Here is a 55295-nt window from a genome sequence, read left to right as displayed (position 1 = left end):
ACGCGCACGGCCTCCTCGGTCAGCGCCGGGTCGAACGCGGGCCAGGGCGCCTGGGCGACCATATCCTCGCCGCCGACCCGCGCCCAGCATTCCTCGGCCAGGTGTGGCGTAAAGGGCGCGATCAGCCGGGCGAAGGCGCTGAGCGCTTCCTGCCGCGCCTGGGCCACGGCGAGCGAGGCCGTGGCGGCCGGATGGGCCTTCAACAGGTTCAGGAACTCATAGAGCCGCGCGATGCCGGAGTTGAAGCGGAAGGTGTCGATCGCCTCGGTGACCTGCTTGACCAGCTTGTGGGTGGCGCGGCGCAGGGCCGTGGCCGCCTCGTCCGTCTCGCCCGAGGGGGCGAGCCCGCCCGCCGGCTGGCTGTCGAACTCGTCCCAGACGCGGTTGACGAAGCGCCAGGCGCCCTGGACGCCGGCGTTGGACCACTGGGCGTCGCGCTCCGGCGGGCTGTCGCTCAGCACGAACAGGCGCGCGGCGTCGACGCCGTAGACGTCGAAGATCTCCTCCGGGGCGACCGTGTTCTTCTTGGACTTCGACATCTTCTCGACGTCGCCGATGGTCACCGGCTCGCCGGTCTCCAGCAGCCGGGCGCGCCGCGTCTTGCCCTCGGCGGTGACCTCCACGTCCTTGGGCTCCAGCCACTCGCCGCTTTGCCGCCGATAGGTCTCGTGGGTGACCATGCCCTGGGTGAACAGGCCGGCGAACGGCTCGCGCACCTTCAGCTGGCCGTCGTCGGCCAGGGCCTTGGTGACGAAGCGGGCGTAGAGCAGGTGCAGCACGGCATGCTCGATGCCGCCGATGTACTGGTCGACCGGCAGCCAGTAGTCGGCCGCCTGCTTGTCGATCGGCGTGGCGAAGTCGGGATTGGCGAAGCGGGCGAAGTACCAGGACGAATCCACGAAGGTGTCCAGGGTGTCGACCTCGCGGGTCGCCGGCCCGCCGCACTTCGGGCAGGTGGTGTGCTTCCAGGTCGGGTGGCGCGCCAGGGCGTTGCCGGGCTTGCCGAACTCCAGGTCGTCGGGGAGCGCGACCGGCAGCGCCGTCTTGGGCAGGGGCACGACCCCGTCCTTGTCGCAGTGGACCACCGGGATCGGGCAGCCCCAGGCGCGCTGGCGCGCCACGCCCCAGTCGCGCAGGCGGAAGACGGTGTCGCCGTGACCCTCGCCCTGGACCTCGATCCTGGCGATGGCGGCGGCCTTGGCGGCCTCGATGTCCAGGCCGTCCAGGAAGCGTGAGTTGTAGATCGTCCCCGGGCCCGTATAGGCTTCCTCGCCCACCGCGAAGGTCGCCGGATCCTCGCCCGGCGGCAGCACCACCGGGATCACCGGCAGGCGGTACTTGCGGGCGAAGTCGATGTCGCGCTGGTCGTGCGCCGGGCAGCCGAACAGGGCGCCCGCGCCATAGTCCATCAGCACGAAGTTGGCGATCCAGACCGGCAGCTCCCAGCTCTCGTCGAACGGGTGGCGCACGCGCACCCCGGTGTCGAAGCCCAGCTTCTCGGCGGTGTCGATCTCGGCCTGGGAGGCGCCGCCCTTCTTGCATTCCGCGATGAAGGCCGCGGCCCTGGGATCGGCCGCCGCCGCCTTCTGCGCCAGCGGATGGTCGGCGGCGATGGCCACGAAGCTGGCGCCGAACAGGGTGTCGGGCCGGGTGGTGTAGACCTCCAGCCCGTCCTCAAAGCCGGCCGGCGCCGCGCCGGCGAACTTGAAGGAAAAGGTCAGGCCCTTGGAGCGGCCGATCCAGTTCTCCTGCATCACCCGGACCTTCTCCGGCCAGCGGTCCAGGGTCGCCAGGTCGTCGGTGAGCTGGTCGGCGTAGTCGGTGATGCGGAAGAACCACTGGTTCAGCTTGCGCTTCTCGACCACCGCGCCGCTTCGCCAGCCGCGGCCGTCGACCACCTGCTCATTGGCCAGCACGGTCATGTCGACCGGGTCCCAGTTCACCAGGCCCTCGCGGCGATAGACCAGGCCGCGGGCATAGAGGTCCAGGAACAGCGCCTGCTGCTGGCCGTAGTAGGCCACATCGCAGGTGGCGAACTCGCGGGACCAGTCGATGCTGAGGCCCAGTTCCTTCAGCTCGCTGCGCATGCGCGCGATGTTGTCGTAGGTCCAGCCCTTGGGATCGACGCCGCGCTCCATGGCGGCGTTCTCGGCGGGCAGGCCGAAGGCGTCCCAGCCCATGGGGTGCAGGACCGAGAAGCCGCGGGCGCGCTTGAAGCGGGCGATCACGTCGCCCAGGGCGTAGTTGCGCACATGGCCCATGTGCAGGCGCCCCGACGGGTACGGGAACATCTCCAGGACGTAGTACTTGGGCTTGGCGGGGTCGATCACCGCGCGGAAGGCGTCGGCGTCCGCCCAGGCCTTGCGCCACCTCGGCTCGGTTTCCTTGGGATTGTAGCGGGCCATCTTGGGCAGGCCTTTGGACTGGAGTGGGAGTCCGGTCAACGGCCTAGCGGGCGCGCCGACAAGCGAACGAGCTGAGCGTGGCTCAGCCCTTGATGTTCGAAAGTCGAAGCTGGCGCGCCTTGGTCAGGATGGCGTTCTCGATCTGCGTCTCGGTTTCGCCGGCCGAGGGGGCGTCGATCCACTGGCCGGAGGCGTCGCGGTTCTGCTTGAAGACGGCGACGTTCAGCCCGTCGGCCCGCAGGCGCGCGTCCAGGATGTACACCGTGCACTTGAAGCGCTCGTTCGGCTTTTCCGGGTTCGCATACCAGTCGGTGATGATCACCCCGCCGTAGGGGTCAGCCGAGGCGAGCGGCATGAAGGACAGGGTCGCCAGGGTGGCTTCCCACAGATAGCTGTTCACCCCGATCTGGGCGGCCGAATTCGGATTGGCCATCTCCTTGGGGCCGCCCTTACGGGCCAGGGGATTGGGGATGTGGGAACAGCCGGCGACGCTCAGGGCCGCCGCGGCCAGGGCGGCGACGACCGCGCCCCGATAGATTACGCCACGCACCCCGGCGCCTTGCACAAACGGCATATGTATCCGTCTCCAATGATTTCCGTCGCACCAGCCAGGCGCTACGGCGCCGCCCCGCGCCCGGCCCTCTATAACAACGCCGTGTCAGTCGCCAAACAGGAATCGCGTGACCTGGCCGCCACAGACGGCGAGGTTCTTCGCCGCACGCATACGCCTCTTGGGGGTACGTTGTTGACGGCTTAACCAGCCCCCGCGTAATCCAGACGCTTCCGTGACCACGCCCGGACGGGAACCTGGGGGTGCGATCACGGGCCGTTGGGGCTATATGTTGGGCATGTCGGTCCGCAGGTTCGCAGCTTTGGTCGGCCTGACCGCGCTTCTGGGCGCGGCGACGACGGCTGCCCAGGCGGCCACCGTGTCGGCCACGCCGCCGCCCTCCGCGGCCAAGTCGATCGACCTCAACACGCAGGCCGACGCCTCTTCGATCGCGCCGGGCCTGAAGTGGGACACCGCCAAGGGCAAGTGGGGCGTGACCTTCAACGTCCAGCAGCCCGAGACGCGCAGCACCACGCTCAACGACATCCAGGCGGGCGCCTACTACAAGATCACGCCCTCGCTGCGGGTGGGCGGGGCCTTCTCCTTCGGCTCCCAGGCGGTGATCCCGGGCCCCAAGCCGAACACCCCGGACAACACCCAGCCGCGCGTCCAGCTCGAGACGAAGCTCAGGTTCTAGGGGCCTCCGAAGGCGTCCACCGCCGCCAGCCCGACCAGGCCCGTCCCCTTGAGGAGGCGGGCTTTTTTGTTGTCCACCCCGCCCAGGCCATAGACCGGCCCGCCGGCGCGGCCGACGAGGATCGCCAGGCGGATAGGCCCCATCGGCGCGCCGGCCGAGGCGCTGCGGCTTGCGAACACCGTCGAGACGACCACCGCCTCGGCGCCCGCCGCCAGCGCGCGGCGCGCGGCGCGCGGCGAGTGCGCCGCCGCCGTCACCAGCCAATGCGGATGCGCCGCCTTCAGCCGCCGGGCGCGATGGGCCGCGCGCTCAGGCAAGTGGACGCCGTCCGCGCCGATCCGCGCCGCCAACCCGGCGTCGGCGCCGACCAGAAGCACCAGGCCTCGCCGCCGTGCGATCGCCGCCAGCCGCCGTCCCCGCGCCTCGGCGTCCAGGGCTCCGAAGGCGCGGAACACCACGCCCGCGCCGCGCGGCAGGCGCGTGGCGACGGCTTCCGGATCGGGCGTCCGGGCCGGATCGGTGAAGAACAGCAGGGACGGCAGGGCGGGCCCATGCCCCCGTCGCCCCTTCCGGCGGGCCGCGCGGCGCCCTAGGTGTTGCGCCGTCCGCTCCAAGGTCCAGAAGCCCGAAATGGCCGCTCCTCCGCCCGCCTATGCTGACGTGTTGGCCCGGATCGCCCGCGCCGCGCAAGCCGCCGGCCGCGCGCCGGGCGATGTCGCCCTGGTCGCCGTCTCCAAGACCCAGCCCTGGGAAGCGGTCGCGCCCGTGCTGGCCGCGGGCCAGACTGTGTTCGGCGAGAACCGGGTGCAGGAGGCGCAAGAGCGCTGGCGCGGCAAGGCCGAGGGCCTCACCCTGCACCTGATCGGGCCGCTGCAGACCAACAAGGCGGCGGACGCCGCGGCCTTCTTCGACGTGATCGAGACCCTGGACCGCGAGAAACTGGCGCGCGTGCTTGCCGAGGCGGCGCAGAAGCAGGGCCGCGCCCCACGCGTCTACGTCCAGGTGAACACCGGCGAGGAGCCGCAGAAGGCCGGCGTGATCCCCGCCGACGCCGACGCCTTCATCGCCCTGGCGCGCGAGACCTATGGCCTGGAGCCGGAAGGGCTGATGTGCATCCCGCCGGCCGACGAGCCGCCCGGGCCGCATTTCGCCCTGCTGGCGAAGATCGCCGCCCGCAACGGGCTTGCGAAACTCTCCATGGGCATGAGCGGCGACTTCGAGACCGCCATCGCCTTCGGCGCCACCAGCGTGCGGGTGGGCTCGGCGGTGTTCGGCGCGCGGGCCTATTCCGCCTGAAGGTCTGAACCGCCTAAGGCCCGGCCGGCCTAGTTGCGCGAGGCGGCCGCGGTGGCCAGGCCCGCGGCGATCAGCACCCCGCCGCCGGCCCGCTTCGACCAGAGCATCGCGCGCGGGCTGCGCAGCAGGCGCGAGGCGCGCGACGCGGCCAGGGCGTAGGCGGTGTCCGTGCAGCCGACCACGGCGGCGTAGGTGGCGATCAGGATCGCGGCCTGGGCAAGGTAGCTGGCCTTGGGCGAGATGAACTGCGGAGCGAAGGCCGCGAAGAAGACGATGGTCTTCGGATGGAAGACGCCCAGCAGGATGTTCGACAGCAGCGCGGTCCGCGGCGCGATCGGCGCGATCTCGGCGCGGGGCTCCGACCCCTGGCGGCTGCGGGCCAGCGCCAGGACGCCCAGGCCGATCAGATAGAGCGCGCCCGCCCACTTGAGCGCCGTGAAGGCCAGCGCCGAGGCGGCGAGCACCGCGCCCGCGCCGGCCAAGGAAATCGTCATGCAGACGATGTTGCCGATGGCGATGCCGGCCACCGAGGCCAGGGCCGTGCGCCGCCCGGAGCTGAGCGCATAGCCCACGATGCTGGTGACGCCTGGCCCTGGAATGAGTCCCATGACGGCGGCGGCCAGGGCGAAGGCGAGCCAGGCAGCGAGGGACATTCAGGCGATCTCCTTGATCTCGACGGCGTCGCCCGGCCGGGCTTGCGCCAGCAGGGCCTCCATGTCGGGCCGGCTTACCGCCACGCAGCCTTCCGTCGGCAGATAACCCGTCCGCGCCAGGTGCAGGAAGATGGCCGAGCCCCGGCCGGCGACCGGCGGGTCGTCGTTGTAGCCCAGCACGACCACCAGGTCGTAGAGGCCGTCCTCGCGCCACATCGCCTCGTGGCTGGCGGCATAGGGCGTCTTGACCGGCCGGTTGTAGGCCGGATCGTCCGGAGCGTCGCACCATCCGTCGTCTGGCGCGAGCGGCCGGGCGGGCAGGGCGGTGGTCGGCGCCGCGCCGCGATCGGGCCGATACAGGAGCTCGCGGATCGGCCAGGTCCCCGCCGGCGCCGCGCCGTCGCCCTCGCGCTTGTCGGCCGCCGGCCTTACGCCACCCTTGCCGAGCGCGCAGCGTACGCTGCGGCCATCAAGCGCCAACCAGCCCGTCGTCCCGTCGCCCTCGGCCGTCGCGGTGAAGATCACGCCAAATCCCCTTGCCGGCCAATTCTCTTTGCGAGACCGGGCCGACCCGGTGCATGTTCAGGCGGACATGGCGCAACGCAAGACCCTGCTCATCGTCGATGACGACGCCGACCTGCGCGGAGCCGTCGCCGAACAGCTGCAGGCCGAGGATTTCGACACCCTGGAGGCCGCCACCGCCGGCGACGGGGTGCGCCTGGCCCAGACCGAACGCCCCGACCTGATACTGCTCGACGTCGACCTGCCGGACTTCGACGGCCGCGAGGCCTGCCGGCGCATGCGCGAGAGCGGCGTCACCACCCCGGTGATCATGCTGACCGCCGCCGCCGAGGACGAGGACACCGTCCAGGGCCTGGATTCCGGCGCCAACGACTATGTCACCAAGCCCTACAAGTTCGCCGTGCTGCTGGCCCGCATCCGGGTGCAGCTGCGCGACTACGAACACTCCGAGGGCGCGGTCTTCAGGCTGGGCGCCTACGAGTTCCGCCCGGCCGGCAAGCTGTTGATCGATCCGCAGGGCAAGAAGATCCGCCTGACGGAGAAGGAGACCAACATCCTGAAGTACCTCTACCGCGCCGGCGAGAAGCCGGTGTCGCGCGAGGAGCTGCTGGCCGAGGTCTGGGGCTACAACGCCGGCGTGACGACCCACACGCTCGAGACCCACGTCTACCGCCTGCGCCAGAAGATCGAGAGCGACCCGGCCAACGCCAAGCTGCTGCTCACCGAGGCCGGCGGCTACAAGCTCGCGCCTTAAATTCCCGTGTCATCCTGGTTTGGCGTCAGCCAAGACCGGGACCCATGAATTCCGAATAGCAGAATGGGTCACGCCGGCGCGCCGCGAGGCCCGGCGACGCCGTGTCCATGGATCCCGGTCTTCGCCTGCGGCGAAACCAGGATGACACTTTGGATCAGACGTTCAAATCCGCCGACACGGGCGCGTGGTCGCTGGGGCGTTCCCATTCGCGGACGTCGTCGTGGATGCGCGACCGGGCCTTGCCGTCCACGAAGGCGGCGGCCTTCAGGCCCGGGCTGACCAGGATGTGGTCCAGGCGCAGCCCGCGATTGGAGACCCGGAAGTCCTGGGCGCGGTAGCTCCACCACGAGGCCAGCTTCTGCGGCTCGGGATAGGCTTGGCGGGTGAGGTCGGTGAACTGGCCGGCGCGGTGCAGGGCCCACATGGCCTCGACCTCCACCGGCGTGTGGCTGACCACCTTGGACATGTAGCGGTGGTTCCAGACGTCGTTCTCGCCGGGGGCGACGTTCAGGTCGCCGACGATGGCCAGCGGCGCCTTGGGGTCGCGGGCGGCGATCTCGGCGGTCAGCTTCTCGTAGAAGTCGAGCTTGTGGTCGAACTTCGGGTTCAGGGCCCGGTCGGGCAGGTCGCCGCCGGCCGGGATGTAGAAATTGTGGATCTCGACGCCGGCCACCTTGGCGCCGACGCAGCGGGCGTGGCCTTCGCGGCAGACGTCCAGGGCCGGCGCGTCCTCCAGCGGCAGGCGCGAGGCGATGGCGACGCCGTGCCAGCCCTTCTGGCCGGCGATCTTCAGGTGCGGCAGCCCCATGGCCACGAAGGCCTCACGCGGGAACTCGCCCTCGCGGCACTTGATCTCCTGCAGGCACAGGACGTCCGGCTGCTGCTCGGCCATGAAGCGGGCGGCCTGTTCCGCGCGCAGGCGAACCGAGTTGACGTTCCAGGTGCAGAGGCGAAGGCGCATGCGGCTCCTTAGGTCGCCGGGGCGGTCAAGGGAATGGGGCAAAAGAAGACGCCCGGGCACTGGAGTAGCCCGGGCGTTTCAGTGGTCTCTCATGCCGCCGCCGGGAGGGGATAGGTTCCGGCACGGATCCGTCGGCGCGTGCGCGCGCTGACGGGGTAGTGGCATCAAAGTCACAGGCGATCACAAAGGTCAAGGTGTCGCGCCGAATCCCTTGAGCGTGTTGAAAGTGTCACAATCCGAGGCGGCCGGGGTCCGGCGCGCGGGTGTTGGGGTTCTTCAGCACGAACAGCGAAGGCGCGAGGCCGGAGGTCTTCTCCAGGCCCTCGATCCGCACCTGGGTGACGCGGCCCTGCGCGTCGGTCACGGTCCAGGCGACCAGCCGCATGGGGTTGTCGGCGAAGGAGATGGCGATCTGGCCGGCGGTCCCGTGCCCGCCGTCGCGGGCGGTGATGGTGAAGCCGTCGCTGGCGCGGACGACCCGGGTCACCTGCACGCCCTTGTCCAGGCGGATGGTCTTGGCCAGGAACAGCGACAGCGGCGTGGCGCCCAGCGGATAGGCGGTGAAGGTGTTCAGCCGCTTGTCCTGCACGATCACCCGGCCGCCGTCGGAGACCACCAGCAGGCCGGACGGCGGGTCATAAGCGAACCGCGCCTTGCCGGGGCGCTTCAGGAACAGTTCGCCGCTGGTGGGCGGCCCGCGCCCATCGGTCTGGACGAAGCGGCCCTTGGCCTCGCCGAGGCCCTGCAGATAGGCCACCGCCTTGTCCACCAGCGCCCGGTCCTCCGCGGAGAGCGCCGGCGTCGGCGCGGGCGCGGCGAAGGCGGCGGCCGGCAGGAGGGCGGCGGTCGTGGCCAGGGCCAGGGTCTGGACCAGGAGGCGGCGGCGGCTCGTCAGGGTTCGTCTCATGGCGCTGAAATTGGCGGCCGATGGTGGCCGCAGCAAGGCTTGCCGGAACGCGCCGGGCGTCAGAAGGCGCCGGTGCGGCTGGGCGCCAGCGTCAGATGGACCCGGTCCGGCGCGCCGTCGCCGCCCGGACAGGCGGCGGGCTGGAACCGAAGGTCGTAGCAGATGCGGACTTCCGACAGGGCGTCGTCCCGGCCCCGCAGGCTCTGGACGAAGATCTCCTCGCGCCTGAGCCAGGGGTTCTTCGCCAGGAAGGCCGCGCGGACGGCGCCGGCGGTGAGGTCGCCTGGCGGTATGGCCTCGACCTTCGGGATGGCGATGCGGTCGAACAGCTTCGCCGACTGGGCGAAATAGGCCCGCGCGTCGGGCCAGGCGGCGCAGGTCCCATGCTTCTGCCACTCATGCTGCAGCAGCACCGCCGAGGGCGTGCGCCGCCACATTGCGCGCACCGTGGCGAGGTCGAGCGGACCCGCCGGCTTGCAGAAGCCGGGATAGGGCGGGTGCGCGCCGTCGGGCCACAGGCCGTGCAGGGTGAAGCCCAGCGGCCGCGCGCACTCCATCTCCTTGGCGCTCGCCCCGCTGCCGCCGGAGCGGCACCACTCCGGCGTCCAGGTCAGGGCCAGGGTGTAGTAGGCGATCGGCACGCCGGTCACGACCTCGTCGGGCCGGGGGTTGAGCGCCGGGGCGGGCCTGAGGTCCGGGGGCGGCGCCTCAGCGGGCGCAGCCAGGGCTTGCGCGGCCGAAAAGGCGAAGACGGCGGCGAGGGTGAGGGTCGAGAAGCGCATGGCGGTTATCTACCCGCTTCGGCCCGATTTTACATGCAAGCAATTACTTGCATATTAGCGGCCATGACCGACGACGTGGACCGGGTCTTCAAGGCGTTGGCGGATGCAAGCCGCCGCGCGCTCCTCGACGACCTGTTCCGCGAACCCGGCCAGACCCTTGGCGCGCTGGCCTCGCGCCTCGCCATGACCCGCCAGGCGGTCAGCCAGCATCTGGCGGTGCTGGAGGCCGCCAACCTCGTGGCCACCGCCCGGCGGGGCCGCGAGAAGCTGCACTACCTGAACCCCGTCCCGATCCACGAGGCGCACGCCCGCTGGATCGCCAAGTTCGAACGGCCGCGGCTCGACGCCCTGGCCGAACTGAAGCAACGCCTCGAAGGAGACCGCGATGGATAAGCCGTCCTACGTCTATGTGACCTACATCCTGACAACGCCGGAAAAGGTGTGGGAAGCGATCACCGACGCCGACGTCAGCGCCCGGTTCTGGCATCGCGCCAACGTCTCCGACTGGCAGGTGGGCTCGACCTGGGAGCACAAGTTCCCCGGCAAGCCCGCCGACCTGGTGGGCAAGGTGCTGGAAGCCGCGCCGCCGCATCGCTTGGTGATGACCTGGGCTGGGCCCGCGCACGTGGACAATCCCGACCGGGTGTCGGTCGTTGCCTTCGACATCCGCCAGATGGGCGAAAAGGTGCGGGTGACCATGACCCACAGCGAACTCACGCCCCCGGGCCTGAAGGATGTGTCCGAAGCCTGGCCGGCCGTCCTCTCCAACATGAAGACCCTGCTGGAGACCGGCGGCGTAATCCCCGACGCATTTGGGGGGATTCACGGCTAGGGTTCAAACCGCCGGTTACGAGGTTGCGGCCTAGATCCGACATCGCCCTCCGCGCTGGTCGCCCGATCAAAGGTCGGCTTCAACCTCACTATTCGGGAAGACTTCGAAGCCATCGGCCTCGAGTTTGACGAAAAATTCAGCGGCCTCTTCATCCGAACGAAGAGACAGATCGTCGAAAAACACCAAGTAACCGTCGGACTCGTCGTCCATTTTAACAACGGTCTTAACCAGGAGGCGGCTCAGGGGCGCGGCCCATCTGCGGCCCGGGTCCAACAGTCTGAGTGAGTCTCCGGGCTTTGGAAGCACGCCGACTTCCAGGGCCCGATTAGCGTACCCGTAGGCGCGACCTGGCGTGAAAACGTCGACGATCTCGACGGTCCTCATATCTCGAGTCCTGTGTCTACGGCGCGGCGCTGACCAGGATCTCGCGTTTGCCGGCGTGGTTGGCGGGGCCGACCACGCCCTCCTGCTCCATCCGCTCGATGAGCGAGGCGGCGCGGTTGTAGCCGATCTGCAGGCGGCGCTGGATGTAGCTGGTCGAGGCCTTGCCGTCGCGGGTCACCACGGCGACCGCGCGGTCGTAGAGGTCGTTGCCGCCCTCGCCATCGCCGCCGAACCCGAAGTCGCCGGCCTCCGCGTCCTCCTCCGGCGCGGCGGTGACCTCTTCCAGGTACTGCGGCTGGCCCTGCTCGCGCAGGAACCGGGCCACGGCCTCCACCTCGCCGTCGGAGACGAAGGGCCCGTGCAGGCGGGTGACGCGCCCGCCGCCGGCCATGTAGAGCTGATCGCCCTGGCCCAGCAGCTGTTCGGCGCCCTGCTCGCCCAGGATGGTGCGGCTGTCGATCTTGGAGGTGACCTGGAAGCTGATCCGGGTCGGGAAGTTGGCCTTGATGGTGCCGGTGATCACGTCCACCGACGGGCGCTGGGTGGCCATGATCAGGTGGATGCCGGCGGCCCGCGCCATCTGCGCCAGGCGCTGGACGGCGCCTTCGATGTCCTTGCCGGCCACCATCATCAGGTCGGCGACCTCGTCGATCACCACGACCAGGTAGGGCATCGGCTCCGGGGTGATCTTCTCGCTCTCGTAGATCGGCCGGCCACTGTCGTCGAAGCCGGTCTGGACGGTCCGCTCGAAGTGCTCGCCCTTGGCCGCGGCCTCCTTGGCGCGCTCGTTGTAGGAGGCGACGTTGCGCACGCCGATCTTCGACATGCGGCGATAGCGGTCCTCCATCTCGCGCACAGTCCACTTCAGGGCGACGATGGCCTTCTTGGGATCGGTCACCACCGGCGCCAGCAGGTGCGGGATGCCGTCGTAGACCGACAGCTCCAGCATCTTCGGGTCGATCATGATCAGCCGGCACTGGTCGGGCGGCAGCCGGTAGAGGATCGACAGGATCATGGCGTTGACGCCCACCGACTTGCCCGAGCCGGTGGTGCCGGCGATCAGCAGGTGCGGCATCCGCGCCAGGTCGGCGATGTAGGGCTCGCCGCCGATGGTCTCGCCCAGGGCCATGGGCAGGGTCTGGCCGCCGCGCTCGTATTCGCCGCTGGCCAGCAGGTCGCGCAGGTAGACGGTCTCGCGCTTCTGGTTGGGCAGCTCGATGCCGATGGCGTTGCGGCCCGGCACCACTGAGACGCGGCAGGCGGCGACGCTCATGGAGCGCGCGATGTCGTCGGAAAGCGCCACCACCCGGGCGGACTTCACGCCGGCAGCCGGGACCAGCTCATAGAGGGTGACCACCGGGCCTGGGCGGATCTGGTCCACCTGGCCGCGCACCCCGAACTCGGCCAGCACGCTTTCCAGGAGCTGGGCGTTCTGGCGCAGGGCGCCCTCGTCGAACTGGGCGGCGCGGGGCTTGGGCTTGGCCAGCATGCCGAGCTCCGGCAGCTTGAAGCCGCCGGCCCGGGCGAAGTCGAAGGTGGTCTGGGCCTCGCGGTGCTCGCGGGCGCTTTCCTTGGGCGCGGCCTTGGGGGCCTTGACCCGGGGGCCTTCGCCGGGCTCCAGCGCGATGGGCGCGGGCTCGAGGGCGGCGTCGGAAATCCCGCCGGCCCGACGGTCGCGGGCCGAGACCTTGGCCGCGCGGGCGGCCTTCTCCGGCTTGGCGGCGGCGAGCCTGGGCTTGGGCGTCAGCAGCACCGACAGCCAGTCGGCCAGGGTGCGCAGCTCCCCTTTCCGCAGGCCCACCGCATAGCCCATGGCAGCCAGGCCGATGGCCAGGAAGACGCCGGCGGCGATCGGCAGGCTGGTGGGGACGTGGGCGTAGGCCAGCAGGCGGCTGAACGCCCCCAGCAGGGCGTCGCCCCACAGGCCGCCCAGGCCCTTGGCCAGCGGCCAGGCGGCGGGCGGCGCGGGCAGGGCCAGCGCCGCCGACAGCGCCAGCACCCCGCTCGCGCCCACCAGCGCGCGCAGGCGCAGGGCGCCGCGCGAGCGGGCCGGCTCGGACGCGGCGGCGCGGCAGAGGCCCAGCACCACGATGGTCAGCGCCAGGAAGGCGCAGCCCAGGCCCAGCGACTGGACGAAGACGTCGGCCAGCACCGCGCCCGGGCCGCCCAGGGCGTTGGTCGCCTTGAGGGGGCCGGCGGCGTTCAGGCTGGGGTCGGCGGCGTTGTAGGTGGCGAAGGCGACGGCCAGCGCCGCGCCCGCCGCGGCCGTGACCCCGCCGCGCAGGCGCGCGGTTCCCGGATGCGACCAGGCCAGGCCCGCGATGTGCCCCACCAGGGCCATGCCGGTCTTCCGCGCCGTCCGCGCCATGCCCCAAACGCTCCCACTCTACCGTCAGCAAATCAGCCGGCCATGTTTCGCCGCGGGATGGTTAACCGGCCATTTACCGGGCCGGCCCGGCGGAACGGATTTGCGGGGCGAATGCCTGGGCGATAGGGTCGCGGCCATGCAGTGGTCCATGCCCCATCGCGTCCTCCAGCTGGTCGCGGCCGGTCTCGTGCTTGTCGCGGTCTCGGCCTTCGCCATGGGCGTCGTCAACGCGCCGTCGCGTGGGCGGATGCCCGGCGAGCGGGTGGCCGGCGCCACGGTGGGCGGCGCGGCCCCGCTGACCGCCACCGACGCGGTGCCCCTGGGCGTCGACCGCATCGAGGGCCTGGCGCCGCGGGAGTTGACCGAGGAAGAGAAGGAGAAGCTGCAGGAGGCGCGCGAGGCCAAGGAGGAGGCCGACGCCGAGGCCAAGGCCGCCGCCGAGACGGCGACCCCGCCCAAGGTCAGCCCGCCCTCGCCGCCGCCGCCCGCCGCGCCCGAGGCCGCGCCGGCCTCGCCGCCCGACGAGGCCCCGCACTAGACGCAGGTCAGGCCGTCCCGTGAGCCTTGAAGCCTAGGGGTGGCTCAGGCCACCCCGTGCGCCTTGAAGAACGCCAGCATCTTCGGCCAGGCGTCGGCCGAGGCCTCGGCGTTGTAGCTGCTGCGGTAGTCGGCCAGGAAGCCGTGCTGGGCGTTCGGGTAGACGATGATCTCGTCGTGCTTGCCGGCCGCCTTGAGCGCGGCGCGCATGTCGTCGACGTCCTTGGCCGAGATGCCCTTGTCCAGGCCGCCGTAGAGGCCGAGCACCGGACACTTCAGGTCCTTGACGCCGTCGATCGGCGCCGTGCGCGGATAGTTGGCGCTGGGCTTCAAGGGCCCGTACCAGGCCACGCCGGCCTTGAACTCCGGGAACACCTCGCAGCAGCGCCAGGTCGCCCCGCCGCCCCAGCAGAAGCCGGTGACGCCCATCCGCTTGGTGTCGGCGAAGGGCTGGGCCGCCAGCCATTTCAGCGTCGCGGTGGTGTCGCCCAGCACCTGGGCCTCGGGCGTCGCGCGCACGATGTCCCCGACCACCTTCATGTCCTCGGTCTTGGACGGGTCGCCGGCGCGCACGAAGAGATCAGGGGCGATCGCCACATAGCCGAGCTTGGCGAGGCGGCGGCAGATGTCCTTGATCCACTCGTGGACCCCGAACACCTCGGTGTTGACGAAGATCACCGGGTGTTTCCCCTTCGCCTCCGGGCGGGCCAGGAAAGCCGGGATCTTGCGATCGGTCGACTGGATCTCGACGGTCGCGGTGACCAGGCCCTTGGTGTCGGTGGTGATGGTCTCGGCGTCGGCCGAATAGGCGGCCACGGCGTAGCCGCCGGCCAGGGCCAGGGCGATCCCGCGGCGCGTCAGATGAAAGTCCTCGTCCCAATTGCCGTCGGCGCGGTGAAGCGTGACCATGGAATCCTCCCGATTTCATTGTGCGCGGCGATCCTGTGCAGCCTGGACGCGCGATGTCAAAGCTTCGCCGAGACCGGTCATGGCGGCCCGGCGAGGCGGCTCGCGCCGCCGGCGACATAAGAGCGTCATACGGGGCATCCTTGCGTAAGCCCGACGCGTAGCTAAGGTTAACCGCAGCCGGGGTGCAGCATGGTGGACAAGTCCGCGCCGTTCCGCAGATCCCGGCCAGTGATCGCGGGGGGTTAGGTGGCCAGATACCTAGGGGCCGGCGCCGTCCTGAAGAGTCCCCGGACGACCCGGAACTATACCGCTGCCGCGGCCGCCCAGTGGGAAACCATGGCCCGCACCCTGCGCCCGCCGCCGCACATCATCGGCGTGGGCGGCTTCGGCGTGACCTATCGGGTGGTGGACGACCACGGCGCGGCCTTCGCCATGAAGGAGTACTTCCCGCGCGACCACGCGGTTCGCGGCGCCGACGGCCGCATCGCCGCCAAGCGGTCGGAGGACGGCTTCAGCCGCAAGATCTACGAGGAGGGCCTGCGCCGCTTCGTGGCCGAGGGCCACATGCTGACCTCCTTCGTCCATCCCAACGTCCAGCGGGTGGTCGACACCTTCGACGACAACGGCACCAGCTATCAGCTCATGAAGCTGGTGGAGGGCCGCGAGGCGCTGGGCGAGAGCGACACCGGGGCCGCGCGGATCGAGCGGCGGGTGACGCTGGACGACTACTTCCGCGAACTGGAGCGGCCCGACGGCGGCGTCCCGATCGACCTGCCGCTCCTCGAGCCCGTCCTGCGCCAGCTGCTGGATGCGGTTGAGTACATCCACACCGAGGGCGCGCGGAAGGCCCAGGAGATCACCGGCGCGTCCACCCGCGGCCTGCTGCACCGGGACATCAAGCCGTCCAACGTGCTGATCGACGCGCCCGCGGCGCTGATCGACGCGCCGGCTGCGGAGATCCTGCGCCACCCCGAGACCCGCGCCATTCTGATCGACTTCGGTTCCGCGCGCCTGTTCCGCGACGCCGAGACCGACGACGTCTCGCGCTCCATCGGGGTGGTGACCGAGGGCTACGCCCCGCCCGAGTTCAAGGACAACCAGATCGAGCAGCAGGGGCCGCATTCCGACATCTACAGCCTGGCGGCGATCGTCTGGCGCGCCTTCCTGGGCCGTAAGCCCAACACCGCCCAGCTCGCCAACGGCGCCAAGCTCGCCGACCTGGCCCAGCCGGTCCGCGGCGCTGACGGGGTCCTGCGCCCCCGCGCGCCGAAGGCCTTCCTGCAGTCGGTCGACCGGGCGCTGAACGCGGCCGTGGGGGCCCGGCCGCAGTCGGTCGCCGAGTGGCGGCGCGAACTCTGGAGCGGCAAACCTCCGGCTCGGGAACGCGGCAAGCCCGCCAAGAAGCCTGCCGCCGAGGAGCGCCGCGGCCTGCACCCGGTGGTCTGGCTGATCGGCCTCCTGATGACCGGCGCGAGCCTCTTCGCCTGGTTCAATTCGCGTGGCCCCGAGCGCAACATCGAGGCGCAGGCCGACCTGGCCTATCAGGACGCCCAGAAGGCCGCCGCCCTGGCCGGCCCGGAAGCCGACCACGCCGCCGAGATCGCCAAGGGCGCCGCCGACACCGGCCGCTCGGCCGTCGATCCCTCCGAACAGGGGGGCCGCAACTACGCCGACTTCCAAGCCTTCGTCCCGGTGGAGCGGATCACCCACAGCGCGACGAGCGGCGACACCCAGTACGGCGACAAGTACCGCAACTTCCGGCTTTCCGACGGCCAGAACGCCAACTGGTGGTGCCACAAGAAAGGGCCGGACATCGTCCCGGACGCCGCCTACGACACCTACAAATATCCCAGCGCCACGGTGGACGGCGAAGCGGGCTGGGCCTGCGCCATCGGCCACACCCACCTGGTCCAACGCGAATACACGGGCAGCCGGAACCCCTGGAAGATGGTCGGTTCCGGCTACACCTATGCCGGCGAGGTCGACACCGCCGAGAAGCCGTCGGGCCTGGGGGTGATGACCTTCCCCGACAACCACGAGCTCGGCGGCCGGTTCGCGGCCACCGCCAACGGCTTCGAAGCGACCGGTGTCTATGTGGCGACCCTCGACCTGGTCCGCACCGGCGTTTTCGAGATCAGCGCCGGCGCCGGGCTGCCCTCGTTCGACAGCTCGAGCACCGAGGACCAGCAAAAGGGCAAGGTGATCTTCCGGGGCCGCACGACGAAGGACCGCACTGTCGGCCTGTTCGTGAAGGACGGCGTCTCGACCACCGGCGTGCGCAACAACAACGGGGTGATCGTCGGCCGCAGCATCCTGTCCGACGGCTCGGTGTTCTACGGCCTGACGGCTTCCCCGGACCCGGCGGGCGGGGCCGGCGCGATCGACGCGACGGCGGCGAACGTGACCAAGGCCTGGGGCCGGCTGGAAGGCGGCGAGGGGATCTATACGGGCCAGCTGACCGGCGGAAAGCCCGACGGCTGCGGGATCTGGGACCGCCACGGCCAGCGCGAGGTCGGCTACTACGACGCCGGCGTAAAACGCCAGGGCGGCCTGCCCGACGAGTGCCGCAGCGCGCGTTACGCCGGCGGCTTCGACCTGTCGGCCTTGCCGGCGGCGCCGGGCGCGGCGGCCGCGAAATGAGCCGCGGGCGCGCCTTTCGAGCCGCTGCGGCGCTGGCGGCCGCCCTGGCCGCTGGCGTGGCCCAGGCTTCCGCGGCGCCGTCCGAGGGGTCGGGCGCGGCGGCCGCCCGCGCCCAGGCCGAGGCCGACGCCGCGCCCCCCAGCCCCAAAGAGACTCCCAAGGACAGCGCCAAAGCCCGGCCGCGCGAGGCCGCGCCCAAGCGGAACCGCTGCGCCGAGCTTGATGCCGCCAGCATTCCGGCCTGCGCCGACCGCCTGGCCCGCGGGGGCTCCCAGCCGCCGGTCGCCGCGCCCCTGGCGAGCGGCCCCGCCGCGCCGCAGGCTCAGCCGGTTCCGGCCCGCGCGCCGGTCGCCGCGCACAGGTCCCCGGTCCGCGCCGCCAAGCCGCGTCCCGCCGCGCCCCAGCCCACCACCGTCTGGGGCCGGGCGATGGATCAGGTCCGCAAGCAGCCGATCCTGGCCGGCGCCGGCGGAGGGGCGGCCCTGCTGCTGCTGGCCCTCGGGGCCTGGGGCGCGGCCGGCCGCATCCGCCCGCGGCGGCGCCCGAGCCTGCCACCGCAAACGCTGCGTCAGCCCCCGGCCACGCCGCCCAGCGCCTACCGCCGCGACGTCCTGCTGCGCGACGCCGCCGGGCGCGACTGGCGGATCGGCGGCGGGGCGCTGACGCCCGGTGCGGCGGTCGGCTGCGGGTCTTCGAGCGACCTGCGGGTGGAGGGCGACGGGGTGGCGGAGCGGCATGCTCTGCTCTGGGTCAGCGAGGGCCGGCTGCTGCTGCGCGGCCTGGCCGCCGACCCGGTGCTGCTCAACGATCGAAGGCTGCGGGCCGAGGAGGCGGAGATCGCCTCGACCGGCGATAGTCTCCAGCTGGGCCAGGCCCGGTTCACCATCATCATCGATTAGACGAGGCCAGGGCTTCGGAAAGGGGTGCGGGATGCGGACAAGGATGTGGAGGCGGGGCGCCGCCATGGCGCTCGGCGTTTCGCTGGCGCTGACGGCCGGGGCGCGGGCCCAGGTCAATTTCGAGCACCTGTTCCCCAGCATCGTACGGGTGGCGGGCCTCGGGGCCGACGACAACATCTCGCTGGGGTCCGGCGTGGTGGTGGCCAGCACCGACACCGGCAGCTACGTGATCACCAACTACCATGTGATCGCCGACGCCGACGCCAGCCAGATCCGCGTCGTGGCGCCCCAGGGCGAGACCGGCGACAAGACCACGGTTTCACCCGCCCGCTTCGTCAGCGGCGACAGCGCCACCGACATCGCGGTGCTCTATGTGGCCAACTTCTTCGCGCCCGCCCTGCCGCTCGCGGTCGGGCCGACGCCGGAGAACCTGGCGGTGCGCGCGATCGGCTATCCCGGAACCGACATCGGCCAGTGGCGGGTGCTCAAGACCCGGCCCACCATCACCGACGGCATCGTCTCGACCAGCCAGACCGCGCCCTGGCGGCCGGGTCTGCCCGCCGTGGGCCAGGTGCAGCACACCGCCGCGCTCAACGAAGGCATGAGCGGCGGCCCGCTGCTTGACCTCTGCGGGCGGGTGGTGGCCATCGACACCGCCTACAACGGCTCGGCGCGCGGCGTTAACCTCTCGCTCTCGGCGGCGGACGTGACGCCCTACTTGCAGCGGCAGAACATCGCCTACACCGCCTCGAAGACCGCCTGCGACCCCAATGCGTCGAACCAGCAGGCGCTCGCCCAGGCTCAGGCCCAGGCGCAAGCCCAGGTCCAGTCGCAACAGGCCCAGCAGGTCGCCGCCCAGGTCAAGATGCAGCGCGAATCCGAGGAGCATCAGCGCTCGCTGATGCTGGCGGGCGGCGCGGCCCTGGCGGTGGTGGTGCTGGGAGGCGGCGCGGCCCTGCTGCTGCGGCGACGCGGCGCCGCCGCGCCGGTCTCCGACGCCGTGGCCGCTCCGATCGCGCCGGCCGGCCCGCCGCACGGCCTGGCCCTGCGCGGGGTCAACCAGGCGTCCGGCAAGACCCAGATCGTCCGCCGCGAGGACCTGATGGGCGACGTCGGCTTCGAGATCGGCCGCAACGCCGGCTTCGGCTCGCCTGGCACCTCGCGCCGCCACGCCCGCCTGGTCTGGTCGCCGAGCGCCGGCTTCGTCCTGCGTGACCTGGGCTCGACCGGCGGGACCCGGGTGAACGGCCGCGAGATCAAGGGCGCGGGCGACCAGCCCATCAACCTGGGCGACGTGATCGAATTCGGCGCGCCGGACGCGCGCTATTCCGTCGAAAAGCTTTGAGGGAGGCCCAGATGGCCAACTCCGACGACGAAGCCACCAAACCCTACCGCCCCGGTCCGCAGAAGGGCGGCGGCCGCGACGACGATCCCGACAAGACCCGCGCGATGGGCGCCAGCGGCTACTACGACGACGAGGAAGACGAGGACGAGGGCGACGACGTCACCCGCGCCGCGGTCCCCGGCCGTCCGGCCGCCGCGGCGGGTGGGGCCAAGCCGCGCGCCGGGCGCATCACGGTCGAGGCTGGCGACAACAACCGGGGCCCGCGGGTCACCTTCCCGGCGGAGACCGCCAGCCAGCCGGTCTGCGCCGTGCTGCTGGTGGTCAAGGGCCCCGGCCTCGGCATCTGCCTGCCGCTGAGTTATGGGCGCAGCTCCGTCGGCCGCAGCGCCGAGGCGCGCCTGCAGCTCAACATCGGCGACGACCAGCTCTCCGGCCTGCACTTCATCGTCGCCTTCGACGAAGCCGACGGCTCGTTCGACGTGCGCGAGGCCGACGCGGCCACCAACCACACCTATGTGAACGGGACCCGCGTGCGGGCCGCCACGGTGCTGGCGGCGGGCGACACCATCCGGGCCGGCGCCACGGAGTTCCGCTTCGTCCCCTGCGTCGGGCCCGACTGGAACTGGGCCCAGGTCCTCGAGCCGCAGGGCTAGGCGGCGTGACCCTGACGGCGGACATCGCCTACGGCCAGATCATCGGCCAGCGGCAGCGGCAGGAGGACCGCCTCGCCGTGGTGCGCGACGGCGAAGACGGGCCGGCGCGCTTCCTGGTGCTGTCGGACGGCATGGGCGGGGCGGTCGGCGGCGACATCGCCGCCGGCGTCATCGTCGACACCGTGGTCGAGGCCCTGGACGGGGCGGCGGGCGGCGCCGGCGCGGCGGGCTCGGCGCTCCGGGCCGCCGCGGTCGCCGCCAACAAGGCGCTGCGCGCCCGGGTGCGCGCCGATCCGGGGCTCGACGGCATGGGCGGTACGCTGGTGATCGTGCGCCTGGCCGGGGCGGGGCTGTTGTTCTTCTCCATGGGGGATTCGCCCCTGCGGCTGGTGCGCGCAGGCCAGGCGATCCGCCTCAACGCCGACCACTCGGTGGGCGGCATGCTCGACGCCCAGGTCGCCCGCGGCGAGATCTCGGCCGCCGCCGCCGCCGAGCGGCGGGACCGCAACAGCATCGTCTCGGTGCTGACCGGCGGCCCGATCGGCGGCATGCGCATGGACGAGAGCGCCGACCTGACGCCGCTGGCGGCCGGCGACGTCCTGGTGCTGGCCAGCGACGGCCTGGACACCCTGGCCGCCGAGGAGATCGCCGCGGTCGCCGGCCAGGACCGCCCCGCCGTGGAACTGGCCGAGGCCCTGCTGGCGGCTGTGGAGGCCGCCGATCGCCCGCGCCAGGACAATGCCTCGGTGATCGTGGCCCGCTTCCGGCCGTCGTAGCGACGCTTGAGACTCCCACCCCACGGTCCGTCCGCGACCCTTGTTACGGCATGTCCCTGTGGTGATTAGGGCTTTTCGCCCTTGCGACCGCGTTCAATTTCCCCATATCGGCTGGCGACGCTAGGTTTCTCCTTAAGGAAACCACCTTTAAAGGAAGGACCTGGCTGAGACCTGATCGAACCTAAGATTCGAACCAATAGGGGACGTTGCAACCAGGCGCTTCCCAAGAAGGCCTCCCGACACGTCCGCCACCAAAGGAGCGAGCTAGACTCTCTATGAGCAAAATTATCGGTATCGACCTCGGCACGACCAATTCCTGCGTCGCCATCATGGATGGCAAGACGCCGAAGGTGATCGAAAACGCCGAGGGCGCGCGGACCACCCCGTCCGTGGTCGCCTTCCTGGATGACGGCGAGCGCCTTGTGGGCCAGCCGGCCAAGCGCCAGGCCGTGACCAACCCCGCCAACACCCTCTTCGCCATCAAGCGCCTGATCGGCCGCAACTACGGCGACCCGATGGTGGAGAAGGACAAGGGCATGGTGCCCTATGACATCGTCAAGGGCCCGACCGGCGATGCGTGGGTGAAGGCCCACGGCAAGGATTATTCGCCGCAGCAGGTGTCGGCCTTCATCCTGCAGAAGATGAAGGAAGCCGCCGAGCAGCACCTCGGCGAGAAGGTCGAGAAGGCGGTGATCACCGTCCCGGCCTACTTCAACGACGCCCAGCGCCAGGCGACCAAGGACGCCGGCAAGATCGCGGGCCTGGAAGTCCTGCGGATCATCAACGAGCCCACCGCCGCGGCGCTCGCCTACGGGCTCGAGAAGAACGACGGCAAGAAGATCGCGGTCTACGACCTGGGCGGCGGCACCTTCGACGTCTCGATCCTGGAGATCGGCGACGGCGTCTTCGAGGTGAAGTCCACCAACGGCGACACCTTCCTGGGCGGCGAGGACTTCGACCTGCGGATCGTCGATTTCCTGGCCGACGAGTTCAAGAAGGAGCAGGGCGTCGACCTGCGCAAGGACAAGCTGGCCCTGCAGCGCCTGAAGGAAGAGGCCGAAAAGGCCAAGAAGGAGCTCTCCAGCGTCACCCAGTACGAGGTGAACCTGCCGTTCATCTCGATGAACGCCAACGGGCCGCTGCACCTCAACATCAAGCTCTCCCGCGCCAAGCTGGAAGGCCTGGTGGAAGACCTGGTGACCAAGACCATCGGCCCTTGCGAACAGGCGCTGAAGGATGCGGGCCTCAAGACCTCCGACATCGACGAGGTGATCCTGGTGGGCGGCATGACCCGCATGCCCAAGGTCATCGACACGGTGAAGGACTTCTTCGGCCGCGAGCCGCACAAGGGCGTCAACCCCGACGAGGTGGTGGCGCTGGGCGCGGCGGTTCAGGCCGGCGTGCTGCAGGGCGACGTCAAGGACGTGCTGCTGCTGGACGTGACCCCGCTCACCCTGGGCATCGAGACCCTGGGCGGCGTGTTCACCCCGCTGATCGAACGCAACACGACGATCCCGACCAAGCGAAGCCAGACCTTCTCCACGGCCGACGACAACCAGTCGGCGGTGACCATCCGGGTGTTCCAGGGCGAACGGCCGATGGCGGCCGACAACAAGATGCTGGGCCAGTTCGACCTGGTGGGCATCCCGCCGGCGCCGCGCGGCGTGCCGCAGGTCGAGGTCACCTTCGACATCGACGCCAACGGCATCGTCAACGTTTCGGCCCGCGACAAGGCGACCAACAAGGAACAGTCGATCCGCATCCAGGCCAACGGCGGCCTCTCGGATTCGGACATCGACGCCATGGTCAAGGAAGCCGAAAGCAACAAGGCCGAGGACGAGAAACGCAAGGCGGTGGTCGAGGCCAAGAACCAGGCCGACGCCGTGGTCCATTCGACCGAGAAGGCGCTCGGTGAGCACGGCGACAAGGTCAGCGCCGAAGAGAAGACTGCCATCGAGACCGCGCTCGAAGACCTCAAGGGCGTGCTGGAATCGGGCGACGCCGAGGTGATTTCGGCCAAGACCCAGACCCTGATCCAGGCCTCGATGAAGCTGGGCGAGGCCATGTACAAGGCCCAGCAGGACTCCGGTGAAGGCCCGGCCTCCGACGCCGACGCCGCCCACGCGGCGGGCCACGGCGGCGAGGACGTGGTGGACGCCGAGTTCGAGGAAGTCGACGGCGACGACCACAAGAAGTGACGGACGCGGCGAACTGCCCCATGGCGAGCTTTCCCGGCTTCTGCGAAGAGATCGCCATTGGGGACGTCGCCGCCGCTTCTGCGATGCGACTAGGGACCCCCGCCCGCTCGGTTCCCCCTTTCCTCCCGGATAGGCAGCCTTGCAGCGCGGCGGGGGTTTTCCCACCTTCCCACCTTCCCAACAGACAAAGTCTGTCTACTGTCGAGCTTTCAGCCCGCTGGCGATTTGATGCGTGATTATTACGAAATCCTCGGTGTCGAGCGGACCTGCGACGCGGGCGCTCTGAAGGCGTCCTTCCGCAAGCTCGCCATGGAGCACCATCCCGACCGCAACGGCGGTTGCGAGGACGCGGCCGGGCGGTTCAAGGAGATCAACGAGGCCTATTCGGTCCTCTCCGACCCCCAGAAGCGCGCGGCCTATGACCGCTTCGGCCATGCGGGCGTGAACGGCGCCGGCGGGCCCGGCGGTTTCGGCGGCGCCCAGTTCCACGACGTGGGCGACATCTTCAACGAGGTGTTCGGCGATGTCTTCGGCGACATGTTCGGCGGCGGCCGGCGCGGCCAGCAGCAGCGCAGCGGGCCAGCCCGCGGCCAGGACCTGCGCTACGACCTGGAGATCAGTCTGGAGCAGGCCTATGCCGGCGCCGAGGTGGAGATCACCGTCCCGGCGGCGCTGACCTGCGAGACCTGCGAGGGCTCGGGCGCCAAGCCCGGGACCAGCCCCACCGCCTGCAACGCCTGCGGCGGCGCAGGCCGCGTGCGGGCCACCCAGGGCTTCTTCTCCATCGAACGCGCCTGCCCGCGCTGCGGCGGCTCCGGCCGCCTGGTGCTGGATCCCTGCGGCGATTGCCACGGCATGGGCCAGGTGCGGCGCGAGCGGACGCTGTCGGTGCGCATCCCGGCCGGCGTCGACGACGGCGCGCGCATCCGCCTGGCCGGTGAAGGCGACGGCGGCCAGCGCGGCGGCCCGCGCGGCGACCTCTACATCTTCGTCTCGGTGAGGCCCCACGAGCTGTTTGAGCGTGACGGGCTGGACCTGCTCTGCACCGTGCCCGTGCCCATGGCGATCGCCGCCCTGGGCGGCCAGATCGACGCGCCCTGCCTGCTGGGCGGCGAGAACTGCGACGGCAACTGCAAGATCGGCGTCAAGGTGCCCGAAGGCGCCCAGACCGGCCGCACCGTGCGCGTGAAGGGCAAGGGCATGCCGTCCCTGCGCTCACGCGACCGCGGCGACCTGGTGGTGGAGCTGTTCGTGGAGACGCCATCGAAGCTGACGGCCCGCCAGAAGGAACTGCTGCGCGAGTTCGCCGGCCTGTGCGGCGAGGCCCAGCATCCCAAGAACGCTAGCTTCACCGGCAAGGCCAAGACCTTCTGGGATAGCGTCAAGGGCGCCTGAGGCGGCATTTCGCGGGCCGTTCCTGTCACGGCGGTAACTTGACCGTAGGGCCCGCAGCCCCGATCCCTGCCGACCCCAGCCCGTTTCGGGAGGTCGGATCTTGAGCGAGCCCCTAGGCCCCCGCCGGCGGCACTGGATCGAGTATGCGGCGACCTTCGCGGCCCTCACCGTCTCGGTGATCTCGCTTTGGGTCGCCATCGCGACCGAACAAGCCAACCAGAAGATGGTCGACGCCAACGATCGGATGGTCGCCGCCGCCTCCTGGCCGTACCTGCAGCTCAACTCCAGCAACGACGACAATGGCAAGAAACGGATCACCCTGGAGCTGGAAAACGCCGGTGTCGGCCCGGCGAAAATCCAGAGCCTGGAGGTCTTCTGGCGCGGCAAGGCCTACGGCTCGGCGTTCCAGTTGCTCAGGGACTGCTGTGCGCCCGGCCAGGACCTGATCCAGATGGGCACGGTGCCGGTCCAGGGCGTCGTGCTGCGGGCCGGCGCCGAGCGGCAGTTCCTGAGCATCGACCTGCGCTCGGACAACCTGGCGACCTGGAAGGCCTTCGACCAGGTCCGGCTGAGCGAACTCACCTACCGCGCCTGCTATTGCTCAGTCTTCGACGAATGCTGGGTCCGCGAGCTGCGCGCCGGCCGGGCGCTGCGGGTGAAGGCCTGCCCCAAGCCGGCGACGCCCTACACCCGCTGACGCGGATATTCGCGGCGAAAGCCGGCGTCGGCGTTTGCGGCCCGCGAGCCTTTCGGCTAGAGACACGCCTCCGCTGGAACGCACCCGTAGCTCAGCTGGATAGAGCGTTGCCCTCCGAAGGCAAAGGTCACACGTTCGAATCGTGTCGGGTGCGCCAGCGGCTAAACTTCGACCCAAGCTGAACTATGGAGATTGCCGTCCGGGGCCTGTCGCGTGAACGGCCTCCGCGCGGCGTTGCCGTCGCGGTCCGTCGATGGATCGCACAGCCGCGCGGCTGTGGCCATGACCCCGGCGGATCGGACGGGCGAAAAACCGGCCCACTTCGGCAAAGCCTTCGCATCCCCGTGCGGCGTCCCGGCCGGCGGCTTCGCGCGCCGGTCCCGGTCGCGGGCCGGGGGCCGCCGTGGGAAGGTGGATCGTCGGCGACGCCTCCCACGGAAGCTGTGCCGGGCGTTCGCGGGGTCGACAGATTATCTGAGCTACATCAAATATAGATATATTCCGAATATCGAAGTCTTTCACATGACCGGCACGCCCCACGTCCCCTCGGAAGACGCCGCTCAGCGGGCCTGGCGGCTGATGCTCGACTACGTGGCCGCCACCGCGCCGGGGCGGGAGCGGAGCCTTCAGCGGCGGGGGTTGAGCGCGAACGACTCGCGCGCCCTGTCCAGCCTGGATGAGGACGAAGGCCGGCCGATCGGTGCGCTCGCCAGCCGGTGGGGCTGCGATCCCTCGAACGCCACCTTCATCATCGACCGGCTCGAAAAGGCGGGCCTGGCGAAACGCCGATCCTCGCCCGCCGACCGACGGGTCAAGCTCGTGGTCCTGACGCGGCGGGGCGCGCGCACGAAGGCCGAGCTTGCGGACGAGCTCAATACCCCGCCGCCGGGCTTCGACCGGCTCTCGCCGGCCGACCTGGAAGTCCTGGAATATGTGCTCGGCAAGCTCGTCCCGCGGATCGAGCCGGGAGACGCCGCCTAGCGGCTACGCTTCGACGAATCCTGAAGCGTCACCGCCTAGAACTGGACGTGGCCGCTCAGCCGCAGGTCGTAGATGCTGAGGTTGTCGCGGTTCTCGGCGCCGGCCTCCAGTGCAAAGCCGCCCGAGCCGTTCTCGCCGCGCAGCGAGAAGTGCGCCGCCGCCCCCGACCCGGAGATTTCCTCCGAACGCAGGGCGAAGGGATCGCCGCCGGCGATGAAGCGGGCGTTGGTCACCCCGAGGTTCTCATTGGCCACGGTGCGATAGCCCAGCGTCGCCTCCGGCCCCCAGGACCGGTCCGGCCCATAGAGCGCGCCCACCGCCACGCCGGCGAAGGCCGACAGGCGCGAGCTGGTGCGCGAGGCGACCGCGAGGTCCATGGCGTCGCCGCCGCCGGTCTCGCTGTAGGAGCCCTCGGCCAGGTGGATGTAGTCCAGGTTGGCCTGCGGGCGCAGGTAGTAGCGGCCGAAGTGGCGCTCGTAGCTGGCCATGGCGTGGGCGTTGAAGCCCAGCGCCGACCATTCGCCGTTGGCGGTGCGCGACACGGCCAGGCCGTCGCCGCCGAGCACGTCGATCACCCGGGTCGAGGAGACCTTCACATAGTCCGCGCCGAACCGGACGTTGGCCGAGAAACCGCCCTTGGTCATCCGCCAGTAGACGCCGGCGTCCACCATGTTGGCGTGCAGGTCGGCGGCCGCGTCGAGCTCGTCGGGGAAGATCTCATTGGTCGAGGCGCCGAAGGTCGCGCCCAGGATGCCGAGCGGGGTGCGCGGGATCTCGTAGCCGGCCACCGCGCCGAAGCTCCAGGCCTTGTAGCCCGGGTCGTCGTCATGGGTCCGCTGGAACAGCCCGGCGTTGGTCTCCTGCATCCAGAAGCCGCCGCCCACCGGGTCCTGCCGGTCGTCGAGCGGCTTGGAGAAGGACGAAACGCTGGCGGCGATGGTGTTGAAGATGCTCGCCGAGTGGTTGGGCATCAGCTGGTTGTAGAGGGTGATCAGCCCGCCGCGGGTGGTCTGCGCCAGCAGCGCGCCTTCCAGGCCGGTGTCCTTGCCGATGTTGGCGATCAGCGGCTCGTAGGCCGCGGCGGTGGCGGCGGGCAGGCCGAGCTGGGCGGCGGTCTTGCGGGTCAGGGTGGCGTCGACCGTCCCGGCCGCCAGGCTGGTCTGCAGGGTGGTGTTGTAGAGGAAGGGCGTGTCGCCGAGCAGGTTGGAGTCCAGCGCGCCGGCGGTGAGCTGCGGCGAGCTGATCAGGGTGTAGGTGGCCGAGCCCGGAAGGATCGAGGCCAGGCGCACGCCGATCTTTGCGCCGCTGGCGATGCTGGCCGGGCCGGACACCGCCATGCTGGTGGCCAGGCCGGTCGCCGGGTCCGCCGTCACCACCAGGGTCGAGGTCGCGCCCAGGTTCAGGCTGGGCAGCTTGAGCTGGCTGGCGTCGTTGATCTGCAGGGTGCCGTTGGCGACGTTCAGCGCCACCGTGCCGTCCGGCAGGCCGGGCGTGGTGGCGTCGAGGTTGCCCTTGACCACCGCGCCATTGTCGATGGTCAGGCTGTTGGCGCCCGAGCCCAGGTTGACGTTGCCGGTCACCGCGCCGGCGGTGATTTCGACGCGGTCGCCGCCGGAGCCCAGCAGCACCGCGCCCGCTATGGTCGGCGAGGCTGTATCGCCGCTGGGCGCGTCCTGCAGGATGTGGACGCCCGTGGTGTTCGCCGACAGGTCCAGCGCGATGTTCTGGCCGGTGATCCCGTTGGCCCCGCTGGCCCCGGTGGTGACGCCGGTGCTGAGGGTGCGGCCGGTCGAGATGATGCCGATGTTCTCGACCTCGACCAAGGAACCGGAGTGGTCGACCAGGCCCACGGCGTTGCCCTGCTGGCCGACGACGCTGGAGACGATCGTGTTGGCGTTCTGCATGGCCGCGACGTTGGAGCCGGCCGAGATGCTCACCGCCGTGGCGCTTGCGCCGGCGGCGTCGGAGTTCATCGACGCCGTGACCGCGCCGTCGTTGCGGAAGACCTGGGCGATGACGCCGTTCATCTCCAGCCCGGTGGCGCTGGCCGCATAGGCGCTGGCGCTCACCGTGCCGGAGATATGCACGCCGCCGGTGGTGTTCACGGTGAAGCCGCTGCCCGGCAGGCCGATCTGCATGCCGGTGGAGGTGATCCCGTCGTAGACGCCCTGTCCGGTGACCGCGCCCTTGATCTCGATGCCGAAGGCGTCCGGGTCGACGCCTACGTTGCCGATGGTGATGTTGCGGGTCGCGTTGCCCACCACCAGGGCCGGCGCCGAGGAAATCGAGGACAGCGCGCCCTCGGCGACGCTGATGGCGCCGGTGGTGTCGGTGGTGGAGACCTCGTCGACCAGGATGCCGCCGGTCACGTTGCCGCCGACCGTCACGGTCGCGCCGCCCTGCAGCAGGTCGTCGGCGGTCAGGTTCTTGAGGAAGTTCGTGTCGGTGCTGCGCGTCGTGAAGCGGTAGCCGGTCGAGGTCAGCGTGCCGTTGATCTCGAGGTTGCTGTTGATGTCGCCGGCCAGGTTCGCGACCTGGGCGTTCTGGCCCTGGGCCAGGATGGTGCCGCCCAGGGTCACCGAGCTCGAAATGCTGGCGTTCCCCAGGGTCCGGATGCCGATCGCGTTGGTGCCCGACACCGTGATCGAGCCCAGGTTGGAGAGGGTGCCGCTGAGCGCGCTCTCGACGGAGATCGCGTAGGAATTGTCGCCCTTGATGGTGATCGTGCCGGTGGCGTCGTTCGAGATGTCGCTGGTGAACAGCCCCGGGCCCGTCACCTGGATGCCGATGCGGTTCGACCCGTTGGCGAACGGACCGTGGGTGATGCCGTTGGAATCGGTGGTGGGCTGGCTGGTGTCGTCGACCTCGATCGAGCCGGTGTTGTCGATCGAACCCACAATGCCGGTGGCGGGCACGATCGCGTGGACGCCGGTCACATTGCTCTGGTTCTGGAAGAAGATCGTGCCGTTGTTGATCAGCGAGCCGGTGGGCGCATCGAGGGTGACCGCCGTGGTGTTCGGCGGGGCCGGCTTCACGGTGACGCCCGCATTGATGGTGATGTCGCCGGACGTCGAGGTGGCGAGCGGCGTGGTGGTGGTGGAGGTGACGGTGGTCGAGGTGGCGGCCTGGGCCTGGGCCGCGCCCGCCCAAAGCAGCGCCGAGGCGCTGACCAGCGCCGGGCCGAACTTGAGCAGACCCGCAAAACCCCGCCGGGGCAAAGCCTCGCCCGGTCGATTCGGGGCGGCGGCCGGCGAAAAATACCCAGTCATCAAGCTTTACCCCTCAGGACGGGATGATCGATCGAGGATGATTGTGTCTGGCGCATGGCTTCGGCGTCCAATTCGCCCTCTGGGCCGCGCCCAAATCAACCGGATCGTTTCATCTCCGACTCATAGTCCGAAACATTCGGCGGCTCGCCGATTTTCCCCAAGATTTGCATGGCTTACGCCGCGCGGCGAGCCCCATGGGGCGCAAAACCGCAGCGCGATCGTGAAACCTCATGCGAGGCTTAGATGCAAATATCTTCAACTCCAACAGCTTACGGAGGGGGAGAGGCGCAAAGGCTCTTGAACATGCTCCTGCAGCCACAGCCGCAGGATAGTGGGCAAGACCTGCCGACCCCCAGCTCCACAGCCACAACGACCACCGGGACCCCGGCCTCCCAGCCGGCCGGTTCGACAAGTTCGAGCCAATTCGTCTCGGACACCCTGGCTTCCCTGATCTCGGCGCAGGAAGCGCCGCCGGCCGCCTCGGACGTGGCCAGTCAGATCATCCAGACCGCCGACACCAACGGCGACGGCTCCCTGAGCCTGAGCGAGGTCGAATCCGCGCTCGGCCAGTCGACCACCTCCGGCGCCGACAGCACGTCGGGCGCCGACACGACCTCGGGCGCGGACGCGCTCGCCGGTGCGTTCAATCAGATCGACACGAACGGTGACGGTCAGATCAGCCAGCAGGAGCTCACCAACGCCCTGCAGGCGCAGGACAACGCGCAAAGCGCGCAAGGCCCGCAAGGCGCCCATCACGGCCATCACCACCATCACGGCGGCGGCGGCGGGATGAGCGGCGTCGGAGGCGCCGACACCACCTCCAGCACCGACCTTGCCGACACACTGATGGGCCAGCTCGACCAGAACGGCGACGGCTCGCTCAGCCTGAGCGAAGTCGAAAACGTCCTGGGCGTCTCGGCGACCTCCAGCGACGCCTCGGGCCTCTCCTCGGCGTTCAGCAGCCTCGATGGCAATGGCGACGGCCAGCTCTCCACCAGCGAGATCTCCGCCGGCATCGACGCCTTCCGGGCCGCCCACCACATGGCGGGCGCGCAGACGGCGGCGGCCACTCCCGCCGCGACCCAGGCCGTCACGGCCTAGGACGCAGGGTCCGCAAGAGCGGCGCGGCCGGGGCTTCCAGGCTCCGGCCGCGTCCGCGCGGCCCGCCGAGGACCCGTGCTATCCGAACCTGCGCCATACTGTTTCGCGGCCGTGTCGTGGGAGTCTCACGCGCCGAAATTCCTCTGGCGCGGGCCTGTGCCATCAAGCGGCCGGGACAAAAACGGAGACTGCCCTTCGATGCGACTGACGATCCGCACCGCCGCCCTTTCCGCCTGCGCCGCCCTCGGCGCGGCTCTGCTCGCGGCGCCCGCGGCCTGGGCGCAGGCCGCGCCCCAGACCGCCGCCCATGGCCCGAGGGGCGACGGCCAAAGGGGCGACCAGAGAGGCGATATGCGCGCCCGCATGGAGGCCATGCGCCAGGCGCACGAGCAGCAGCGCGCCCAGGACCTGCGCACCATCCTGCGGCTGCGGCCCGACCAGGAGCCGGCGCTGAGCGCCTTCCTCGCCGCGCACAAGCGTCCCGACCGTGGGCCGGGCGGCCCCGATGGCCGGCGTGGCCCGCCGGGCGGCCCGCCCGGTGCGCAGCCTGGCCAGATGACCACGACCCAGCGGCTCGACATGGAAGACCGCCGCATGGCTGAGATGTCGGCCCGCCGCCAGCGGCACGAGGCGTCGCTACGGGCCTTCTACGCGGCCCTCAGCCCCGACCAGCGGCAGGTCTTCGACGCCCTGCAGCGCGTGCAGCACGGCCACGGCGGCTTCGGCGGGCGCCACGGCCATGGGTTTGGGCGCGGCCCGATGGGCGGCCCTCCCGGGGCGCGCGGCGACGACTAACCGGCCGCGCCAGGAGCGACCCCAAAGGATTGTGGCGCGGCGGTTGTCCCTGCGCCACAATCCTCGCGGAGTTAGGAACGGCCATGAACAGCCAAGCCAGCGTCCTCCCGGCCCGCCACATCCTCGTCGTCGACGACGATTCCCAGCTGCGCGAGCAGGTGGTGGGCTACCTGGCCGAACACGGCTACCACCTGCATTCCGCCCACGACGCGGCCTCGATGGAGGCGGCCCTGGCCGCCGCGCCCATCGACCTGATCGTGCTGGACGTCATGCTGCCGGGCGAGGACGGGCTGTCGATCTGCCGCCGGCTGTCGGAGACCGGGGGCCCGGCCATCGTCATGGTCAGCGCCATGGGCGACGAGGTCGACCGGGTGCTGGGCCTGGAGCTGGGCGCCGATGACTACCTGCCCAAGCCCTGCAGCCCGCGCGAGCTCCTGGCCCGGGTCCGCGCGGTGTTCCGCCGGCTGGACGAGGTGCGCGGCGGCGCGCCCCGGCGCGGCAAGACCTATCACTTCCAGGGCTTCGTGGTGGACACCCTGCGTCGACAGCTGCGCGCGCCCAACGGCACCACCATCCTGCTGACCGGCGGGGAGTTCTCCCTGCTCAGCGTGTTCCTGGAGAACCCGCAGCGGATCCTGTCGCGCGACCAGCTGCTGGAACAGGCGCGCGGCTCGCAGACCGAGGTGTTCGACCGCGCCGTCGACGTGCAGATCAGCCGCCTGCGCCGCAAGCTGCACGCCTGTGTCGAGGGCGAGATCATCAAGACCTACCGCGGCGCGGGCTATCTGTTCGACGCCAAGGTCACCCGCGCATGAGCCGCAAGCCCGCATGAGCGACGCGGCCGGCCAGGCGCAGGCCGCACCCCGCCGGCGCCGCTGGTGGCCGCGGGCGCCGATCAGCCTGCAACTGGTGATCCTGCTGGTGGCGAGCCTGCTGGTCGCCCAGGCGATCAGCTTCGGGGTGATCCTGCTGATCCCGCCGCCCCGCCCGCCGGTCTATCGCGTGGCCGAGGTCGCGCTCGCGCTGCATGGCGGCTCGCTCAAGACCCGCTTTGGCCGGCCGTTGACCCGCGCGGCCGCCAAGACCCTGCCGTCGGAGCTGGTGGCGCCGCACCGCGAGCATGAACGCACCCTGCAGGCCCTGGCGCGCGCCCTGGGCGAGCCGGAGGCCCGGGTGCGGCTGGAGGAGCAGAACGCCTCGCCGCTCTGGCGGCTGCGGCGCGCGGTCACCGGCCAGCCTGCGCCGCGCGGCCCGGACCGCGGGGGTCCCATGGGGGCCTCGCCGTTCGGGACGGACCGTGATGCGCCAGGCATCGGCGACATCCCCGCGGGTGGCGCAGGCTTCGATGCGCCAGGCCCGGGCGACGCCGCCACGGCCGGCCGGGCCGCGGACCCGGGCGACCCCGACGCGCCGCGCCATTGGGGCCGCGGCAGGCCGCATCGGTTCGTCATGGGACCGGAGCTGCCGATCTTCGGCGACTTCAGCGCCGCCCTGCAGCAGGCCGATGGCGGCTGGACCGTGGTCCGCTCGACGCCGGAGTCCTTCCCCTCCGCCTGGCAGATGCAGGCCTCGGCGTGGCTGCTGGGCGGCTTCCTGCTGGTGGCCTCGGCCGGCTACCTGTTCTCGCGCCGGATCTCCGCGCCGCTGAAGCGTTTCGCCGAGGCGGCCGAAACCCTGGGCCGCGACCCGCACGCCCCGCAGATGACCCTGAAGGGTCCCGCCGAGGTCGGGGCCGCCGCCCACGCCTTTAACGAGATGCAGGCGCGGCTGAAGCGCTACATCAACGACCGCACCGCCATGGTGGGCGCCATTTCCCACGACCTGCGCACACCCTTGGCGCGCATCCGCTTCAAGCTGGAGGCCGCACCGCCCAGCCTGAAGGCCTCGGTGCTGTCCGACGTGGACCAGATGGAGCAGATGATCGGCGGAGTGCTGGCCTTCATCCGCGACGAGGGCCAGCCGCGTCGCCGGGAAAGACTGGATCTGCTGTCGCTGATCGAATGCGTGGCCGACGATGCGGCCCTGGTGGGCGGGCAGGTGGAGATCGTCGATGGCGCGCCGGTGACCGTGGACGGCGATCCGGTGGCCCTGCAGCGGCTGTTCTCGAACCTGGTGGACAATGCGCTGAAGTATGGCGGCGAGGCCCAGATCCACGTGCGCCAGGCCGGTCCGGCGGCGGTGGTGGAGATCGTCGATCCAGGGCCTGGGCTGTCGCAGGACGAGCTGGGGCGGGTGTTCCAGCCCTTCTACCGCACCGACGCCTCGCGCAACCTCGACAACGGCGGGGTAGGCCTGGGCCTGCCGATCGCGCGGTCCACGGCCCGCGCGCATGGCGGCGACGTGGAGCTGACCTCGCAGCCTGGCGCGACCCGGGCGATCGTCACCCTGCCGGCCGCGGCCTGAAGTTCGAAGGAGTCAGCCGCCGTGGCGGCCAGTCACCGGCGTATCGGGAAAGGCGAGCTGTTCGCGGGCGCGCCACTCCTCGGTGACGTAGTTCACGATCAGCGACTTGCGCACCACCGGGATCGGGCGCGGCTCGAAGCCGTGCCAGGTGTTGTTCGACGGCACGAAGGCCATCGCGCCGCCGGGCGTGAAGGGGGCGCGATGCGACCAGGTGTCGGCGTCGGCGTAGACGTCGGTGCCCAGATCGGGCTGGCCGTCGGGGCCCAGGTAGTAGAGCAGGGTGAACTTCTTCACGCCCAGGTCGGTGTGCGGCTGCAGCCAGAAGCCCTCGGTGTCCTGGGCGTATTCGATGCGCAGGCAGCAGCCGCCCAGCCGGGCGCCGGTCATCTCCTCGACCGCGGCCACGGTTTCGGGATGCTGGAACGCCTGGGCCATGGCCGCGCAGGCTGGGTGCCGCGCGATCGCCTCGGCGTCGATGTAGGTGCGGGTGTTGTTGTGGATTTCGCGCGATCCGGATACGCCGTTCAGCGCCGGCGCGTCGAAGGGCAGGGCGTCCATTTCCGCCGCCAGATCGGCGGGCAGGACGTCGCTCAGGATCCAGTGGCGGTAGGGACCCTCATGGCGCGGAGCCGCCGCGAGGCTGTTCACGAAACGCGCACGGCAAGCGTCGCGGGCGGCCGAAACCGCCGGGGTGTCCTGTGAGGATGTGTCGCCGCGGGGATCGAGCAAGGCCAGTGGACTTCTCTGCATTGATCTGGTCGCCTCGCCCCCGGGGAGCCCACGCCTGCATGACGCCGTCTACGGACAACCACCTCACGGAGCGGAATGCAAGGCGCCGCTTGGCCGCAGCCTCGGTCAGCAGCTTGGCCTTGCTCGCCGTGTTGGTGGCGGCGCCGGTCGCGGCGTCGGCCGCCGAGATGCGAGTGTTCAGCCTTCCGTCCGAACCCCTGGAAGCTGCTCTCGTTCGTTTCGCGGTGCAAGGCGGGGTCTCGGTGGGCGGGCTGCCGGCGCGCGGCTGCACAGGCCGTTCGCGGCCGATTTCCGGCTCGATGTCCGCGGAACGGGCGCTGGCCGCCCTGCTGCCGCCGGGGTGCGGATTCGAGACCCTGGACGCCCGCAGTTTCCGTATCGTCGCCCGCCCGGTCGCCGCCGCGCCGCCGCCGGCCAAGCGGGTCGAGACCGCCGCCGCCGAGACGCCGCGGCTGGAAGAGCTGGTGGTCACCGCCGAGAAGCGCCCGGAGCTGCTGACCCGCAGCGCCTCGGCCGTCAGCGCGCTCTCGGCCCATGACGTCCAGACCCTGGGCGGGGCGACCTTCGACGAGATCGCCGCCCAGATGGTCAGCGTGGCGGTGACCAACCTGGGCTCCGGGCGCGACAAGATCTTCGTGCGCGGCCTCAGCGACGGCTCCTTCACCGGCAAGACCCAGTCGACGGTGGGGCTCTACCTGGACGACGTGCCGATCACCTACAACGCCCCGGACCCCGACCTGCGGCTGGCCGACATCGATCGGGTCGAGGTGCTGCGCGGGCCGCAGGGGACGCTCTACGGCTCAGGCTCCATGGGCGGCATCGTGCGCATCGTCACCGCCAGGCCGGACCCGACCGGCTTTTTCGCCCAGGCCTCGGCCGAGGGGATGCTGACCCAGCACGGCGAGCCCTCGTCCGGGGTGGACGGGGCGGTCAACATGCCGCTGGCCGACGGCCGCGCCGCCCTGCGCGCGGTGATCTACAGCGACGAGCGCGGCGGCTATATCGACAACCCCGTGCTGGGCCTCAGGGACGTGAACTACAGCCGCCGTCTGGGGGGCCGGATCGCCGGCCTGGCCAACCTGCCCGACGGCTGGCAGCTCGAGGCCGGCTTCGCCCACCAGTCGATCGCCACCGCCGACAGCCAGTACACCCAGGGGACCGACGGGCCGCTGACCCGCGACGCGGCGGTGCGCGAACCGCACGACAACGACTTCACCGAATATGGCCTCACCGCCTCCCACGCCGGCGCCATCGCCGACCTGAAGCTCACCAGCGCGCTGATCGACCATTCGCTGGACACCCGCTACGACGCCACCGGGGCCTTCCGGGCGGCGGGCGGCTCGCGCCTGGGCCAGGCGTTCGACGAAGACAAGCACATCAAGCTCTGGCAGACCGAGGCCCTGGTCACCTCCAACGCGCCCGGGCCGCTGCGCTGGCTGGGCGGGGCCTTCGTCTCCTACTCCAGCGAGATCGACGAGGCGCTCTTGGTGGACGTGGTCCCGCCGGCCCCGCCGCGGATGATCTACCGCCGCCACGACCAGCTTTCGGAGGCCGCGGTCTACGGCGACGTGGCCTATGACATGACCTCGCGGGTGACCCTGACCCTGGGCGCGCGGGCCTTCGTCACCCGCGTCGACACCAAGGCCGGCGACTTCCAGATCGCCGAGCAGCCCCTGCCGGGGTTCAGCGCCCACCTGACCGACCAGGGCGTCGCGCCCAAGGTGCGGCTGAGCTACGCGCCGACCTCCGAGCTGGTGATCTACGGCGAGGTGCAGGAGGGCTACCGCGCCGGCGGCTTCAACATCCCGGCGCTCGCGGGCGGCCCGACCCCGGAGACCGCGCCGGCGCGGTTCCGGCCCGACCACCTGTGGAACTACGAGATCGGCGCGGGCCTGCCGCTGTTCGACCATACGCTGATCCTGCGCGGCGCGATCTTCCATGCGGACTGGCGCGGCCTGCAGACCGACCAACGCCTGGCGTCGGGCCTGCCGATCACGGTGAACATCGGCGACGGCTCCAACACCGGCCTGGAGGGCGAGGCGGTGTGGCGGCCCGACCGCCATCTGCAGGTGCGGGCCAATCTGCTGGTCGAGGACCCCTCGATCACCCGCGCCAATGACGTCTTCCCGGCGCGCCGCGACATCGGCCTGCCGGGGGTGCCTTACGACATGGGCTCGGCCGACGTGCGCTACGCCTGGAAGGTGGGAAACCTCGACGCCGAGACCTCGGCCCAGGTCGCCTATGTGGGCCGCTCCTACCTGACCTTCGACGGCGGCATCGGCAACGCCATGGGCGGCTACGCCTCGGGCCGGGTCGCCGCCGCGCTCAGCGGGGCGGACTGGCGCGCCACGGTCTTCATCGACAACGTCGCCGATGAGCGGGGCAACACCTTCGCCTTCGGCAACCCCTTCAGCCGCGCCCGCGCCACCCAGGCGACGCCGCTCCGGCCCCGCACCGTGGGCCTGGGCCTCTCGCGCAGCTTCTGAGCCACGACGGGTCGGCGGATTCACCGGATCGCTGGATCGTGCTCCAGGATCAGGGTCTGGGTCGTGCCGCCCGTGAGTTGGCGTGCTCATGCCCCTTGCATGCCGCCCGCCCGCGCGCTAAATACTGAACCAGATGGTACAGTATCAGCCGGCCCGCCTCGACGCCTCGTTCGCTGCGCTCTCCGACGCCACCCGGCGCGGCGTTCTAGAGCAGCTCGGGCGTTCGGAGGCTTCGATCACGGAGCTTGCCGACAAGTTCCACATGACCCTCACGGGCATGAAGAAGCACGTCGGTGTCTTGGAGCAGGCCGGGCTCGTCACGACGCAGAAGATCGGCCGCGTGCGGACCTGCAGGCTTGGCCGACGCCGTCTCGAGGAAGAGGCGGCCTGGATCGAAGGCCATCGCCGGCTTTGGGACGCACGTTTCGACGCCTTGGACGAGGTCGTCGAGGACTTGAAACGGAAGGAGAAGGTCGATGAATAGCCGCACGACTGTCGAGCGGACGTCGGACCGGGAACTCGTCGCGACGCGAACCTTCGATGGGCCGGCGCGCATGGTGTTCGAAGCCTGGACGAAGCCCGAGCTGATCATGCGGTGGTGGGCGCCGGCGGCGTCCGGAATGTCCTTCCTGTCCTGCGAGACCGATGTCCAAACGGGGGGCTCGTACCGTTTCGTGTTCGGCCACCCGGCTTTCGAACAGCCCATGGCCTTCTTCGGCCGGTATATCGAAGTCACGCCGCCCTCCCGCCTGGTCTGGACCAACGATGAAGAGCACGAGGCCGTGACCACGGTGACCTTCGAGGAACGGGACGGCAAGACGCTGGTCGTCGTGCACGACCTCTACCCCTCGAAGGAAGCGCTCGACGGCGCCATCGCCGCCGAAAGCACGGGCGCGTGGCCTGAGCAGTTCGAGGAATTGGACGAACTTCTCGCCACGCTGGGCGCGAGCGTGTGACGCGCATGAGCCACGCCCAAGCCCGATCCGCCGGGTCTCAGTCGGGCGCGAGATAGAGAAACGGCAAAGTGTGACGGCTCGTACGTCCGCCATCCCGCGCCGGTTTGACGTCCGCATTCGACCCCTTGCGGACGTCCGTTCGCAGGCGCTTGTCCACTGGAAGCATCGCCGGCGACCTGCCGCGCGTCATTGAGGCGATATGGACAGCCCCGCGAGAAGCGGAGCGTAGGCGGCGAGCCTGCGGGATACGAACTCCGTGAAGAGCCGCACGCGCTTCGTCTTGCGAGTCTCCCCCTGCGTGAGAAGCCAGAGCGTTCCATACATGTGCAGGTCGGCGCCCGGCGCCCTCGCCAGTAGGGGGTCGGCGTCTCCGACGAAGCACGGCAGCGTCGTGATCCCCAGTCCTTGCCGTACCGCAGCGATCTGCGCCTCGCCGTCCGTGGTCCTGAACGGAACTCCCGTGGCGCGAGCCTCACCCTTGCGAGCCCAATCCTGGATTCCATCAGGGCTTATGACGATCCATCGGATGGGGTCCGACGCGCCGCCACGCCACGCGGCGAGGCGATCGCGGGACATGTAGACGCTCCCGAACAGCTCCGGCCCCTTCAGGCCGTAAAGATTGAGCGGCAGGGTCTTGCGATCGTAGACGACGCGGATCGCGACATCGGCCTCTCGGTTGGTCAGATTCGCCAACTCGCCGGACGACAGGATTTCCATCTCGATGTCCGGATAAAGACGCGCGAAATCGGCGAAGTCCGGCATGAGCAACTGTGTGGCGAGGGTCGGCGCCAGCGTCACCCGAAGAAGCCCTCGCACGCTCTGGTCGCGCCCGAAGACGCGGGTCTCGAGGCGGCGCGACGACGCTTCCATTTCATCCGCGAACTCGAGGACCTCATCGCCCGCAGCCGTCAGGCGGTACCCCGAAGGCAGCTTTTCGAACACCTGCGTCCCCAGGCGCTCCTCCAGTTGGGCAATGCGGCGCAGCACTGTGGTGTGGTTCACCCCGAGGTGTTCGGCGGCGGCTCGGACCGATCCCCTACGGGCGACGGCGAGAAAGTAGCGAACGTCGTCCCAGTCGATCATGGTGCAATCCCGCACCGCAGGCCACGCTTCCCGGCGCCGCATGCCGCAGCTGAAGTCACTAGCACGCCTGGTGCAATTTTGCACCACTGACGTGCGAAATTCTGCACTGACCGCCTGACGCGGCCGGACCCATTTCGACCTCCACACCACCCCGGACGAGTGCTCGGGGCGCCTGAAGAAAGTCGAAAGGAAAAGTCATGGGAAAGCTTGACGGCAAGGTTGCAGTCATCACGGGTGGATCGAGCGGCATGGCCCTGGCGAGCGCCAAGCGGTTCGTTGAGGAAGGCGCCTATGTCTTCATCACGGGCCGGAGGCAGGAGGCGATTGACGAGGCCGTCAAGCTGATCGGCCGGAACGTGACCGGCGTGCGCGGCGACGCGGCCAATCTCGACGACCTCGACCGTCTGTTCGACACGGTCAAGCGCGAAAAGGGCAGGATCGACATTCTGTACGCGAGCGCCGGCACGGGCGAAGCCGCGCCACTGGGCGAGATTACCGAGCAGCACTTCGATGCGGCCTTCGGCCTGAATACGCGCGGCACGCTGTTCACGGTGCAAAAGGCGTTGCCGCTGTTCAACGATGGCGGATCGATCTTCATGACCGGATCGGTCGCTTCGGTGAAGGGCTATCCCGGATACAGCGTGTATGCGGCGAGCAAGGCGGCGTTGCATGCATTCGCACGCGGGTGGCTCAACGAGCTGAAGGGCAGGAATATTCGAGTGAACGTGCTGCATCCGGGGCCGATCGCCACACCGATGCAGGATCAAGTTCTCGACGAGGCGGGGAAGCGGATGTTCGAATCCGCGATCCCACGGGGAAAGATGGGTCGTCCTGAGGAAATAGCGGCGGTCGCTTTGTTCCTTGCTTCAGACGATTCGAGCTTCGTAAACGGCGTCGAGTTGTCGGTCGACGGCGGCCTCTCGGCCATCTGAACAGGTGGTGCGAAAGAGGGTAGCGGCAATAGGGGTAACCCGGGCGCGGAAGCCGCTTGTGTAAGCGTCCGGACTCCGCGCGCTACCCAACGTCCGCAACTTCACCCGTCCTGGAAGTACAGAAGGTCCGGTTGTTGGAAGCCCCCACGCTGCGGGCTCGATCGGGACACCCCCTAGCGCCACACCCCGGGGGCGATCTGGTCGGGGCAGCCCTGGATCCAGACGTCGCGCTTGGGGCCGGAGACCAGGAAGGCGGTGTAGCGCTGGTTGTGGGCCGGGCCGCCGGCCCGCTTCAGCTCGCCGACCGGCGTGACGCTTCGGAAGCAGCGCTGCACGTCGGGGACCTTCATCCGCCGCGACAGGTCGACGATCAGGCCGGGCTTGCTGAAATCGGGTTTCGGGTCGGTGGGCCAGTAGCGATCGCGCTCCACCGCCTCGATCAGCGGCGCATGCAGCCGATGCTCGCTCTGCACCTGCGAATAGACGCCGTAGCTCAAGGTGCCCACCCAGGCCGCGCCGGTCTGCGCGCGGAGCGTCTCGATGTCGTCGGCGAAGCGGGTCCAGCCACGCAGCGGCAGGGTGGGGTCGAGCTTGCCCAGCGGGCTGGGGGTCGGCAGGGCCATGACCGCGAAGGCGCAGGCGGCCACCGAAAAGCCCAGGGCCGGGGCGAGCGCGCGCGCCAGGCGCTGCCACGGCCGGGCGTCGTACCGCTCGGCCGCCGCCGCCGCGCAGACCGCCAGCGCGCCGAAGATCGGAGCGGGCCAGTGGCCCTGCACCCGGTCGTGCAGGCTGTGGATCACCAGATAGGCGGCGAACGGGACCGAGGTGGCGACCGGCAGCATCATCCGCGCGCCCTGCGCCTGCGCCCGCTCGCGCCAGGCGTGGCCGACGCCGAGCGCGGCGTAGAGCGCCATCAGCGGCGTGAACAACAGGGCCTGGGTCACCAGCAGCTCGCCCAGGTGGACGAGGGTGAAGTCGTGCGGCGCGACGCGGCCGAACTGCTTGATGAAGGTGATCCACTGGTGCTGGGCGTTCCAGACCACGTTGGCGCTGAACACCGCCATGGCGATGACGGCCGCGGCCCAGGGCGCGGGCTTCCTGAGCTCGGCCATCCCGCCGGGCGTCAGCGCGAGCCAGAGCAGGACGCCCGGCGCCAGGAACAGGCCGGAATATTTCGACATCACCGCCAGGCCGGCGGCCAGGCCCGCCACCAGCCACCAGCCGGCCCGGCGATGCTCGGAGAAGCGGGCCAGCGCCCACAGCGTCAGCGTCCAGAACAGGCTGGCTGGCGAATCCGGGATCGCCAGCATGCCCCCCAGGCAGACGGTCAGGGTGGCGTTGTACCAGAGCGCGGCGCGGAAGCAAGCCTTCGGCCCCGCGCCCAGCCGGCGGGCCAGGTCGCCCACCAGCCAGGTCGCGACCCCGCAGCTCAGCGCCGGGACCAGCCGCACGCCCAGCGGCGTGTCCCCGAACAGGCTCATGCCGGCGCGGATCCACCAGCCGATCATCGGCGGATGGTCCAGGTAGCCCAGCTGCAGGTGCTGGGCCCAGAAGCGGTAGTAGGCCTCGTCCTCGGTGAGGTGGATCGCGCCCGCGGCGGCCAGCCGTAAAGCGGTCAGGCCCAGGGCCAGCCAAAGGATGAGATGGCGGCGATCCGGCGCGCCGGCCGACCCGGGAGACGCCGCCGCGGTCACCAGACCGCCCGGGACGTCGTCACATAGTTCCAGACGGCGGCCACGATGGCGCCGGCGACGCCCGCCACCCACCAGGAGGGCCCGCGCTCATAGACCATGGTCGCCACCGCCACATTGGCGGCCAGCGGCACCGAGCAGAGCACCACGAAGCGGATATAGCCGGTGAGCAGCGCCAGGCCGGTCTTGCGCTTGTCGCGATAGGTGACGGCGTTGTTGATCAGGTAGTTCGAGGTCATGGCCCCCAGCGCCGCGATCAGCTGGGCCTGGGCGAAGCCGATGTGCAGCAAAAGGCGCAGGATCGCCAGGTTCACGCCCACGCCTGAGAGCCCCACCAGGCCGAACATGATGAAGCGCGGCGAGATCAGGTCGCGGCTGAGCTTGGCGGCCAGCAGGCCCAGGTACTGCACCACCACCCCGTTATCGAGCTTGGACTCGCCCGCGTGGCGCTCCCGGAACTCGTAGGGCAGCTCCAGGTAGCGCGGCGGGGTCTTCTGCGAGGCCAGGATGTCGAACAGCACCTTGAAGCCGGAGGTGGCGAGGTCCGGCGCGACGGCCTCGATCAGGTCGCGGCGGATCATGAAGAAGCCGCTCATCGGGTCGGTTACCGGCGCGCGCAGCACCCGGCGGCCCAGCCAGTTGGCGAGCCGGCTGCCGGCCTCGCGGGTGGCGCCCAGCGCCGAGGCGTCGGCGCCGGCCACGCCCAGGTAGCGGCTGCCCACCACCACGTCGGCGCGATCCTCCTGCAAGGCCTTCAGCATCTTGGGCAGCAGGGTCTCGTCGTGCTGCAGGTCGCCGTCGATCACCGCCACGAAGGGCGCGGCGCTGGCCAGCGCGCCTTCGATCACCGCCCCGGCCAGGCCGCGGCGGCCGATGCGGTGCAGGCAGATGACGCGAGAATCGCGCGCGGCGATCGCCTTGACCACCTGGGCGGTGCCGTCGGGGCTGTCGTCGTCGACGAAGATCGCCTGCCAGACCACGCCGCGCAGCGCCGCTTCCAGCTTGGCCAGCAGGGGGGCGACGTTCGGCGCCTCCTTGAAGGTCGGCACGATGACGCCGAGCTCGAGCGGGGCGAAGGCGGCGGCCCCGGGCCGTTCAGGGGCCGGGCGCTTGGGAGGCGCGTTCATGTGGCCCTCATAGCCGCCGGGCGGGGACCTGCAAACCGTGGCGAATCGCACAGACTGTCGCCCTCGGCCGGAGGCCCGTGTATGGGGGCTGCCGGGCTGGCGTTCCAGGCGGTCGCCGGCGCCCGGAGAACGGTTGGTTTGCAGCAGGACGGCCGCGCTTCGCTGATCGCGCTCTATCTGGAGCGCCGCACCGACCTGGTGCGGTTCTTCACCGTGCGCCTGCGCTCCCCCACGGCGGCCGAAGACCTGGTGCAGGACATCTATGTCCGCCTCTCGTCCCTGGAGCCGGGCGCGGAGATCCAGAACCCCACCGCCTACCTCTACCGGCTGGGCTCCAACCTGATGCTCGACAAGCTGCGCGGCGAGCGGCGGACCGCCCATCGCGACGGGGCCTGGCTGGACAGCCAGACCATGCGGGTCGGCGCCGAGGAGGTCTCGTCGGAGCCCAGCGCCGAGGCCGCGGTGGCCGCGCGCCAGCGCCTGGGCCTGCTGACGGAGGCGCTGACCGAGCTCAGTCCGCAGACCCAGCGGGTCTTCCGGATGCACAAGTTCGACGGCATGAGCCACCCCGAGGTCGCCGCCGCCCTGGGCATCTCCCGCAGCGCCGTGGAAAAGCACATGATGGCCGCGCTGAAGCATCTGCTGGCGAGGCTGCCGTGATCCGAAAACCCGGTTACATGAGGAACGGCGCCGGCGGCGGCGTCATCCCATCGAAGGCGGCGCGCGCAGACGCGTTCCGGGCCAGGGTTTGATGCGGAAGACCGAAGACCATCACGACGAGGGTCGGGTCGCCGAGGAGGCGGCGCGCTGGTTCGCCAGCCTCCAGGGAGAGGCTGCGACCGGTGACGACTGGCTGGCGTTCGAACGCTGGATCCTGGCGTCGCCGGCGCACGCCCGCGCCTATGAGCAGCTGGAGCGTCTGTGGGTCGACCTGGACCAGGCGGAAATCGCCCGCGAGCTGGGCGGCCGGCCGCTGGTGGCCGCGGCGCGCCGCGTCCGGGGCCAGGCCGACGCCAGCCGCAGGGCGTCCGGCCGGTCCGATCCAACCCGTCGCCGGCTGTGGATCGGCGCGGGCGGCGCGATCGCCGCGGCCCTGGTGGTCGCCGTGGGCGTCGGCCTGAAGCCGTCCGGCGCGCCCGGGCAGGTCTACGCCACCGCGCCCGGCCAGACCCGGACCGTCACCCTGGCCGACGGCACCCGCATCCAGCTGAATTCGGCCTCGAGGATCACCGTGCGCTTCGATCGCGATGCGCGCCGCGTGGAGATGGCCGACGCCGAGGCGGTGTTCGACGTCACCCACGACGCCAGGCGCCCGTTCCTGATCTCGGCCGGCGACCGGCAGGTTCGCGTGGTCGGCACCCAGTTCAACCTGCGCCGGCGCGACGGGCTGATGGATCTCACCGTCAGCCGCGGGACCGTCGAGGTGCGCCCGGCCGACCGGCTCGACGCCCAGCCCACCAAGGTGACCGTCGGCCAGGAACTGACCCACGCCGAGGGCCAGCCGGCCCAGGTGCTGAAGGTCGCCGACCCGGACGTCGCCTTCGCCTGGACCAACGGCCAGCTGATCTATCGCGACCAGCCGCTTTCGGCGGTCGCCGCGGATTTGACGCGCCGCTTCGGCACACCGGTGCGCGCCGCCGATGCGCGGACCGCCGCCCTGCGCTTCTCCGGCGTGCTGGTGGTCGACAACCAGGCCGACGTGCTCCGCCGCCTTTCGGCCTACGCCCCGGTGCGGGTCGAGCGCACCGCCACCGAGATTATCCTGCACCACCGCTAGGCGCGGGCCGGGATTGGGCGGCGGCGGCGTCGGCCTGCAGCGCCTCCATCAGGCTGCCGGTGAAGGCGGTGGGCCCCACGTGGGTCAGCCGCGCCTCGAAATCCGCCCAGATCTCGCCGCCCAGGTCATGCCAGCGGCGGCAGAAGGCGTAGTCCTCCGACAGATATTGGCCGGTCTCCGGTTCGATCATGGTCTCGAAGACCATCGGGGCCTCGGCGGCGAGCCCGTCGCCCATGTCGCCCATCTTGGCGGTGAGTTCCGGGTGGGCCTCGACGATCCGCTGCATCGCCGCACGCGCGATCATCAGGAAGCCGGTGCCGCCATAGGCCACCCGGGCGAAGCCCTTCTCCACGGCCACTGACTTGTCCGGGGTCGGCAGGAAGCGGACCACATAGCCCAGGCTGGCGGCCATCATGTCGGGCGCCTCGGCCTTGGCGGCGGCCCGCGCCCGGTTCCAGTCGATCATCTTCATCGGGCAGACCGCCGCCACGATGGGCTTGTCCGCCTCCAGCAGGCGGAAGACGTTCTCCGGCCGGAAGCCGATGTCGTTGTCGCAGAACAGGATGTGCGTCGCCTGCGCATGGGCCAGGAAGCGGGCCGCCAGCCGCGAGCGGGCGCGGGTGATCAGCGCGTCGCCGCCCATCAGGTCGATCTCCAGGCCGATCCCGCGCTCGCGGCAGGCGGTCTGCAGGGCCAGCACCGAATGCATGAAGTGCAGGGTCAGCACCCCGCCGTAGCAGGGCGTCGCCAGATAGACGAAGGGCTTGGTCTCGGCGGTCATGGGCGTTCAGGGTCCGGCTGGCTTGGGGTCGGCGAGGAAGCTTTCCACCAGATCGTCGTAGAGGTCGAACCGCTTGTAGGCGCGCAGGCCGGGCGTGGCGCTGCGCCAGGCCTCGGCGAAGGCCGCCAGCCGCGCGGGCTCGCCGGCCAGGGCGCCCAGCGGCGCCAGCCACACCCGGATCGTGAACAGCGCCCCGCCGGTGCGCGGCAGCCGCCGCAGGGTCTGGCGCTCGACCCGCAGGTTCAGCACGCGGCCCGCCTCGGCCGGGTCGATCGCGCCGATCCGGGCGCGGATGGGCGCCGAGGAGGGCGTGTGCAGGGCGTCGGAATTCAGCACCGTCCAGTTGCGCCGCTCCAGCACCAGCTCGGGCCGCAGCCCTTCGAAGATGCGCTGCACGCGGACCAGGAACCGCTCGGCGAAGCCGCTCACCGGGCCATGCAGCTCGCCCAGCGAGCGGCCGATCACCTCGCGGGCGGTGAAGAAGCTGCCGGCTGAGAGCGACAGCGCCGTCAGCCGCCATTGGCCGTCGGCGGCTTTTTCCATCAGGCACAGGTCGTCGGGGACCCGGCGGGCGGCGGCATAGAGCGGCGGCAGATCGGGCGGGGCGGGGCCCGGCGCGGCGGCGGGGCCCAGGGCGGTGGTCACCAGCGCGGCGACCTCCTCCTGGCCGGGGCGCGAACCCTCGGTCTCGGCCCAGACCAGGCCGCGGTCGGCGGCCCACAGCGCATCCTTGCGCGCCGCCGGGTCGGTCTCCGCGCCCTCCAGCCAGGCCTCGAGCGGAATGGGCCGAAGGCCGATCTGGAAATCGGCCGCCTGTTCCCAGGGCCGATGGCGCAGGCTCACCGGACGCCTGATCAACGGGCCCAACCCAGCCTGCGCATGCCGAACCAGGCGACATAGGCCGCGACAATGCCGACGCTGTCGGCGACGAGGTCGAGGACTTCGCCGTCCCGGCCGAAGGGCATGATGGTCTGGCCGATCTCGATCGCGGCGCCGAACAGGAAGGCGAAGACCCCGATCGCCCAGCGCCGCTTCGTGGACAGCAGGAGCCCGGCGCCCGTCAGCACCGCCCAGGCGGTGGCATGCTCGGCCTTGTCCCAGACCAGGCCGACGCCCGGCACGTCGCGCCCCGGCGCCAGGGTCAGGTACATCAGGATCAGGCAGGCCAGGGCGAACAGGCCGAGGCGGAAGGGGCGCGGGCGGCCGTTGAGCCAGGAAAGCAGCGATCGCATCGGCCCTTACTTGCACGTCCGCGCCCGCCTCTCTAGCGTCCGCCGCCTTGAGCGGGTGCGGAGTGCGCAATGGCGCCGAAATCGAACGTCTCGGCGGTGATCTGGGATTTCGGCGGGGTGTTCACCACCTCGCCCTTCGAGGCCTTCAACCGCCTGGAGGCGGAGCTGGGCGCGCCGAAGGACCACATCCGGCGCGTGAACGCCGCCAACATCCACGACAACGCCTGGGCGCTGTTCGAGCGCAACGAGATCGACGCGGCGCGGTTCGACCAGCTGTTCCTGGCGGAATCCACCGCGCTGGGCTTCCCGATCCGCGGCGCCGACGTCCTGCCCAGGCTCTCCGGCGAGTTGCGGCCGCGGATGGTGGCGGCGCTCAGGGCCTGCAAGGCGCACTTCAAGGTGGGCTGCATCACCAACAACGTGGTCTCGACGCACTCGCCCGGCCAGGACGAGGGCCAGCGCGCCGCTGGCGCCATGGGCCAGGTGATGCCGCTGTTCGACGCCATCATCGAAAGCTCCAAGGCCGGCGTCCGAAAGCCCGACCCGCGCATTTACCAGATGATGTGCGAGCTTCTGGCCGTGAAACCGCAGGCCTGCGTCTACCTCGACGACCTGGGCATCAACTGCAAGCCGGCCGCCGGGCTCGGCATGACGGCGATCAAGGTCGTGGACGTGGACCAGACGCTGGCCGAACTGTCGGCCGCCACGGGGCTCATGTTCGACGCGGAGGAACCGGCATGAGCCGACCGAAGAAGCTGCCGCTGGCCGAGGTCCTGGCCGAGCTACCGATCTGGAAGGCCGCGCCGGGGGACCGCGAGGCCATCTGCCGCCAGATGGTGTTCGGCGACTTCAGCCGCGCCTTCGGCTTCATGAGCCGCGTGGCGATGCAGGCCGAGAAGCTGGATCACCATCCAGAGTGGGGCAACGTCTACAACAAGGTCGATGTCGTGCTGACCACCCACGACGCGGGCGGGGTCACCGAGCTGGACCTGGCGATGGCGAAGTTCGTGGACGAGGCGGCGCTGCAGTGCGGGGCGGCGGACGCGACGCCGAAGAAACCCAGGCCGAAGGCGCCGCCGGGCGCGGCGGAACGGTCGGCGAAGCGGCGGAAATAGCCGGGCGGCCGGCGAAAAAAGGGGGGCGTTTTGCAGACGCGGTTGATCCATGCGGCGGCCATCGCGGCCACCCTGCTGCCGGCGGCGAGCTGGTCGGCGCCGGCCAGGAAGCGGCCGGCCAAGCCACCGCCGGCGCCGCCGGCCACCTTCGTGGAGGTTCCCACCCGCTACGGCTTCGAGTTCGACTACATCGATACGGCGAGCATCGTCCGCGGAAAGGACGAGACGACCTTTTCACTCCTGACGCTGGAAAAATATTTCACCGCGACGCCGCCCGCCACCTTGCGGCGCTACTCCATGGCCTGCGGCTGGGGGACCTATCGCGCGGTTCCCGGCTGGATCACCTACGACGCCAAGGGCTTAGGCGCGCCGTCCGATGTTCCGCAGCCCGAAACGAAGACCCAGTACCCCTATCCGGGCTCGGTCCTGTCGAGCGTGTTCGCGATGGCCTGCGACCCGGCGGCGATCTCGCCGATGGCCGAGCGGCTGACCTTCCGGCAGGCCTTCGACCGGGCCACCGAGGCCCTGAAGACCGCGATCCCACCCCTGCCGGTTCCGCCCGTGGAGCGGCGCGGCGGCGGTGGTTTTCCGAAGGACGTGCTGCGGCTGTCGGTGATCGCCACGGGCCCGGACGGCCAGAAGCGGCTGATCGACTGGGCGAATATGCAGCGGGGCGGCGGAAAGGCCGCCGCGCTGGATGTGGATACGCCGGCGTCCAACGCCCAGCCGGGCCGGATCGCCGTGAGAGCCCGCTCGGTCGTCTACGATTGCACCGAAAGGACCGTGACCTTCCGGCGGACGTTCGGCTATTCGATCACCGGGACCCTCGTGTTCCAGGCGCCCGATGAACCGGCGCGCCCGGCCGCCGTGGGGTCGGCGGACGCGGCCGAGCTGGACGCCGCCTGCCATGGGGTCGAGCCGAAGGCGGTCTACGCCTCTGTCGGCGACGCGGTCGCCGCGCTGGGGCCGCCGGTTGAAGCAACGAAGGGAAATCAGTGATGCCAGGACGGGTCGCGGGCAAGAAGGCCTTCATCTCGGGCGGGGCGCAGGGGCTGGGCGCGGCCATGGCCCGCAAGCTGGCGGCCGAGGGCGCCAAGGTGGCCATCGCCGACATCAACATCGAGGGCGCCAAGACCGTCGCCGCCGAGATCAACGCCGCCCACGGCGCGGGGACGGCCTTCGCCTTCCCCCTGGACGTCACCAAGGAAGACCAGTGGATCTTCGCCCTGGAAGAGGCCGACGAGGCCATGGGCGGCCTCTCGATCCTGGTGAACAACGCCGGCATCAGCCGCGGCGGCGACATCGAATCCCTGAGCCTGGAGGACTGGAAGGCGGTGATGAGCGTCAACGTCGACTCGGTGTTCCTGGGGACCAAGCACGCGCTGAAGTACATGCGCGCCCACCAGCCGGGGTCGATCGTCAACATCTCCTCGATCGCCGGCCTGATCGCCGCGCACAACTCGCCGTCCTACAACGCCTCGAAGGCGGCGGTCTGGCTGCTCTCCAAGGGCATCGCCCTGCATTGCGCCAAGCAGGGGTTGGACATCCGGTCGAACTCGATCCATCCGACCTACATCGACACGCCGATCCTCGACCCGCTGCGCCAGCGGTTCGGCAAGGATGAGGCGGAAAAGAAGCTGGGCCGCCAGGTGCCGCTGGGCCACATCGGCGCCCCCGACGACATCGCCAACGCCTGCCTCTACCTGGCCTCCGACGAGAGCAAGTTCGTCACCGGCGCCGAGCTGAAGGTCGACGGCGGCATCTCGGCGATGTGACAGCGAAGCGAGTCATCCCGGTTTCGCCGGAAGGCCCCCAGGTCCGACCGAAGGTCGGCCCGCGGATAAACGCCGACCGGAATCCAGCTCCAGACCCGGTCAGTTCACGATCACCGTGCCGATCAGGAACTTCGCGCCAGGCTTCTTCAGCACCTGGTCGGTCTGCCGCTGCAGGGTCAGGGTGAGGTAGTCGATGTTCGGCTCCGTGCCGGGCGCGAGGCCGGCGGCGTAGATCTGCACGGTCTGCACATAGGCGGCGCGCAGCCGCGGCATGGAAAGGTCGGCGTATTCGCGCAGTTTCGGGTCGTCGATCTGCAGGCCGCAGTCGACGCTCAGCACGCCGCGGCGGCCGCCGCCCTTGTTGGTGGTGCCGGTGAGCGGATCGACCGGCAGGTAGTTGTCCCCGCCGGACTTCTTCTTCTTGCTGCTCTTCTCTTCGGCCGCGCTGGCGGCCAGCGGGCCGGCGGCGGCCAGCAGGGCGAGGGTGAGGAGATCGCGGCGACGCATGCCCAAGCCTATCGGATTTATGGTTAGCGGCTTCTTTACGCGAACCTGCCAAGGGTCAGTGAAACGCCTGCGATTCTAACCGGAGCGCGCCCTTGGGCCGATTTGCGCCGACCAGTCTCGACCTCGACGGCAAGGTCATCCTCGTCACCGGCGGCACCGGCTCGTTCGGGCGCAGGTTCATCGAGACCGTGCTGACCCGGTGTTCGCCGCGCAAGCTGATCGTCTACTCCCGCGACGAGCTGAAGCAGAGCGAGATGCAGATGGATCTCTCCGAGCGCTTCGGCCCGGAGAAGATGGCCCTGATGCGCTTCTTCATCGGCGACGTGCGCGATCGCGAGCGGCTGATCCTGGCCTTTCGCGGCGTCGACGTGGTGATCCACGCCGCGGCCCTGAAACAGGTGCCGGCCGCCGAATACAATCCGTCCGAATGCATCCACACCAACATCATGGGCGCGGAGAACGTGGTCTGGGCCTGCCTCACCAACCGGATCAAGCAGGTGATCGCGCTTTCCACCGACAAGGCCTGCAACCCGATCAACCTCTATGGCGCGACCAAGCTGGCCTCGGACAAGACCTTCGTGGCCGCCAACAACCTCTCCGGCGACATCGGCACGCGGTTCTCGGTGGTCCGCTACGGCAACGTCGTGGGCTCCAGGGGCTCGGTCGCGCCGCTGTTCCAGCGGCTGATCGCCCGAGGCGCGACGGAGCTGCCGATCACCGATCCGCGGATGACCCGCTTCTGGATCACCCTGACCGAAGGCGTAGACTTCGTGCTCTCGTCCCTGGGCGTCATGCACGGCGGCGAGGTTTTCGTGCCGAAGATCCCCTCGATGAAGATGACCGACCTGGCCGAAGCCATGGCGCCCGGCCTGCCGATCAAGGTGATCGGCATCCGCCCGGGCGAGAAGCTGCACGAGATCATGATCAGCGCCGACGACGCCCGCTCGACGGTGGACATGGGCGACCGCTACGCCATCGAGCCGGCCTTCGTGGAATACCGCCGCGATCCGCTGCCGGGCGGGCGGTTGGACGAGGGCTTCTGCTACGCCAGCGACACCAACACCGACTGGCTGAGCGGCGAGCAGCTGCTGGCCGTGTTGAACGACAAGTCGCCGTCGCAGCGTCGCCGCCGCGCGGACGACTAGCATGGCCGAAAACGTCCCGAGGCCGGTCCTCCCCTATGGCCGCCAGACCATCGAGGACGACGACATTTCGGCTGTTGTCGAAGCGCTGAAGGGCGACTTCCTGACCACCGGCCCCACGGTGGAGGCCTTCGAGACCGCTTTCGCCGAGACGGTGGGCGCGCGCCACGCGGTGGCCTGCGCCAACGGCACCGCGGCCCTGCACCTGGCCATGCTGGCGCTGAAGGTGCAGCCCGGCGAGGTGGTGATCGCGCCGTCGATCACTTTCCTGGCTACCGCCAACTGCGCCCGTTACGTCGGCGCCGAGGTGGTGTTCGCCGACGTCGACCCGGATAGCGGCCTGATGACCCCGGACACCCTGGCGCAGGCCATGACCCGGCTGGACGGCCGCAAGCTGCGCGCAGTGCTGCCGGTGCATCTGCGCGGCGACGCCGTGGACCTGCCGCCGCTCTCGGCCCTGGCCGGCCAGGCGGGCGCCGTGCTGGTGGAGGACGCCCCGCACGCGCTGGGGACGACCATGACCTACAGCAATGTGGCGGAACGGGTGGGCGATGCGCGCCACTCGGCCATGGCCACCTTCTCGTTCCATCCGGTGAAGACCATCGCCACCGGCGAGGGCGGCATGGTCACCACCAACGATCCGGCCCTGGCTGAACGTCTGCGGACGATGCGCACCCACGGCATGATCCGGCCACAAGGCGCCGAGCCCTGGTGGTACGAGATGCCGGAGCCCGGCTTCAACTACCGCCTGCCCGACATCCTCTGTGCGCTGGGACTCTCGCAGCTGAAGAAGCTGCCGCGGTTCGCCGCGCGCCGTCGCGCCCTGGCCAAGGCCTATGAGGGGGCGCTGGCGCCGCTCGCCCCGATGGTGCGGATCGCCGCGCGCCCGGCCTGGAGCGACCCGGTGCTGCACCTGATGTGCGTGCTGATCGACTTCGAGGCCGCCGGGACCAGCCGCGCGGCGGTGGTCGAGGCCCTGCGCGAGCGCGGTGTGGGCTCCCAGGTCCACTACATCCCGGTCCACCGCCAGCCCTACTACCGAGAAAGGTATGGCGACCTCAGCCTGCCGGGCGCGGAAGCCTGGTACGCCCGCTGCCTGTCGCTGCCGCTCTATCCCGGGATGGCGGATGAGGACGTGGGCCGCGTGGCCGAGGCGCTGAAGGCGGCGCTGGGGATCTAGCCCTAGGCCGCCAGCGAAGCGTGCCGCAGCAGGTCGCGGATCGCGTCCACGTGGGTGGGCGCGGCCGCCAGTTCGGCGCGGGTGTCCGGCGTGCGGGCCAGTTTCAGCGCCTCGGCGCGGGCGCGGTCGGCGGCCGGGCCCAGCGGGCAGGTCTCGCCGCAGGCCAGTTTCAGCAGGGTGGTCAGGCGCTGGAGCGCGGGCGCCGGGGCCTTGGTCGTCGAGGCGACGAAGCGGGCGTCGGCTTCCAGCAGCCCGGCCAGCTCGCCCAGCTTGAGCTGGATGGGCTTGTAGGCCTCCTCGATCAGGCCGCAGCGGGCGACGCCGCGCTGCAGCTTGGCCATGGCCTCCAGCCGCTTGGCGGGATTATGCGTCTCGCGCGCCTCGCGCTCGAAGCGCAGGCTCATCACCAGCGAGGAGAGCCAGCGGCCGGCCTCGCGCTTGTTGGCCGCGCCGATGACGTTCTCGGTCAGCCAGACCAGCGCCTGGGCCTCCTCCTCGGCGCTCATCTCCTCGCCGAGGTAGACCTCCACGAAGTCGCGGGCGACCAGCATCTTGGAGCGGGCGCCGACGGCCGACTGGACGTTGTCCAGCGGCAGCAGCTTGCCGGAGGCGGCGGTCAGCACCATGGCCAGGCCGCGGATGGTGTCGATCTCGCCGATCGGATCGGAGGGGCGCAGGCGCCGCTGGCCGGAAAGGTCGCGCAGAACCCGCTGGCCGATCGCGCCGCGCACGCCGGTGAAGGCCGGATGCGGCAGCCACTTGGCCAGGCGCTGGGCGCGGGCGGAAAGCTCCGGCGTCACCTTGGCGACCGACGGCTCGGCCTTGACCAGCTGGTCCACCACCTCGGCGGCGCAGAGCCGGCTCATGGCGGCGAGCTTGGCGCCCAGGTCGAGCGCCCCGCCGACGATATTGTCCAGGCCCTTGTCGTGGCGGACGATCTCCTCCAGCGGCTCGGCGATGACGCTGAGCGCCAGGGCGCGGCCGGCGCCCTCGGCCGGCGCCTTGTCGGCGAGGTCGAGCAGCAGGCCCACCTTCTCGCTCCAGCTCTGGCCGCTCGCCAGGAAGCCCGCCACCGCACAGCCCAGGTGAAAGGCGCCCTCGGGATCCTTGGTGAGGGCCTGGGCGGTCTTCTCGAAGGTGTCGGGGGTGACTTCGGGCAGGCCCTTGCGGGCGTCCTTCATCAGCCGCTCGACGGCCCGCTCGCCCAGCGCCTTGAAGACCGCGATCATCTCGGCCAGCGGCACGTCGCGCGAATGGGCCTCGGGCGTGGCCACCTTCTGGATGGCCTGGGTGATCTCGACGCCGCCGGATTCGAGCTGCTCGACCAGGTCGGGCCGGTGCAGCAGCTCCCAGGCGATCACCTGCTGGCGGTCCAGCCAGCTTTCGAACAGCCGGCCGATCCGGTCGCGGGCGTGGCAGGTGTAGAGGTCCGCCGGCGAGACGCAGAGCGGTTCGGTGGGCTCCGGCGCGCGCACCTTGCGCGGCTTCTCGGGCGAGCCCAGGTTGAGGATGGTCAGGGACTGGAACTCGCCGGTCGCCGGGTCGAGCGTCTCGCGCATCACCCGCACCGCCGCGGCCTGGGCCTTGGCCATGATCTCGTTGGCCTCGTCCAGCGCCGTGGTGCGCGAATCGGTGGCGGTCTTGAGCGCCCAATTCGAGTCCGGAAAGCGCCGGATAAAGACCTCGAAGTGGATATTGGCGACAGGCATTCGAATTCCCCCTAGTGAACCGAAGGCTAGCCGCGAAGCTTTAAGGTCCGATTGACCGCGTTCCATGCCCGCGAAATCGCCCCATTGAGGCCACGGTGCGGGGTAACTAGCTTCGCTGGACGGGTTAACCGGGTTCGGGGACCTGAAGGAGACGACGAAAGCCCATGGCCAAGATCACCTTGGTGGATGACGACGAGAACATCGTCACCTCCGTCAGCCTGGCGCTGGAAAGCCACGGCCACACCGTCAAGGCCTACTACGACGGCGCCACGGGCCTGGCCGCCCTGGAGAACGAGCCGCCGGACATGGCGATCCTCGACGTGAAGATGCCGCGCATGGACGGCATGGAGGTGCTGCGCCGGCTGCGGCGGACCTCCGACATGCCGGTGATCATCCTCACCTCCAAGGACGAGGAGATCGACGAGATCCTGGGCTTCAACCTGGGCGCCGACGACTACATGCACAAGCCGTTCAGCCAGCGCCTGCTGATCGAGCGGGTGAAGGCGGTGCTGCGCCGCGCCGGCGTCGAGGGCGAGGAGCCGCAGTCGCCGGCCGCCGCCGCCGAGGGCAGCCGGGCCATCAAGCGCGGCAAGCTCACCCTCGACCCCGCCCGCCACGACTGCCTGTGGGACGGCAAGCCGGTGAAGCTGACGGTGACCGAATTCCTGCTGCTGCAGTCGCTGGCCCAGCGCCCCGGCTTCGTGAAGAGCCGCGACAACCTTATGGACGCGGCCTACGACGATCAGGTCTATGTAGACGACCGGACGATCGACAGTCACATCAAGCGCATGCGCAAGAAGTTCCGCGACGTGGACCCTGAATTCGACGCGATCGAAACCCTCTATGGCGTCGGATACCGCTACCGCGAATCCTGACCCGGACGCCTCCGATCAGGGCGTCGAGGGGCTGGGGGCGACGGGGACGGAGGATCGCCGCAAGCGACCTCGACGGACTTGGCTGCCCGGCTCGCGGCTTGGCCGGCTGATCATCGCGCTGAACATCATCGGCCTGGCGGTGCTGATCACCGGGGTGCTGGTGCTGGACGCCCGCCGCCAGGGGCTGGTCAACGCCCGGCTGGACAGCCTGACGACCCAGGGCGACCTGATCGCCTCGATCATCGACAACGTCGCCACCACCGGCGAGCCGCCGGCGATGGACACCAGCGGCGCGGGCCAGGTGCTGCAGCTGCTGGCCAATCCGAAGGCCCAGCGCGCCCGCCTGTTCGACGCCCAGGGCCAGCTGGTGCTCGACAGCAACGTGGTGGTCGACCGGATCGAGCAGAAGGTCCTGCCGCCGGCCCGCTCGCGCGACGGCTTCGACCTGCGGGTCGCGCCCAACGAGGG

The 55295-nt window shown here is 70.4% G+C and carries 53 protein-coding genes, 1 tRNA gene and 1 pseudogene (1 of these 55 running past the window's edge); 34 read left to right on the top strand and 21 right to left on the bottom strand.

Going from position 1 to position 55295, the window contains the following annotated elements; all coding sequences use genetic code 11:
- Window positions 1-2405: the 5' portion of a leucine--tRNA ligase gene (leuS, locus tag VGL85_RS02810; protein ID WP_331585745.1), read on the bottom strand. The gene continues 181 nt to the left of window position 1, outside the view; only the first 2405 of its 2586 coding nucleotides appear in the window; the start codon lies at window positions 2403-2405; the stop codon falls past the left edge of the window.
- 82 nt (window positions 2406-2487) lie between these two features.
- Complete coding sequence (locus VGL85_RS02805) at window positions 2488-2979, bottom strand: DUF3576 domain-containing protein (RefSeq protein WP_331585743.1); 492 nt, start codon at window positions 2977-2979, stop codon at window positions 2488-2490.
- A gap of 274 nt (window positions 2980-3253) precedes the next feature.
- Between VGL85_RS02805 and VGL85_RS02800 the strand changes: the two genes are divergently transcribed.
- The gene (locus tag VGL85_RS02800; RefSeq protein WP_331585741.1) at window positions 3254-3652 is read left to right on the top strand and encodes an NtrZ family periplasmic regulatory protein; all 399 of its coding nucleotides are present in this window, start codon (window positions 3254-3256) and stop codon (window positions 3650-3652) included.
- Here the strand turns inward: VGL85_RS02800 and VGL85_RS02795 are convergent.
- Window positions 3649-4266, bottom strand: coding sequence for a thiamine phosphate synthase (locus VGL85_RS02795; RefSeq protein WP_331585739.1), 618 nt, complete (start codon window positions 4264-4266; stop codon window positions 3649-3651). The genes VGL85_RS02800 and VGL85_RS02795 overlap by 4 nt on opposite strands.
- Before the next feature lie 16 nt (window positions 4267-4282).
- On the opposite strand from VGL85_RS02795, the gene VGL85_RS02790 reads away from it, so the two are divergent.
- On the top strand, window positions 4283-4948 hold the full coding sequence (locus tag VGL85_RS02790) for a YggS family pyridoxal phosphate-dependent enzyme (protein WP_331585737.1): 666 nt from the start codon (window positions 4283-4285) through the stop codon (window positions 4946-4948).
- Between the two features lie 29 nt (window positions 4949-4977).
- Here VGL85_RS02790 and VGL85_RS02785 read toward each other — a convergent pair whose 3' ends face one another.
- On the bottom strand, window positions 4978-5601 hold the full coding sequence (locus VGL85_RS02785; RefSeq protein ID WP_331585735.1) for a LysE family translocator: 624 nt from the start codon (window positions 5599-5601) through the stop codon (window positions 4978-4980).
- Window positions 5602-6126, bottom strand: a complete 525-nt coding sequence (locus VGL85_RS02780; RefSeq protein ID WP_414695157.1) for a L,D-transpeptidase family protein — start codon at window positions 6124-6126, stop codon at window positions 5602-5604.
- Window positions 6127-6193: 67 nt separating this feature from the next.
- Between VGL85_RS02780 and VGL85_RS02775 the strand changes: the two genes are divergently transcribed.
- Entirely contained in the window at window positions 6194-6877 is a 684-nt protein-coding gene (locus tag VGL85_RS02775) for a response regulator transcription factor (protein WP_331585733.1), read from the top strand.
- 154 nt (window positions 6878-7031) lie between these two features.
- Here VGL85_RS02775 and VGL85_RS02770 read toward each other — a convergent pair whose 3' ends face one another.
- The 3 genes from VGL85_RS02770 to VGL85_RS02760 form a co-directional block, all read right to left on the bottom strand.
- Window positions 7032-7838 carry an exodeoxyribonuclease III gene (locus VGL85_RS02770; protein WP_331585731.1) on the bottom strand — a complete coding sequence of 269 codons (807 nt, stop codon included), beginning with the start codon at window positions 7836-7838 and terminating at the stop codon, window positions 7032-7034.
- A 229-nt stretch (window positions 7839-8067) separates the two neighbouring features.
- Window positions 8068-8745 (bottom strand): outer membrane lipoprotein carrier protein LolA, encoded by a 678-nt coding sequence (locus tag VGL85_RS02765; RefSeq protein WP_331585729.1) that lies wholly within the window; start codon window positions 8743-8745, stop codon window positions 8068-8070.
- A gap of 59 nt (window positions 8746-8804) precedes the next feature.
- Window positions 8805-9527 carry a ribonuclease T2 family protein gene (locus VGL85_RS02760; RefSeq protein ID WP_331585727.1) on the bottom strand — a complete coding sequence of 241 codons (723 nt, stop codon included), beginning with the start codon at window positions 9525-9527 and terminating at the stop codon, window positions 8805-8807.
- 63 nt (window positions 9528-9590) lie between these two features.
- Between VGL85_RS02760 and VGL85_RS02755 the strand changes: the two genes are divergently transcribed.
- Both VGL85_RS02755 and VGL85_RS02750 read left to right on the top strand, forming a co-directional pair.
- Window positions 9591-9920 (top strand): metalloregulator ArsR/SmtB family transcription factor, encoded by a 330-nt coding sequence (locus VGL85_RS02755; protein WP_331585725.1) that lies wholly within the window; start codon window positions 9591-9593, stop codon window positions 9918-9920.
- Window positions 9913-10359, top strand: coding sequence for an SRPBCC family protein (locus tag VGL85_RS02750; RefSeq protein ID WP_331585723.1), 447 nt, complete (start codon window positions 9913-9915; stop codon window positions 10357-10359). Before VGL85_RS02755 ends, VGL85_RS02750 begins: the two co-directional genes overlap by 8 nt.
- Window positions 10360-10425: 66 nt before the next feature.
- Here VGL85_RS02750 and VGL85_RS02745 read toward each other — a convergent pair whose 3' ends face one another.
- A complete protein-coding gene (locus VGL85_RS02745) occupies window positions 10426-10743 on the bottom strand; it encodes a hypothetical protein (RefSeq protein WP_331585721.1) in 318 nt (105 codons plus the stop codon).
- 16 nt (window positions 10744-10759) lie between these two features.
- Entirely contained in the window at window positions 10760-13111 is a 2352-nt protein-coding gene (locus VGL85_RS02740; protein ID WP_331585720.1) for an FtsK/SpoIIIE family DNA translocase, read from the bottom strand.
- Window positions 13112-13259: 148 nt separating this feature from the next.
- On the opposite strand from VGL85_RS02740, the gene VGL85_RS02735 reads away from it, so the two are divergent.
- Window positions 13260-13649 (top strand): hypothetical protein, encoded by a 390-nt coding sequence (locus tag VGL85_RS02735; RefSeq protein WP_331585718.1) that lies wholly within the window; start codon window positions 13260-13262, stop codon window positions 13647-13649.
- 44 nt (window positions 13650-13693) lie between these two features.
- Here VGL85_RS02735 and VGL85_RS02730 read toward each other — a convergent pair whose 3' ends face one another.
- Window positions 13694-14557 (bottom strand): dienelactone hydrolase family protein, encoded by an 864-nt coding sequence (locus VGL85_RS02730; RefSeq protein ID WP_331585716.1) that lies wholly within the window; start codon window positions 14555-14557, stop codon window positions 13694-13696.
- A gap of 336 nt (window positions 14558-14893) precedes the next feature.
- On the opposite strand from VGL85_RS02730, the gene VGL85_RS02725 reads away from it, so the two are divergent.
- The 10 genes from VGL85_RS02725 to VGL85_RS02680 all read left to right on the top strand — a co-directional run bounded on the left by VGL85_RS02725 (window position 14894) and on the right by VGL85_RS02680 (window position 26141).
- Window positions 14894-17197 (top strand): serine/threonine-protein kinase, encoded by a 2304-nt coding sequence (locus VGL85_RS02725; protein ID WP_331585714.1) that lies wholly within the window; start codon window positions 14894-14896, stop codon window positions 17195-17197.
- Complete coding sequence (locus VGL85_RS02720) at window positions 17194-18096, top strand: FHA domain-containing protein (protein WP_331585712.1); 903 nt, start codon at window positions 17194-17196, stop codon at window positions 18094-18096. The genes VGL85_RS02725 and VGL85_RS02720 overlap by 4 nt, the downstream gene beginning before the upstream one ends.
- Window positions 18097-18160: 64 nt before the next feature.
- Window positions 18161-19441: a trypsin-like peptidase domain-containing protein gene (locus VGL85_RS02715; RefSeq protein WP_331585710.1), complete on the top strand. Its 1281-nt coding sequence runs from the start codon at window positions 18161-18163 to the stop codon at window positions 19439-19441.
- An 11-nt stretch (window positions 19442-19452) separates the two neighbouring features.
- Window positions 19453-20094, top strand: coding sequence for an FHA domain-containing protein (locus tag VGL85_RS02710; protein WP_331585708.1), 642 nt, complete (start codon window positions 19453-19455; stop codon window positions 20092-20094).
- A 5-nt stretch (window positions 20095-20099) separates the two neighbouring features.
- Window positions 20100-20870 (top strand): PP2C family protein-serine/threonine phosphatase, encoded by a 771-nt coding sequence (locus VGL85_RS02705; protein ID WP_331585706.1) that lies wholly within the window; start codon window positions 20100-20102, stop codon window positions 20868-20870.
- 275 nt (window positions 20871-21145) lie between these two features.
- Window positions 21146-23068, top strand: coding sequence for a molecular chaperone DnaK (gene dnaK / locus VGL85_RS02700; protein ID WP_331585704.1), 1923 nt, complete (start codon window positions 21146-21148; stop codon window positions 23066-23068).
- Window positions 23069-23296: 228 nt separating this feature from the next.
- Entirely contained in the window at window positions 23297-24463 is a 1167-nt protein-coding gene (gene dnaJ / locus VGL85_RS02695) for a molecular chaperone DnaJ (RefSeq protein WP_331585702.1), read from the top strand.
- Window positions 24464-24563: 100 nt separating this feature from the next.
- A complete protein-coding gene (locus VGL85_RS02690) occupies window positions 24564-25160 on the top strand; it encodes a hypothetical protein (protein ID WP_331585700.1) in 597 nt (198 codons plus the stop codon).
- A gap of 80 nt (window positions 25161-25240) precedes the next feature.
- Window positions 25241-25317 (top strand) — tRNA-Arg (locus VGL85_RS02685).
- 365 nt (window positions 25318-25682) lie between these two features.
- The gene (locus tag VGL85_RS02680) at window positions 25683-26141 is read left to right on the top strand and encodes a MarR family winged helix-turn-helix transcriptional regulator (protein WP_331585698.1); all 459 of its coding nucleotides are present in this window, start codon (window positions 25683-25685) and stop codon (window positions 26139-26141) included.
- Window positions 26142-26176: 35 nt separating this feature from the next.
- Here VGL85_RS02680 and VGL85_RS02675 read toward each other — a convergent pair whose 3' ends face one another.
- Window positions 26177-29410, bottom strand: a complete 3234-nt coding sequence (locus VGL85_RS02675) for an autotransporter domain-containing protein (protein ID WP_331585696.1) — start codon at window positions 29408-29410, stop codon at window positions 26177-26179.
- A gap of 303 nt (window positions 29411-29713) precedes the next feature.
- Between VGL85_RS02675 and VGL85_RS02670 the strand changes: the two genes are divergently transcribed.
- The 4 genes from VGL85_RS02670 to VGL85_RS02655 all read left to right on the top strand — a co-directional run bounded on the left by VGL85_RS02670 (window position 29714) and on the right by VGL85_RS02655 (window position 33709).
- On the top strand, window positions 29714-30511 hold the full coding sequence (locus VGL85_RS02670) for an EF-hand domain-containing protein (protein WP_331585694.1): 798 nt from the start codon (window positions 29714-29716) through the stop codon (window positions 30509-30511).
- Between the two features lie 198 nt (window positions 30512-30709).
- A complete protein-coding gene (locus VGL85_RS02665) occupies window positions 30710-31306 on the top strand; it encodes a Spy/CpxP family protein refolding chaperone (RefSeq protein WP_331585692.1) in 597 nt (198 codons plus the stop codon).
- An 83-nt stretch (window positions 31307-31389) separates the two neighbouring features.
- Entirely contained in the window at window positions 31390-32121 is a 732-nt protein-coding gene (locus tag VGL85_RS02660; RefSeq protein WP_331585690.1) for a response regulator, read from the top strand.
- A gap of 13 nt (window positions 32122-32134) precedes the next feature.
- On the top strand, window positions 32135-33709 hold the full coding sequence (locus VGL85_RS02655) for a HAMP domain-containing sensor histidine kinase (RefSeq protein ID WP_331585688.1): 1575 nt from the start codon (window positions 32135-32137) through the stop codon (window positions 33707-33709).
- 12 nt (window positions 33710-33721) lie between these two features.
- Here the strand turns inward: VGL85_RS02655 and VGL85_RS02650 are convergent, their stop codons facing one another.
- Complete coding sequence (locus tag VGL85_RS02650) at window positions 33722-34357, bottom strand: hypothetical protein (protein ID WP_331585686.1); 636 nt, start codon at window positions 34355-34357, stop codon at window positions 33722-33724.
- A 230-nt stretch (window positions 34358-34587) separates the two neighbouring features.
- Between VGL85_RS02650 and VGL85_RS02645 the strand changes: the two genes are divergently transcribed.
- The 3 genes from VGL85_RS02645 to VGL85_RS02635 all read left to right on the top strand — a co-directional run bounded on the left by VGL85_RS02645 (window position 34588) and on the right by VGL85_RS02635 (window position 37901).
- Complete coding sequence (locus tag VGL85_RS02645) at window positions 34588-36945, top strand: TonB-dependent receptor (RefSeq protein WP_331585780.1); 2358 nt, start codon at window positions 34588-34590, stop codon at window positions 36943-36945.
- A gap of 133 nt (window positions 36946-37078) precedes the next feature.
- Window positions 37079-37429 carry a metalloregulator ArsR/SmtB family transcription factor gene (locus tag VGL85_RS02640; RefSeq protein ID WP_331585684.1) on the top strand — a complete coding sequence of 117 codons (351 nt, stop codon included), beginning with the start codon at window positions 37079-37081 and terminating at the stop codon, window positions 37427-37429.
- On the top strand, window positions 37422-37901 hold the full coding sequence (locus tag VGL85_RS02635) for an SRPBCC family protein (protein ID WP_331585682.1): 480 nt from the start codon (window positions 37422-37424) through the stop codon (window positions 37899-37901). Before VGL85_RS02640 ends, VGL85_RS02635 begins: the two co-directional genes overlap by 8 nt.
- Window positions 37902-38087: 186 nt before the next feature.
- Here VGL85_RS02635 and VGL85_RS02630 read toward each other — a convergent pair whose 3' ends face one another.
- Window positions 38088-38984, bottom strand: a complete 897-nt coding sequence (locus VGL85_RS02630; protein ID WP_331585680.1) for a LysR family transcriptional regulator — start codon at window positions 38982-38984, stop codon at window positions 38088-38090.
- 197 nt (window positions 38985-39181) lie between these two features.
- On the opposite strand from VGL85_RS02630, the gene VGL85_RS02625 reads away from it, so the two are divergent.
- Window positions 39182-39916 carry an SDR family NAD(P)-dependent oxidoreductase gene (locus VGL85_RS02625; protein WP_331585678.1) on the top strand — a complete coding sequence of 245 codons (735 nt, stop codon included), beginning with the start codon at window positions 39182-39184 and terminating at the stop codon, window positions 39914-39916.
- Between the two features lie 173 nt (window positions 39917-40089).
- Here the strand turns inward: VGL85_RS02625 and VGL85_RS02620 are convergent, their stop codons facing one another.
- Both VGL85_RS02620 and VGL85_RS02615 read right to left on the bottom strand, forming a co-directional pair.
- Entirely contained in the window at window positions 40090-41610 is a 1521-nt protein-coding gene (locus VGL85_RS02620; protein ID WP_331585675.1) for an ArnT family glycosyltransferase, read from the bottom strand.
- Complete coding sequence (locus tag VGL85_RS02615) at window positions 41607-42734, bottom strand: glycosyltransferase family 2 protein (RefSeq protein WP_331585673.1); 1128 nt, start codon at window positions 42732-42734, stop codon at window positions 41607-41609. The genes VGL85_RS02620 and VGL85_RS02615 overlap by 4 nt, the downstream gene beginning before the upstream one ends.
- Before the next feature lie 81 nt (window positions 42735-42815).
- Between VGL85_RS02615 and VGL85_RS02610 the strand changes: the two genes are divergently transcribed.
- Together VGL85_RS02610 and VGL85_RS02605 are read left to right on the top strand one after the other, a co-directional pair.
- Complete coding sequence (locus VGL85_RS02610) at window positions 42816-43394, top strand: sigma-70 family RNA polymerase sigma factor (protein WP_331585671.1); 579 nt, start codon at window positions 42816-42818, stop codon at window positions 43392-43394.
- A gap of 91 nt (window positions 43395-43485) precedes the next feature.
- Window positions 43486-44511, top strand: a complete 1026-nt coding sequence (locus VGL85_RS02605) for a FecR family protein (RefSeq protein WP_331585669.1) — start codon at window positions 43486-43488, stop codon at window positions 44509-44511.
- Here VGL85_RS02605 and VGL85_RS02600 read toward each other — a convergent pair.
- From VGL85_RS02600 to VGL85_RS02590, 3 genes are read right to left on the bottom strand one after another with little or no spacing between them, the layout of a single operon-like run.
- On the bottom strand, window positions 44492-45292 hold the full coding sequence (locus VGL85_RS02600) for a hypothetical protein (protein ID WP_331585667.1): 801 nt from the start codon (window positions 45290-45292) through the stop codon (window positions 44492-44494). The genes VGL85_RS02605 and VGL85_RS02600 overlap by 20 nt on opposite strands.
- A gap of 6 nt (window positions 45293-45298) precedes the next feature.
- On the bottom strand, window positions 45299-46135 hold the full coding sequence (locus VGL85_RS02595; protein ID WP_331585664.1) for a heme-dependent oxidative N-demethylase subunit alpha family protein: 837 nt from the start codon (window positions 46133-46135) through the stop codon (window positions 45299-45301).
- Window positions 46136-46146: 11 nt separating this feature from the next.
- Window positions 46147-46524 (bottom strand): VanZ family protein, encoded by a 378-nt coding sequence (locus tag VGL85_RS02590; protein WP_331585662.1) that lies wholly within the window; start codon window positions 46522-46524, stop codon window positions 46147-46149.
- A gap of 69 nt (window positions 46525-46593) precedes the next feature.
- Between VGL85_RS02590 and VGL85_RS02585 the strand changes: the two genes are divergently transcribed.
- From VGL85_RS02585 to VGL85_RS02570, 4 genes and pseudogenes are all read left to right on the top strand, one after another.
- A complete protein-coding gene (locus tag VGL85_RS02585) occupies window positions 46594-47265 on the top strand; it encodes an HAD-IA family hydrolase (protein ID WP_331585660.1) in 672 nt (223 codons plus the stop codon).
- Window positions 47262-47546 (top strand): annotated as a pseudogene (locus tag VGL85_RS02580) (4a-hydroxytetrahydrobiopterin dehydratase); the annotation flags it as partial. The gene VGL85_RS02585 and the pseudogene VGL85_RS02580, both read left to right, overlap by 4 nt.
- A gap of 123 nt (window positions 47547-47669) precedes the next feature.
- Window positions 47670-48638, top strand: a complete 969-nt coding sequence (locus VGL85_RS02575) for a hypothetical protein (RefSeq protein ID WP_331585657.1) — start codon at window positions 47670-47672, stop codon at window positions 48636-48638.
- Window positions 48638-49414 (top strand): SDR family oxidoreductase, encoded by a 777-nt coding sequence (locus tag VGL85_RS02570; RefSeq protein ID WP_331585656.1) that lies wholly within the window; start codon window positions 48638-48640, stop codon window positions 49412-49414. Before VGL85_RS02575 ends, VGL85_RS02570 begins: the two co-directional genes overlap by 1 nt.
- A 99-nt stretch (window positions 49415-49513) precedes the next feature.
- On the opposite strand, the gene VGL85_RS02565 is transcribed toward VGL85_RS02570, so the two are convergent.
- Window positions 49514-49921, bottom strand: a complete 408-nt coding sequence (locus VGL85_RS02565; protein WP_331585654.1) for a hypothetical protein — start codon at window positions 49919-49921, stop codon at window positions 49514-49516.
- A 92-nt stretch (window positions 49922-50013) separates the two neighbouring features.
- Here VGL85_RS02565 and pseB point away from each other — a divergent pair, with 92 nt between their 5' ends.
- Together pseB and pseC are read left to right on the top strand one after the other, a co-directional pair.
- Window positions 50014-51066 (top strand): UDP-N-acetylglucosamine 4,6-dehydratase (inverting), encoded by a 1053-nt coding sequence (pseB, locus tag VGL85_RS02560; protein WP_331585653.1) that lies wholly within the window; start codon window positions 50014-50016, stop codon window positions 51064-51066.
- Window position 51067: 1 nt separating this feature from the next.
- A complete protein-coding gene (pseC, locus tag VGL85_RS02555; protein ID WP_331585652.1) occupies window positions 51068-52243 on the top strand; it encodes a UDP-4-amino-4,6-dideoxy-N-acetyl-beta-L-altrosamine transaminase in 1176 nt (391 codons plus the stop codon).
- Window positions 52244-52245: 2 nt separating this feature from the next.
- Here pseC and VGL85_RS02550 read toward each other — a convergent pair whose 3' ends face one another.
- Window positions 52246-53952, bottom strand: coding sequence for a hypothetical protein (locus VGL85_RS02550; protein WP_331585651.1), 1707 nt, complete (start codon window positions 53950-53952; stop codon window positions 52246-52248).
- Window positions 53953-54116: 164 nt separating this feature from the next.
- On the opposite strand from VGL85_RS02550, the gene VGL85_RS02545 reads away from it, so the two are divergent.
- On the top strand, window positions 54117-54827 hold the full coding sequence (locus VGL85_RS02545; protein ID WP_331585649.1) for a response regulator transcription factor: 711 nt from the start codon (window positions 54117-54119) through the stop codon (window positions 54825-54827).
- Window positions 54796-55295 (top strand): stimulus-sensing domain-containing protein (locus VGL85_RS02540; protein WP_331585647.1); only part of this gene is annotated, 500 nt, incomplete at its 3' end. The genes VGL85_RS02545 and VGL85_RS02540, both read left to right, overlap by 32 nt.

It is taken from the genome of Phenylobacterium sp. (genome assembly GCF_036501465.1).
GTDB lineage: Bacteria > Pseudomonadota > Alphaproteobacteria > Caulobacterales > Caulobacteraceae > Phenylobacterium.
This window is presented reverse-complemented; position numbering and strand designations above follow the sequence as displayed.

Bases quoted from the DNA above. Each gene is read 5' to 3' on its own strand.
- VGL85_RS02805 (WP_331585743.1), bottom strand. From the start codon at position 2,979: ATGCCGTTTGTGCAAGGCGCCGGGGTGCGTGGCGTAATCTATCGGGGC.
- VGL85_RS02800 (WP_331585741.1), top strand. From the start codon at position 3,254: ATGTCGGTCCGCAGGTTCGCAGCTTTGGTCGGCCTGACCGCGCTTCTG.
- VGL85_RS02790 (WP_331585737.1), top strand. From the start codon at position 4,283: ATGGCCGCTCCTCCGCCCGCCTATGCTGACGTGTTGGCCCGGATCGCC.
- VGL85_RS02785 (WP_331585735.1), bottom strand. From the start codon at position 5,601: ATGTCCCTCGCTGCCTGGCTCGCCTTCGCCCTGGCCGCCGCCGTCATG.
- VGL85_RS02775 (WP_331585733.1), top strand. From the start codon at position 6,194: ATGGCGCAACGCAAGACCCTGCTCATCGTCGATGACGACGCCGACCTG.
- VGL85_RS02770 (WP_331585731.1), bottom strand. From the start codon at position 7,838: ATGCGCCTTCGCCTCTGCACCTGGAACGTCAACTCGGTTCGCCTGCGC.
- VGL85_RS02765 (WP_331585729.1), bottom strand. From the start codon at position 8,745: ATGAGACGAACCCTGACGAGCCGCCGCCGCCTCCTGGTCCAGACCCTG.
- VGL85_RS02760 (WP_331585727.1), bottom strand. From the start codon at position 9,527: ATGCGCTTCTCGACCCTCACCCTCGCCGCCGTCTTCGCCTTTTCGGCC.
- VGL85_RS02755 (WP_331585725.1), top strand. From the start codon at position 9,591: ATGACCGACGACGTGGACCGGGTCTTCAAGGCGTTGGCGGATGCAAGC.
- VGL85_RS02750 (WP_331585723.1), top strand. From the start codon at position 9,913: ATGGATAAGCCGTCCTACGTCTATGTGACCTACATCCTGACAACGCCG.
- VGL85_RS02745 (WP_331585721.1), bottom strand. From the start codon at position 10,743: ATGAGGACCGTCGAGATCGTCGACGTTTTCACGCCAGGTCGCGCCTAC.
- VGL85_RS02740 (WP_331585720.1), bottom strand. From the start codon at position 13,111: ATGGCGCGGACGGCGCGGAAGACCGGCATGGCCCTGGTGGGGCACATC.
- VGL85_RS02735 (WP_331585718.1), top strand. From the start codon at position 13,260: ATGCCCCATCGCGTCCTCCAGCTGGTCGCGGCCGGTCTCGTGCTTGTC.
- VGL85_RS02730 (WP_331585716.1), bottom strand. From the start codon at position 14,557: ATGGTCACGCTTCACCGCGCCGACGGCAATTGGGACGAGGACTTTCAT.
- VGL85_RS02725 (WP_331585714.1), top strand. From the start codon at position 14,894: ATGGCCCGCACCCTGCGCCCGCCGCCGCACATCATCGGCGTGGGCGGC.
- VGL85_RS02720 (WP_331585712.1), top strand. From the start codon at position 17,194: ATGAGCCGCGGGCGCGCCTTTCGAGCCGCTGCGGCGCTGGCGGCCGCC.
- VGL85_RS02715 (WP_331585710.1), top strand. From the start codon at position 18,161: ATGGCGCTCGGCGTTTCGCTGGCGCTGACGGCCGGGGCGCGGGCCCAG.
- VGL85_RS02710 (WP_331585708.1), top strand. From the start codon at position 19,453: ATGGCCAACTCCGACGACGAAGCCACCAAACCCTACCGCCCCGGTCCG.
- dnaK (WP_331585704.1), top strand. From the start codon at position 21,146: ATGAGCAAAATTATCGGTATCGACCTCGGCACGACCAATTCCTGCGTC.
- dnaJ (WP_331585702.1), top strand. From the start codon at position 23,297: ATGCGTGATTATTACGAAATCCTCGGTGTCGAGCGGACCTGCGACGCG.
- VGL85_RS02680 (WP_331585698.1), top strand. From the start codon at position 25,683: ATGACCGGCACGCCCCACGTCCCCTCGGAAGACGCCGCTCAGCGGGCC.
- VGL85_RS02675 (WP_331585696.1), bottom strand. From the start codon at position 29,410: ATGACTGGGTATTTTTCGCCGGCCGCCGCCCCGAATCGACCGGGCGAG.
- VGL85_RS02670 (WP_331585694.1), top strand. From the start codon at position 29,714: ATGCTCCTGCAGCCACAGCCGCAGGATAGTGGGCAAGACCTGCCGACC.
- VGL85_RS02665 (WP_331585692.1), top strand. From the start codon at position 30,710: ATGCGACTGACGATCCGCACCGCCGCCCTTTCCGCCTGCGCCGCCCTC.
- VGL85_RS02660 (WP_331585690.1), top strand. From the start codon at position 31,390: ATGAACAGCCAAGCCAGCGTCCTCCCGGCCCGCCACATCCTCGTCGTC.
- VGL85_RS02655 (WP_331585688.1), top strand. From the start codon at position 32,135: ATGAGCGACGCGGCCGGCCAGGCGCAGGCCGCACCCCGCCGGCGCCGC.
- VGL85_RS02640 (WP_331585684.1), top strand. From the start codon at position 37,079: ATGGTACAGTATCAGCCGGCCCGCCTCGACGCCTCGTTCGCTGCGCTC.
- VGL85_RS02635 (WP_331585682.1), top strand. From the start codon at position 37,422: ATGAATAGCCGCACGACTGTCGAGCGGACGTCGGACCGGGAACTCGTC.
- VGL85_RS02630 (WP_331585680.1), bottom strand. From the start codon at position 38,984: ATGATCGACTGGGACGACGTTCGCTACTTTCTCGCCGTCGCCCGTAGG.
- VGL85_RS02625 (WP_331585678.1), top strand. From the start codon at position 39,182: ATGGGAAAGCTTGACGGCAAGGTTGCAGTCATCACGGGTGGATCGAGC.
- VGL85_RS02615 (WP_331585673.1), bottom strand. From the start codon at position 42,734: ATGAACGCGCCTCCCAAGCGCCCGGCCCCTGAACGGCCCGGGGCCGCC.
- VGL85_RS02610 (WP_331585671.1), top strand. From the start codon at position 42,816: ATGGGGGCTGCCGGGCTGGCGTTCCAGGCGGTCGCCGGCGCCCGGAGA.
- VGL85_RS02605 (WP_331585669.1), top strand. From the start codon at position 43,486: ATGCGGAAGACCGAAGACCATCACGACGAGGGTCGGGTCGCCGAGGAG.
- VGL85_RS02600 (WP_331585667.1), bottom strand. From the start codon at position 45,292: ATGACCGCCGAGACCAAGCCCTTCGTCTATCTGGCGACGCCCTGCTAC.
- VGL85_RS02590 (WP_331585662.1), bottom strand. From the start codon at position 46,524: ATGCGATCGCTGCTTTCCTGGCTCAACGGCCGCCCGCGCCCCTTCCGC.
- VGL85_RS02585 (WP_331585660.1), top strand. From the start codon at position 46,594: ATGGCGCCGAAATCGAACGTCTCGGCGGTGATCTGGGATTTCGGCGGG.
- VGL85_RS02570 (WP_331585656.1), top strand. From the start codon at position 48,638: ATGCCAGGACGGGTCGCGGGCAAGAAGGCCTTCATCTCGGGCGGGGCG.
- VGL85_RS02565 (WP_331585654.1), bottom strand. From the start codon at position 49,921: ATGCGTCGCCGCGATCTCCTCACCCTCGCCCTGCTGGCCGCCGCCGGC.
- pseC (WP_331585652.1), top strand. From the start codon at position 51,068: ATGGCCGAAAACGTCCCGAGGCCGGTCCTCCCCTATGGCCGCCAGACC.
- VGL85_RS02550 (WP_331585651.1), bottom strand. From the start codon at position 53,952: ATGCCTGTCGCCAATATCCACTTCGAGGTCTTTATCCGGCGCTTTCCG.
- VGL85_RS02545 (WP_331585649.1), top strand. From the start codon at position 54,117: ATGGCCAAGATCACCTTGGTGGATGACGACGAGAACATCGTCACCTCC.